Origin of the sequence: Comamonas trifloxystrobinivorans (assembly GCF_043359985.1) — a bacterium.
GTDB lineage: Bacteria > Pseudomonadota > Gammaproteobacteria > Burkholderiales > Burkholderiaceae_C > Comamonas > Comamonas trifloxystrobinivorans.
Genome location: NZ_JBHZGV010000002.1, coordinates 224,979 through 279,955, shown reverse-complemented (window position 1 = coordinate 279,955; position 54,977 = coordinate 224,979). Strand labels below are relative to the sequence as shown.

Genomic DNA, 54,977 nt, shown 5'->3' with positions numbered 1-54,977 from the left:
CCGGCGCTTTGGCCTGCGCTGCGGTCTTTGGCGATGCGCGTGTGGTCCAGCACCTGCGCCACGGTGGCGCGTTGGCCGCTGGGCAGAATTTGCACAGCCGTACCAACTGTCACCGCGCCCGTGGCCACTTTTCCCCAGAAAACGCGGCGGCCTTGGCTGGTGTCGGCCGACGAGGAGAATTTCTCAACCCACTGCACGGCAAAGGCGAAGGGCTGTTCGGCATCGGCTGGCGTGGTGGGCAGCTTTTCCAGCAGTTGCAACAGGCTCGGGCCTTGGTAGCCGGCCCAGTCGGGCTGCGGGCTGACCACGTTCCAACCCTTGAGGGCCGAGACGGGAATGGTGGCGGCCACGGTAATGCCGGCGTCTTGCGCAAACCGCGCCAGGGCGTTGCGGATGTTGGCAAAGGCCAGGGCCGGGTCGGCCACCGCATCGAGCTTGTTGACGGCAAACACCAGCGCGTTGACGCGAAGCAGGTGTACCAGCAGGCTGTGGCGGCGGGTTTGCGGCAGCAGTTGGAGCTGCGGGTTCTGCCAGTCGAGCTTGGTGGCGTCGACCAGCACCACGGCGGCATCGGCGCTGGAGGCGGCGGTGACCATGTTGCGCGTGTACTGCTCGTGGCCAGGAGCGTCGCCAATGATGAACTTGCGCGCTTCGGTGGCGAAGTAGCGGTAGGCCACGTCGATGGTGATACCTTGCTCGCGCTCGGCGCTGAGGCCGTCAGTCAACAGCGCCAGATCGGTTTCACCGCTGCGCTGCACGCCTGCGAGCTGGTCTTGCAGCACCGATTTGCTGTCTACCAGCAGACGGCCGATGAGGGTGGATTTGCCATCGTCCACCGAGCCGCAGGTGATGAAACGCAGGGCAGAGCCCAGGCTGCCATGCGGCGCATTGTTGGTACTGGCCTCTGCCTGTTGGGCAGCGGCTGCCAGGGAATTGATAGTTTCTGTCATCGCATTCTTTCTTTGATCAGGCACAGCCCAACGGAGGGACACCGAGGAAGCGCCGCCGCGCACCGTGGGTGTCGTCCCCCTTCCGCAAGGCTTTGCCTTGCCAGAGAAGGGGGAGGGCGCAAAGCGCCTCAGGGGGATGTCCTAAAAATACCCGTCTTTCTTGCGCTTTTCCATCGATGCATCACTGGTCTTGTCGTCCATTCGTGTCGCGCCGCGCTCGCTCACATCGGCGGCCAGGGTTTCGATCACGATGGCGGCAGCCGTGGCCGCGTCGCTTTCCACCGGGCAGGTGCAAGTGATGTCGCCTACGGTGCGGAAGCGCACGGTGCGGCTTTCCACGGTTTCGCCTTCTTTGGCGGGGGTCAGCTCGGTCACGGGCACTAGCAGGCCTTTGCGCTCAACCACATCGCGCTGGTGCGCGTAGTAGAGGCTTGGCAGGGCGATGTTTTCGCGGGCAATGTATTGCCACACGTCCAGCTCGGTCCAGTTGCTGATGGGGAACACGCGGAAGTGCTCGCCCGGTGCCAGGCGGGTGTTGAACAGCGTCCACAGTTCGGGGCGCTGGGCCTTGGGCTGCCACTGGCCAAAGCTGTCGCGGTGGCTGAAGATACGCTCTTTGGCGCGGGCTTTTTCTTCGTCGCGGCGGGCGCCGCCGATCAGCGCGTCAAAGCGGAACTCTTCGATGGCCTCCAGCAAAGTGACCGACTGGTGCACGTTGCGCGATTCACCCGGATGCGCCAGGCGCACGGTGCCGCGAGCCATCGAATCTTCGACACTGCGCACGATCAGCTCGGCGCCCAGCTCCTTGGCACGGAAGTCGCGGAAATCCGTCACCTCGTGGAAGTTGTGGCCGGTGTCGATCATCAAGAGCGGGAACGGGATGCGGCCCACGCCAAAGGCTTTTTCGGCGCACTTGAGCATGACCAGCGAATCCTTGCCGCCAGAGAAAAGCAGGGCCGGGCGCTCAAAGGCGGCGGCGACTTCGCGCAGGATGAAGATGGTTTCCTCTTCCAGCGCATCGAGGTGCTGGTTGCTCAGCTGGTTCAACACATCGGTGTCAACACGGGCGTTCATGGCAATACTTTCAAACGAGGGGGCCGGCGCTGGGGCTGGCAACAGGTAGACGGTGGGAGCTCAATGAGCCAAGTGCAGGCCGCATTCGCGGTTTTCTTCGCCCTTGGTCGGGTCTACGTAGTCAAAATTGTTGGGCAAACCGTGCTGCTGACAATAGTCGTGCAAATCCTTGGACGACCAGTGCAGCAGCGGTGCTACCTTGATCAGACCATCGGGGTTGATGCTGACGGGCTCCATGGCCGCACGCACGGCCGTATCGGTGGCGCGCAGAGCGGTAAACCACACCTGGGGCGCTGTTTCGCGCAGAGCGCGGGCAAACGGCTCCAGCTTCACCTCTTCGGTAAAGGCTGCGTGGCGCGGGTCGTCCAGGCCAGGCGTGGCGCCTTCCACGGCTTCGCGGTGGGCGCGGCTGCGGCGGGGCAGGTAGATCTTCAGGTTCAGGCCCAGCTTGCGCGTCACGGCATCGGCAAACTGGTAGGTGGCTGGCGTGTTGTAGCCGTTGTCCATCCAGACCACGGGCACATCAGGCTGGACCTGGGTGACCAGGTGCAGGATCACCGCTTCAAACGGGCGGAAGTTGGTGGTGACAATGCTTGGCTGGCCCAGGCCCAAAGCCCAGCGCACCAGGCCGGCAGCGTCGTGGCCCAGCTCGGCATTCACGCGGGCCAATTCTTGTGCAGTGACGGCGGGGTTGCTCATGCGGCCACCTGCGCAAAGTGGGGCTTGGCCTCGACGTCGCCCTGGTAGAAGCCGGCAAAGCGGGCAAACTGGCGCGCTGCATCGGCCGCGTCCACGCCTTCTTTGAGCACGGCGCTGCTGAAACCCGTGCGGTGCATCTGCACCAGCTGGTCGATCAGCACATCGCCGGTGGCGCGAATCTCGCCGGCAAAACCACGGCGACGGCGCAGCAGATAAGCCTGGCTGAAAGCGCGGCCATCGGTGAAGTTGGGGAAAGCCAGGTCGATGCGCTGCACGCCTTCGAGCGGCACGCTCAGCGCGTCCACATCGTTGGCCAGTTGCAGCACGCGGGTATCGCCTTCGGCAGGCGCGCTGTGCGCGTCCGAGGCCAGAATCTGAAAATCTTGCGGGGTCGTCATCGTCGTACTTCTTCTGCGGTGGTCAGGCTTCGGTGGTTTCTTCGGGCAGGCGGGCAGATTTGCCGGCTTCCTTGAAAGGCTCAATGCCTACGCGGCGCACGGTGTCGATGAACAGCTCCTTGCCTTCGCGCAAATCGCGGTAGGTGCTGAGCACGGCCTCGATCACGCCCGGCACTTCGGCCGCGCTGAACGAAGGGCCGATCACCTTTCCCGCTTGCGGCGCGCCCGAGATGTCGGCACCGTCCGAGCCACCAACGGTGATCTGGTACCACTCCTTGCCGTCTTTATCGACGCCCAGAATGCCGATGTGGCCGCTGTGGTGGTGGCCGCAGCTGTTGATGCAACCGCTGATGTGCAGATCGATATCGCCAATGTCGTCGAGCTCGTCCAGGTCTTGGTAGCGCTCGGTGATGGCGGCGGCAATCGGCAGGCTGCGGGCATTGGCCAGCGCGCACAGGTCGCCGCCGGGGCAGGCGATCATGTCGGTGAGCAAATCCACATTGGTGCTGGCCAGGCCCAGGGCCTTGGCTTGCTGCCACAGCGCGTGCAGGCGGCTCACGTGCACCCAGGGCAGCACCACGTTCTGGTCGTGCGTAACACGGGCTTCACCAGCGGAGAATTCATCTACCAACTGGGCCAGCGCATCGAGCTGGTCGCCCGAGGCATCGCCAGGCGCTTGGCCGACGCGCTTGAACGACAGCACCACGGCGCGCAGCTGCGGGTTTTGGTGGGCGCGCACATTGCGGCTGACCCAGCGGCCAAACGCTGGCTCTTTGGCGCCCTGTTCGGTGAGCGCGTGCTTGGCATCAGTGGCGTTGACCTGCGGGTAGGCCGACAGATCGGGCGCCACAAAGCAGGCGGCCACGCGGTCAAACTCGGCCTGCGGGATAGTGTGCGGGCCGCCATCGACCTCGACGATCTGACGGAACTCTTCTTCGACCGAGTCAATATAGGTTTGGCCCTCAGCCTTCACCAGAATCTTGATGCGGGCCTTGTACTTGTTGTCGCGGCGGCCGCGCTCGTTGTACACGCGCACAATCGCCTCGATGTAGTTGAGCACCTGGTTCCAGGGCAAAAATTCGCGGATCGGTGTGCCGATGACCGGCGTGCGGCCCATGCCACCGCCGACAAACACCTTGAAGCCGATTTCGCCCGCGTCGTTCTTCACCAGGTGCAGGCCCACATCGTGCCAGCCGGTGGCGGCACGGTCTTCCTTGGAGCCGCTGATGGCGATCTTGAACTTGCGTGGCAGAAACGCAAACTCGGGGTGCAGCGTGGTCCACTGGCGCAGCACTTCGGCGTAGGGGCGGGGGTCGACAATCTCGTCCACGGCCACGCCGGCCAGCGCGTCGGTGGTGGTGTTGCGGATGCAGTTGCCGCTGGTCTGAATGCCGTGCAGGTTGACGCTGGCGAGCAGGTCCATCACGTCGGCGCTCTTGGACAGTGGAATCCAGTTGAACTGCACATTGGTGCGCGTGGTGAAGTGCGCGTAGTGCGTGGGCAGATAGGTGGTGCCCATGGCGCCCTGGGTCTTCAGGGCGTCTTGGTAAATCTGGGCTTCGGGCTCGTCGTACTCCCGCGCAATGCGGGCCAGCACGCGGATCTGCGCCGCATTGATCTCACCATAAGGCACCGCCACACGCAGCATGGGCGCATAGCGCTGCACATACCAGCCGTTTTGCAGGCGCAGCGGGCGGAACTCGTCTTCAGACAGGCGGCCGTCCTGCCAGCGGGTGAGCTGGTCGCGGAACTGGTCGGCACGGGCCTGGACAAACTGGCGGTCGAATGAGGTGTATTGGTACATCGTGGTGCGTGCTGGGAGGAGCCGGGCCTGCCGCCCCAATGGCAGCGCTGTTTGGCCTTGCGACGTACTGTAGAAAAGTTTGATATAAACTCAAACGACTTTTTTCTTGGTCATGTATGACTGTGAGTTATATGAAAACCGCGCAAGCATCTGCGGTTTTTGCATAAGCGCGCTTGTATGGTGGCTGAGAGTGCTTTTCGGGTGGCAGTAAAAAGCGGCAAATGGGTAAGCTGATCAGGCATTGGCAGCTATCAAAAACAGAGTTTCTGAGCCAAGGCAGAGGCCAAGTCGGTGCAGCTTGATTCGCGTCAAGCGCAGGGCGAACCCAAACTGCCACCATGGCTGCTTTTGACTAGGAGTTGGCCATGCGTTTGCAAAACAAGAACATCATCATCACCGGCGGTGCCAGCGGCATCGGGTTGGCCACCGTCATGCGCTGCCTGCAAGAGGGCGCCAACGTGGTGATCGCCGACATAGCCAGCAGCCAAGGCGGCGCCCAGGCCCGCACGCTGGACGGTCAGTACGACGGCCGTTGCCTGTTTGTGACCACCGATGTCACCGAGACCGCGCAGGTAGACGCACTGCTGCAACGCACGGTGGACGACCTGGGCCACGTGGATGCCGTATTCAACAACGCCGGCATTGGCGGCACCAGCCCGGCGCAAGACTATACCGACGCAGATTTTCTGCGCATCATCGACATCAACCTGAACGGAGTCTTCCGCGTGGCACGCGCTGCCCTGCGCCACATGCTGCCGCGCGGCCAAGGCAGCATCATCAACTGCGCCTCCATTCTGGGCGCGCTGGGCCAAACCCAGACCGCCGCCTACTCGGCTGCCAAGGGCGGTGTCGTCAACCTCACGCGCACGCTGGCGCTGGAGGCCGCGCCTCTGGGCGTACGTGTCAACGCCATCGGCCCGGGCTATATCGAAACGCCCTTGCTCCAATACATGGACAAAGAGGCCTTGCAAGCCCTGGTGCGCCTGCACCCGATGGGCCGCCTGGGCAAAGATGTGGAAGTGGCCAACGCGGTGGTCTTTTTGGCCAGCGATGAAGCCAGCTTTATCACCGGCGCTCATCTGATGGTGGATGGCGGCTACTCGGCCGGCAAGAGCTGATAGTGCAGGCGCAGCGCTGAGCAGGCTGTAACGCGCCCGATCTTCTCGGGCCAGCAACAAACCACGGAGACCGGCATGCCTGTGTCTCCGTTTTTTGTGGGTGGGCTGCTTGGAGAAATTGCTGTGGCAGCCATCGCTGTGGCAGCCACTCGCTGTGGCAGCCATTCACTGCTTTGTCTGACAGCCGCTCGCCCGCTGTTTGGCAAAACTGTTGGCTGAAAGGAGGCCGCCATGCCCAAGCCAGCAACTGAGCCGGTGCCGCCAGTGGCACCACCGCCCGCCGAACCAGGCAAACCCAACCCCATTGACCCGCCCGACAGCACCTTGCCGCTGCAAGAGCCGGGCCGGCCGCCGCCGGTACAGGATCCGGAGCCGGTTTGAGTCGTATCCCGCATCTGGGCGACCGGCGTCCCGGCGACCGGCATCCCGGCGACCCGCATCCGGGCGACCGGCATCCCGGCGACCCGCATCAGCGCCGGATTCCTACATGGCTGGGGCGGATGCTTGGTTATGGTGGAACGGTTGTCTAAAACCAAGAAAAGGAAACCGCATGTTTTTCAAGCGCAAAGAACCCAGCCTGGCCGTGGTGCAGGACGATCTGCAGCAACTGGTGAGCGATGTGCGCGATCTCCTGTCCGTCAAAGAGCTGGACGATATTCCGGAGATGCGCATCTTGCGCCGTCGCGTGAACGAGAGCCTGGGCACGGCCAAAAACTCTTTCGCCCAGGTGGTGGAGCAGACGCGGCAAACCGCGCAAAGCACCGACGAGTACGCGCGCGAAGAACCTTGGCGCGTGGCAGGCGCAGCGCTGGCCATCGGCGTGGTGCTGGGCTTTTTGTTTTGCCGCCGCTGATGGCTTAGTCCCACAACGCTGAGCCACTGCAATCAGTGGCAGCGTAGCCGCAGCCTGAACAAGACTGGCCGGTCCGCAAGCCTTCAAGCTAGCCGATCCACCGACAAGGCCTTGGCCAAAGCATTGGGCAAAGGCAGAGGCTCACCATGCAGGCGGGCGGCCAGCAGCTCGGCGCAGAGCAAAGCCCAGGTCAGCCCGCGTGATCCCATGGCCGTGCAAACCCAGGGCGAAAGGCGGCTTGGCGGAAGCTCTGCTTCTGCCAGCAGCGGCCCCACCAGCGGCAAGCGGTCGTTAGACGCACAGCGCACCTGCGCCCAGGTATGGGCAGCTTCAAACACTTGCGCATAGTGTTGGCTGGCAAGCGGCAGCAAGGTTTGCAGCTTGGTCCAGTTGTCGGCATGGGCGCGGGCCTGGTCGGCGGGCGTGGGCGGCAGCTCGGTCACATCGCGCTCAAAGCTGGAGCCCATGACCCAGGCCGCTGCGCCGCCGTTCAGCGCGGGGAAACGTGGAACCCAGCTGCCGTGGCCGTTGACCGGGTGCTGCGGCAAGCTTGCGTCGTCTGGCGCCATACCCCAACTGACCTGGCCGCGAATCGCCTGCATGTGCAACGGCAGCTGCGCCGCACCGCTTTGCACGGCCTGCGCCAAGGCAGCCGATTGCGGCCCGGCCGCAAACACCACCAGTTCGGCTTGCGCCAGTTCCTGGCCTTTCTCGTTTTGCACAGACCAAGCGTGCGAGCCAGCCAGCGGCTCGGTGCGGGCAACGGCAGCATTGCCAATAAAGCGAATGTTGGCATGCGCCAGAAGTGCCCGTACCAAGGCCGAAGGCCGCAGCCAACCACCATTGGCGTGCCACAAGGCCGTGTCGTCGGCCGGGAGCTGCTGCGCTTTCAAAACATCATCACCTGCGGGCAAGCTCCAGGCCGCAGCGGCTTCGGCCAGCTCGGCGTTCCAGCTGGCCGGGCGCTCGTGCGCGCCGTGGCGGCGTTGCTCTGAGATGGCTCGTGCGCTGGCTTCGCTGTGAGCAGCGGTTTCATCTTGCGGTGTTGCGAGTTGGCGGCGCTCCAGTACGCCGGTCATGGTCCAATCCTGGCCGTGTTGCAACAGGCTTTGCGCCCACTGCCCGGTACTGCGCAGGCCGGCGCGGGTGATGCGCGAGAGCACGCTGTCGTCGCTGCTGGTGTGCGGCGCAAAAATGCCAGCGGGCAGGGCGGATGCGCCCGCTGCAGGCTGCGGCGCTGCGTCGAGCACGCTGACTTGCCAGCCGCGCATGGCCAGTTGTTGCGCGCAGGCCGCGCCTGCTATGCCTGCGCCGATAACCACAGCGCGGCGCGGCGGGGCCAACGCTGCCGGTGCCAGAGCCTGGCCACCACGCGGCCACAGCGGTGCTTTGCGTGGTTCCCATGCCGGTTCAAATGTGGCCTGCAGTGTTTCTTGCTCGGGGGAATTGGCCAACACAAAGCCGCACTGTGCCAAATCTTTGCGCACTTGCGGCGCATTGCTGCTGCTGACAAGCCGGGTGCCGCGTTGCGCACTGCGGGCCACGGCTTTGAGCGTGTGCAAGCTCCACATTTCCGGATGGCTGGCGGGACTGGAGCCGCCCAGGTAAATGCTGTCTACCACCATGTCTTGCTGGCGTAGCATGGCCTGCGTGTCACCAATCAGCAGCGTTAAAAGCACGCGGCCGCCATCGAACCGCAGGCGGTGCACGCCGGGCAACAGCCCCCAGCATTGGGCAGCCAGTTCTTGGGCCAGCGGCAGCCAATGCGGGTGCTGGCTGGCGTGTTGCAGCAGCGCCTGCGCGCTGTCAGGGCAAGCCTCGGTCGCAACATAGTGCAGCAGCTGCGGCCGCGCAGCGTCTTGCCGCCAGGCGTGCCAGGTGGCCAGAAAATTCTGACCCCGGCCAAAGCCGGTTTCCAGCACGCGCCACTGCGGCTGGCCGGCCCATGCAGCGGGCAAACCGCAGCCGGCCAAAAACAGGGGCTCAGCCTCGCGGTGGTTTTGCTCGCCACAGCGGCGGCTGTGAGCGCTGCCGGGCACGGGTTCAGTCATGGCATCTCAAAACGGAAAAACTCAGCATTGTAGGCAGCTGCAATGGATGTTGGTGCCTGGTGGCCAGGTGGCGACTGGCGGTCGCAGCGCTGCGTACTATGATCGCGCTTTCAGTCTTTGGCCATTTTGCCCATGCCCGCTTCCAGCATTTTTTCCGCTCGCTCGCTGGTGTTCGCACTGGCTGCGCTTGCCACGGCGGCCTGCCACGCGGCGGCGCCAGCCAATGCCCAGCCTGCCGTCTACAGCGCCGCCGAGGCCGAGCGCCAACCGCTGCTCGACACCTTGCGCAGCCTGGTGAATATCGAATCGGGCAGCAAGGATTTTGCCGGTGTCAGCTACATCGCCAAAGTGACGGCCGAGCGTTTGCAGGCGCTGGGCGGGCAGGTGGAGGTGATTCCTTCGAACGATCCCGAGCGCCTACAGGACACGCCCGATGCCACCGGCCCCAGCGTGAAAGCGGTGTTCAAGGGTAAGGGGCACTCCAAAATTCTGCTACTGGCGCATATGGACACGGTGTATTTGCCCGGCGATCTGGCCAGGCAGCCTTTCCGCATTGATGGCGACCGCGCCTACGGCCTTGGCATTGAGGACGAGAAGCAAGGCGTGGCCCTGGTGCTGCACAGCTTGGCGCTTTTGCAAAAACTGGGCTACCAGCAGTACGGCGAAATTACCGTGCTCTTCAACAGCGACGAAGAGATCAGCTCGCCGGGCTCGCGCAAGCTGATCACCGCGCTGGCCAAAGACCAGGACGCGGTGTTCTCTTTCGAGAGCGGCGGGCTCGAAGGCACCTTGCACTTGGCTACCAGCGGCATCGGCGCGGTTTTTCTGAATGTCGAAGGCAAGGCATCACACGCAGGTGCCCGGCCCGAATACGGTGTGAACGCGCTCTACGAGTTGTCGCACCAATTGCTGCAGATGAAAGGCTTGTCGCAACCCGAGCGCGGGCTCAAGCTCAACTGGACGGTGTCGCACGCGGGCAGCAACCGTAACGTAATACCGGCGCACGCGGAGGCGCAGGCCGATGCGCGAGCGTTGCGGGTGCAAGACTTCGACGCGCTGCAAATGGCGGTGCAGGAGAAAATCCAGAACAAGCTGTTCGACAGCAGCCGGGTCAGCGCCCGTTTTGAACTGCGTCGCCCGCCCATGGAAGCCAGCGACGCGGCACGCAAAATTGCCGCACAAGCGCAAAGCATTTACCACCAAGAGCTGGATCTGCCGCTGCGCGTGAACGATGTGGCATTGGGCGGCGGCACAGATGCTGCGTTTGCCGCCTTGCACAGCCGCGGCGGCGTGGTAGAAGGCATGGGCCTGGGCGGCTTTGGTGCGCACAGCAGCAACGACGAATACATTCTGCTCGGCAGCATCGTGCCCCGGCTCTACCTGGTGGCACGCATGGTGATGGAGCTGTCGGGCGGCGCGGCCAAGTAACTGCGCTTTTGCAGCGCTACTTGGCAGTTTTCAGACTGCGCTGAACATCCAGACGCCGCGCTCATCGCGCTGGCGTTGCACGGCGCCGTCGTACCACAGCTTGTGCAAGTGCGCCACGGCCTCGCCCATGGCGAACGTGGTCTGGTGCAGATCGAGCTTGCGCGTAAAGAGGATTGGCAGCGCATCGTGCGCGCTCATGGGCTTTTGCTGGCAAGCGGCGAGCAGATCGCTCAAGCGCGCAGCGTGGTGCTCGTGCAATTGGCGCAGGCGTTCGTGCAAACCCCGGAAAGGCTTGCCGTGCGAGGGCAGCACCAGCGTATCGGCCGGCAGCGGCTCGTACAGCCGCAGCGAATCGAGAAACTGCTGCAGCGAATTGGCACGTGGCTCGCCCGCGCTCACGCTGACATTGGTAGAGATGCGCGGCAGCACCATGTCGCCACTGATAAGCACGCCCAGCGCCTCGCAATACAGCGCCATGTGCTCGGGCGCATGGCCGTAGCCGGCAATGCAGCGCCATTCGTGCTGGCCCAGGCGCAGAACGGTGTTGTGCTGCAGGCGTACAAAGCTGGCGGGCACGCCATCGACCAGGCTCGGGTAGTAATTGCTGCGGCCGCGAATGCCTTGCAACGCCGCTTCGTCGAGCAGCCCGTGCCCGCGCAAAAAATCTGCCAGCGCGGCGCCGCCTTGCTCAGAGCTTTCGCTGCCAGTGAAGAACTTGGCGGTGAGGTAATCGGTGGCGCTGATGAACAGCGGCACCTGCCAGCGCTCGCACAGCCAACGCGCATTGCCAATGTGGTCCGGGTGCATGTGGGTGACGATGACGCGCAGCACCGGCAAGCCTTCAAGCGCATGCTCAAAAATCTGTTGCCACTGTTCGCGGGCATGCGGCTGCGCCACACAGGTATCGACAATGGCCCAGCCTTGGCGGCCTTCCCATTCGTCGCGCACGAGCCAGAGGTTGATATGGTCCAGCACAAACGGAAGCCTGATACGCAGCCATTTGACGCCCGGCGCCACATCGATGGTTTGACCTTGCGCGGGCAACTGCTCGGCAAACGGATAGGAGAGCGCGCGCTCAAGCTCAGAAGCATTCATATGAACCCATTGTGAGAGCGCGCAGCGTGCCGGGCTGTATGCGAGGTGACATGGCGTGGTTGCAGCGCAGCATGCGTTGGGGCGGTGCTTCGCCAGTGAGTTTCAGCTTGCGGGCGGCTACGTACCCAGCGGCCGCCGACCCAATGGCGCGGTGCAGCGGGCCAGGTAGCCGTCTGGATCGGCCACGATGAGTTGGCGCTGGCCTACCTGGTGGTCGCCTGCGCGGTACCAGCGCTCTTGGGGCGGCAGGTAGAGACTGATGCCGCGTTGCGCGCAGCGGGTGATGACGGCGTCCAGGTCTGGCACTTCGATCTGCAGATTGAGCCCACGGCCGAAAGGGCGTTCCATGGGCGCCAAGGTCCAGTCCTGGCCGCTGGGGCTTTGCTGGTCGAGCATCAGCTGGGCGGGGCCGAGTGTCAGATAGGCAAAGTTCTCTTCCGGCCGGTCGTACCAGACGGAAAAGCCGATGACGCCGCACCAAAAATCCAGGCTGGCATGGATGTCGCTGACGATCAGCTCGGGGACGAGGGCGGCAAATTCTGGCATGGGCGCAGGCTGGAGCTTGTGGTTCGGGGCAAAACGCGCGGATTATTTTGTGGCAAATGCGCCGGGCATTCTGTCTCGCAAGCAGCGCCAACGCGGGTACTGGGCAGAAAAAAGCCCCCAGGCGGTACCTGGGGGCTTCGGTGCTTTTTCTCACTGCTGCGGGCCAGGCCGCACAGCGCAGATCAGCTTTTGTGGCTCATGCGGCTTCAGGCCTTGGTGCCTGAGCGGCGCAGGCGCAGTGCGGCCACACCGCCCACCAGGCTGGCGAGCAGCGCCAATGCCCATTCGCCCAGCGTTGGCACGGGCGCAGGCTCAGCCACTGGCGTGCTGGGGTCTACGGTCTTGGCCACGTTGTTGGACAGGTCGGGGTCTTCCGTGGTGCTGGCCGCCGTGGTGGTGATGGTGAAGACGCTGGCGTCCTTGGGTGTGAACTTGGTCTCACACACCATGTTGGCGCCAACGGCCAGGCTGGTCACGGGCGACGCAGGCTTGCAAGTGGTGACTGCGCCATCGGGTGCACCGGTGACGGTGCAGGTGGCGTTGTCGGCAACATCTGGGCCGGCGTTGGTGCAGGTGCTGACCAGCGTGGCTTCCACGCCCGGGGTGGTGGTGAGCGTGGTTGGTGCCGTGGCCTGCATGTCGGCTTGCGGCGGCGTTACCTTGACCGGCGTGCTGCCCACGTTGTTGCTCTTGACCGGATCAGTCGTGGTGCTGGTGGCGGTAGTGACCAAGGTGGTGGTGCCTTCGGTGGTGGGCGTCCAGCTCACGGTGCAGCTGATGGCGCTGCCAAAGGCCAGGCTCTTGACCGGCGTTTGTGGCGTGCAAACGGTGGTGGCACCGGTAGGCGCGCCGCTCACCTGGCAATCAGCGGCTTCTGCGGCATCCGGACCCAGGTTGGTGCAGGTGCTGGTCACTTTGACCGGCTCGCCAATTTTGCCGGTAATGCTGGTGGGCGTGCTCACCTGCAGGTCGGCCTGGGGTTCGGGCGTGGTGACCTTGGTCTCGCCGCTGTTGTTCGTGGGCACGGGGTCAGGCGTATCGCTGGTGGCGACGGTCTTCAGCGTCACCGTGCCGGCGGTGGTTGGCGTGAACTTGGTTTCGCAGCTGATGGGGGTGTTGACTGCAAGTGCCGGCGTGATAGGTGGCGTTGGCGTGCAGACGGTGGTCGCACCTGCAGGGGCGCCAGTGACCGTGCAAGTGGCGTTGACAGCTGGGCTGGGGCCGGCATTGATACAGGTGCTGGTGACGGTGACCGGCTCGCCAACCTTGGCGGTAATGGGTCCGGGCGAGGTCACTTGCATGTCGGCTGTGGGCGTCAAAACGAGCAGGGTCGGGGCGATGTCGTTGGCGGGGTTGATGTCCATCGAACCGCTGGTGCTTGCAACTGTGTCAAGCCTCACCGAGCCGGTTGTGTGCGGCGTGAATGTGGTGGTGCAGTTGATCGACTTGCCAGGCAGCAGATCCAGTGCCGGTGAGGACGAGGGCGTGCAAGTGGTAACCACATCGGTGGCGTCCGAGGGTACGCCGGAGACTGCGCAAGTTGCACCGAGCGCAACGTCCGGGCCGTCGTTTCGGCACGAGGTGTTGAAGCTGACAGGTGTACCTTGCTCAACGCTTTGGTTGGCCGCTGGAACTGCCACCAGGTCGACGCTGGGCTTAACCGTGACTGTTGCGGTTTCAGGCGGAATGAGGCCAAAGGTATCGGTAGTGCCTGGCGTGCCTGCGGTGCCGCCGTTCAGGGGGCCGTTAGTCAGGTCTTGTGCGGCAGTCATGGGCGATGGCAGCGTTATCTTGACGGGCACGGAGATGGTGCAGGAAGAGGCGCCTGCGGGCAGATCACCAGCAGCTACCGTAATGTTGTTACCGCCGGTGGGGGCGTTGATAAGAGTGCCGGTGGAGGTGCCCACGTCGCAGCTGACGGCGGAGGCTGGGCCGGCCACCGTCATGCCCACGGGCAAGGCGTCGCTAAAGCTCCAGCCGGTCTTTTGTGCCAGCTCTACCGTGTTGGTGATGGTGAAGTTCAGCGAGGTGATGCCGCCGTTGCTGATGGGCGCGGTGGCCGAGAACGCCTTGTCGAGGCGGGGCGTGAGGTCAAGAATTTTCAGATTGTCGAACGCGCCATCATTGCCATTGGTGCCAGAAGAGTTGTTGACGAACTGCATGGCGACACTGCTGCCGGTATAGAGCACCGGCTTGTCTCCGTATGTTTGAGAGACATAGATCGAGCCAACAAACGGCTGCGCTTCTTTGCAAGGATTGGCGCTTGCGCTGTTGAGTTTTATCAGATTGCTGTTGGCGGCGCTGAAGTCTGTCTTGTTGCCAGTCACATCCTTGATGAGATAGAAATCAATGTTGGGATCGACGGCGGTGTTTTTGCAACTTGTGGCAGCCATGGCGACCGAGAACGTGATGAACCGGCCCCCTGCAGGGATGGGAATCGGTTGGGCCATCTGCAGTTGTACCAGCTTAGCCTGCGGATCATTCCGGTTGGTTCGTGTGACGGTGTAGGCTGCGATGACATGGTTGTTGGCGTTGGCCGCGTCGGTCGCGTCGCCTCCGTTGGCCTTTTGCCCAAGCACCTTGGCCAAGGATTGCAGGGCGCCCCATGCATTGTTGAGTTTTCCCCCAAACGACCCCATGCAGTAGGCCAGATCATTGTTATCGACCTTGTCACCGGCGGGATCATATTCCGTGTCACTCAAAGTGCCTGTAGGGGCTGCTTTGGTGGAGTTCAACCACATCCCGTTGCAGAAATTTTTGTTGAGCCAGAACGGCACGCCTGGCGGGTCAGTGCGGAGACCGGCGATTGCCGGGCTGCCGGTGTACGCAACGCCAGCTGCCGTGTACTGGAGCGGATTGCCATTCACATCCTTGGTGGCACTCTTGTACTCACCCAATGAAAGAGCTTGGCCCGTGCCAGGATCGGTTTGAGGGTTTTCAAAATCTTCTTCGAAAATCGGATTGTTTTCGAATGGCACACCAGCTGTGCGCGACGATGGTGCCGCCAGTGCCGAGCCCATACCTGCCGCCAAGAGCGCGGCTGCAATGGCCGTGGAGCGCCAGGTGGTGGGGGCGCAGTTGCTCCATATCGGAGAGTTATGATTTTTGTTATCAGTCTTCATTTATAAGTCTATAAATTGGTCAGAACTGATCGAGCATAGCCTGATTTCATTACAAAGCGATACCGTTTTGTACGCTGATACGGATCGCCAGATGCGCTGTCGGCGCCATTCGGTCTGGCCGCCTGAGCAAGTGCTAACGGTGGAGGGCACAGCGACAATACGAATGCTTTTTGCGCTGACGTTTGCTTATCAAGCGGGTCTATGAGCCTTGGCTTCTCGCTTTTTTTTATTGATGTGGCCCAGCTGCTTGCGCCGCATGCGCAAAAGAGGAGAAATCAGCGCCCGCTATCTGCCAACTGCTCGCGCAAGATCCGCCGAATTTCAATGATGGCCGGTGGCGTTTCTTGCACGCTGTGGCCTGACGGGATGACCAGCTCGGAGGCGGCGCCGTCCCAGTGGGCGCTGCTGTAAGGCACGATGCCGTCGCTGCTTTGGGCGAGTGGCAGGTTGGGCGTGTTGTTGCCGATGATGGTGTGGTAGCGCAGGCCCGGCGCTATGGGCAACTGGGCCATGGCGCGGACAAAGGGGTCGCGGTCGCTCAGGTTGTCGATGCTGTTGGGGATGTGCAGTGGCGCGCGACCGTCCTGCGGCAAGGCATTTTCAATATCGGTGGTGGCTTTGGCAAAGCCTTCCACCATCGACAGCGGTAGCTTGACCAGGTTCGATGCCCAGCGTGCCAGGCGGTGGTTGGCAAAATCGGTGCCGCGGTGGGGGGCGGCAATAAACACCGCGCTGCTGACCTGTGGCATGGGCGAGAACTCCAGCAACTCTTCGAGCTCGCCATGCACATGGTCTTTCACCCGCTTGGGCATTTTCAGTTGCGCAGCCAGGCCGTCGATGAGCTGGCCTTGGGTGTCGGTAACCATCAAGCGGGCCAGAACGCCGCCCATGCTGTGGCCCACCAGGGTGATGTGCTGTGACGCCACGGCTGTGCCTGCCGGATCAAAGTGCTGCAGGGTTTGCTGCAGCGCCTGGCGGATGTTGCGGTTGTTGACCGCGATGGGAATATTGGTGGGGTAGTAGACCTGCCAGATCTGGTAGTTGCGGCGCAGCGCTTCCTCACCCAGTACCTCGTTGGCCACGTTGATCCAGGCCTCGGGGCTGCTGGCTAGGCCATGGAGCATCACGACCAGGCGGCGGTTTGGGTCGTAAGGCTGCATGAGGTGGATGCGTGGGCGGCTGATGCCGTGTTCCTGGCCCAGCAAGGTGTGCAGGGCCTGCGTGGAGAAGCCCGAGCGCGCCAACCACAGCCCGTAGCCAGAGGTGAAATTGCCAGCCAGCGGCACGGCGGTACCAGCCAGGGGGATTTCGGCGTGGCGGTAGGGATCGTACAAACGCACGGTAGCGTGCTGGCTGTGCAGCACCTGCTCGGGCGTGCTGCCTTCAAAGGCGATCACAGCGGTGAGGGCGGGAAAACGCGCCTCTTCAAACACGGTGTTGTCACTTTTATCGGGCGGCGCAAATACTGCCACCAGCTCGGCGCCAAAGCCGTCACGCCGGTAGCTGTTGCGCAGGCCTGAGAAAGACAGGCTGCTGGCCGCTATCAGCTCTTGCGGTAAGCGCCGTTTGGTGGTGTCACGCACGTCCGCGCTGTCGACTGTCAAGGTCCAATCGCGCCAATGGATCTGGTCGCCATTGACCTGGGCCAGCTCTTCGGGCAGCCCATCGCTGAACTGGTTGCGCGTTTCAAACAGGCCAGTGACGGCTTGTTGCACGGCAAAGTTGTAGTAGTCGCGCACCTGGGTTTGGCGGTCTTCGAAGGCCCGCTTGGCCGGGTCTTTGCCCGTGAGGAACAAGTAGGCCCAGGCGTTGCGCGCTGCCTCCAGCCATGCCGTGCTGGCTGCATAAGCGTTGCGGGGGCTGTTGCGGCGTTGCTGCTCTTGTTGCAGGGCCTCAAAGGTCCACAGCTCGGCCAGGGCCGACAGGCGCCGCTCGTCACCCAGACCACTGGAGGCGCCCAGCTGCGCGCGGCAGGCGGGGGCGTCGGCCAGGCAGGGTTTGGCATCGCTGCCAATGATGCGCAGCGATTCTTGCGTGGCTGCACTCAAATGGCCGCTGGTGAGCACATCCGCGCGGCGCTGCGCCAGGTATTCGCGCGGCTCCATATTGCTGACCGTTACCCCGGCGCAGCCTTGGAGCAGCGCGGCAACACAAACGAAAGCGAGAGCAAGGCAGCGGTTCTGAACTGTGGGTGGCATGGCGGTGGCAACGAACAGGGCAGCGCAGGGCTGCAACAGGCAAGAGTATGCAGTGGGTCAGACCCTTGGCGCAGGCCGATTATGCGCGGGTTGCCTGCTGCACCTGAAAAAATGGCCGTCGCCCGCTGCGCTCAGCCCAGCGCTTGGCTTGCGAGCTGTGCTACTTGCAGCGCAATGGTGGGCGAGGTGCCGTCTTCCTGGTGCCAAATGGCCGACAAACCGGCCCAGGCCAGAATCCACTGCAAAAGGCGCTGCGGCGGCAGTTGGGCTTGGGTGGCAACCATGTCCAGGCGGGCCTGAAAGTGCGCTGGGTTGCAGGCCGTTGCGGCGTCCGGGTTGCAGAACAGGTTGGCGTAGTCAAAGCCGCGCTCTCCCCAGAGCCCTTTGGGATCGATGGCGAGCCAGCCGCGCGCACCGGCATCGAGAATATTGTGGTGGTGCACATCGCCATGCAAGCAGACAGCTGGCTGTGGCTGCGCCAACAAGGCGTGCATGGCTTGTTGCGCCTGGTGCAGCACACTGTTCACCGGCGCGTTGAGTTGACGCAGGGCAGCAAAGCGCTCGTGCAGCGGCACCAGCGCAGGCGGTGGTTCGCTGCGAGCAGCGTGCAGTTGCGCGACGACGCGGCAAGCAATACGGCAGGCTTCGTCGTCTTGCCCCGATTGGCTCAGTTGCGCCAACGATTGCGGGCCCGTGACTCGCTCCATCAGCAACACTGCGCCATCGCGAGCCAGCACCTGGACGGCTCCCTGGCCTTGCCACCATTGCAGCAAGTCATAACCGGCTTGTTCTTCGGCGGCCTTGGCCAGTTTCAGCATGGCGGGCTGGCCTTGGTAGAGAACGGGTTGCAAGCTGGCGTTGCCGGTTTGCAGGGCAGGGCCAGTGGGCGTGAGCGACCAGCGGGCGAGGTAGGGGGAGAGCGGTAAGGCCATGCCAGAGTTTATGGCGCGAAGCGAGCTGGTCAGGGCTTGAGCGGCAGGCCATCAAGGCAGCTCATCAAAGGTCTCTACGCTTTGGCGGTAAGGGCCGGGCTGCGAGGGCTCGGGCCACAGGCGCACCAGCAGATCGGGCGGGTAGAGCTGATCTGCACTACGGGCGGCGTCTGGCGCTTCCAGGTAGGAGACGCGGGCCAGCCAGCGGCCGGCGGGCAAGGCCATGCTGCGAATGGCGCCGTCTGCGGAGCCGCCAATGTATTCAATGCCGCTGACATTGACCACGCCCTCAGAAACCAGCAAATATGGCTCCGATGTGGCCCGTACCCAGGCTTGTTCGGTGCCCGGCAGAGGCGTGTCGGGTGATCCCGTTTCCACCCGCAGCTCGATGGCGGGCACACCGTCGCTGTGCAGGTTGAGCGGAACCAGTCGGCCCGCGGCGATATGGCGCTCCAGGCTGGCGTCTTCGAGCAGCTCTTTTTCCCAGGCATCGTAGTCGCAGATTTGGGCAAACGCCGAAGGGGTCCAGACCATGTGCAGGCCGGCGTCGGTAGGTAAAACGGCGCGCAGACTGGTGTCTGTGCTGTCGAAACGGGAGGCACAAGCGGAATTGCCGGGGGCCTCGGCCAAAGGGCTGGCTTTGGGCCACGAAGCATAGATGAGCCAGCACGCCAATGCGGCGCTGGCGGCTATCAGGGTTCGGGTAAGCATGCGCATGCGGACAAGCGTAGCGCAGTTGGAGATTGTATTGACGCAAAAAAGGCCAGTGGGGAACTGGCCTGGTGTGTTTGGGGTGGGGAGAGCGCGCTGGCGGGACGTAGCCCGCTGCGGCGTCTGCTCTTCCGCCGCCTCAGAATGATTTTAGTGAAACCACTTCTGGGCGCCTAACTCGGTTATGCGCTAGGCGGGACATAGCCCGCTGCGGCGTCTGCTCATCCGCCGCCTCAAAATGATTTTATAGAAACCACTTTTTCAGCGCTTGTCTGCGTCAAGCGCTAGGCGGGACATAGCCCGCTGCGGCGTCTGCTCTTCCGCCGCCTCAGGATGATTTTATAGAAACCACTTTTTCAGCGCTTGCCTGCGTCAAGCGCTAGGCGGGACATAGCCCGCCGCGGCGTCTGCGCCGCCGCCGAAAAAGTGGTTTTCCATCTGGCGGGCCAGGTATTGGCGGGCGCGTTGGTCGGCCAGGTTCAGGCGGTTTTCGTTGACCAGCATGGTCTGGTGCTTGAGCCAGGCGGCCCAGGCTTCTTTGCTCACGCTTTCCCAGATGCGCTTGCCCAGCTCGCCGGGGTAGGGGGGAAAGTCAAGACCTTCGGCTTCTTTTTGCAGCTTGATGCATTGGACCATACGTGCCATGGGGACTGTTTCCTTTTCTGTGACGCTGGCGGTGGCGCCCGGCCACAGGGGCCAGGCGCTTGCTGGCGGCCCGGCATGGCGAAGAACCCCTCTGCCACTGGGCCGCTGGCGGCCGCCGGCGTCTTGTTAATAAATTTCAGTCATTAAAAACTGAATTAATAGTAGTTTGAGTTTTGATGCGCGGCTTTCAGAATGCCTGCACTGGTTTCCAAGAACATCTGAAAGCGCCTCATGCAACAACGCCGTCACTTTATCAAGTTTCCGATAGCCGCAGCCGCAATCGCGTCTCTGGCCGCCCTGGCTCCGGCCAGTTTTATCAGCTCGGCCCATGCACAAGGCGCGGCACCGGTGACCTTGCTCAACGTCTCTTACGACCCGACCCGCGAGCTCTACAGCCAATACAACCAGGCGTTTGCCAAGCACTGGAAAGCCACCACCGGGCAGGACGTGACCATCAAGCAGTCGCACGGCGGCTCGGGCAAACAGGGCCGGGCGATCATCGACGGCATTGAGGCCGACGTGGCCACGCTGGCCTTGGCGGGCGATATTGATGCACTGCACAAACACGGCAACCTGGTGCCGGCCGATTGGCAAAAGCGCCTGCCGCTCAACAGCGCGCCTTACACCTCGACCATCGTGTTCCTGGTGAAAAAGGGCAATCCCAAGGGCGTCAAGGACTGGGGCGATCTGATCAAGCCCGATGTGAAGGTGATCACGCCCAACCCCAAGACCAGCGGCGGTGCGCGCTGGAACTACCTGGCCGCCTGGGAGTTTGGCAAACGCAATTACGGTGGCGAGGCCGGCGCCAAGGATTACATCGGCAAGCTGTTCAAGAACGTGCCGATTCTCGATACCGGCGCCCGTGGCTCTACCGTGACTTTTGTGCAGCGTGGCCAGGGCGATGTGCTCTTGGCCTGGGAGAACGAAGCCTATCTGGCGCTCAAGGAGTTTGGTGCCGACAAGTTTGAGATAGTCACGCCCTCGCTCTCGATCCTGGCTGAGCCCACGGTGACCGTGGTGGACAAGGTGGCCGACAAGCGCGGCACGCGCAAAGTGGCCGAGGCCTATTTGCAGTACCTGTACAGCGACGAAGGCCAGGATATTGCGGGCAAGAACTTCTACCGCCCGACCAGCGAAAAAGCCAAGGCGCAGTACGCCAAGCAGTTTGCGCAGCTCAAGCTCTTCACCATTGACGAGGCTTTCGGTGGCTGGGCCAAGGCCGATGCTGCGCACTTTGCCGATGGTGCCAGCTTCGACCAGATCTACACCAAGAAATAAGCGCCCAACCCCAGTTCAGCTAGCGGAGAAAACCATGAACTTTCAGCAACTGCGGGCCGTGCGTGAAGCTGCGCGCAACGGCTACAACCTCACCGAAGTGGCCCAGGTGCTCTACACCTCGCAGCCGGGCGTGAGCCGCCAGATCCGCGAGCTGGAGGACGAGTTGGGTGTGGACATTTTCATCCGTGCCGGCAAGCGCCTGACCGGGCTCACGCCGCCGGGCGAGGCGATCTTGCCGATCGTGGACCGGTTGTTGCTGGAGTCAGAGAACCTGCGCCGCGCTGGCGCCGATTTCCACGCCAGCCGCAGCGGCCAGCTCAGCATTGCGGCCACGCACTCGCAGGCGCGCTATGCGCTGCCGCTGGTGGTGCGCGATTTCCGCGAGCAGTTCCCCGATGTGGCGCTGCATTTGCACCAGGGCTCGCCGCGCCAGGTAGCAGAAATGCTGCTCAGCGGCGCAGCCGATATTGGCGTGGCGACCGAAGCGCTTACCGGCTACGCCAGCCTGGCAACGCTGCCCGGTTACCGCTGGACGCACAGCGTGGTGGTGCCGCAAGGCCACCCGCTGCTGGAGCAAGCGGCTGCCGGCCGCGAGCTGACGCTGCAATCGCTGGTGCGCTTTCCCATCATCACCTATGAGCAAGGCTATACCGGCCGGGCGCATATCGACGAATCGTTTGCCACCGCCGGCCTGACGCCCAATGTGGTGCTCACCGCCATGGACGCGGACGTGATCAAGACCTATGTCGAGCTGGGCATGGGCATTGGTATCGTCGCCTCGATCGCGTTTGACGCCGAGCGCGACCGCAGCTTGCACGCCTTGGATGCTGGCCACCTCTTCAAGGTGAACACCACGCGCATCGCTTTGCGCAAAGGCGTGTGGCTGCGGGCCTACGCGCTGCAGTTCATCGAAAGCTTTGTGCCCACCTTGACCAAAGACGTAGTGCAGGCGGCTGTGTCGGTGAACAACAGTGACGGGGAAGGTGCTGAGGCAGAATTGGCCTCGGTGGCACGCAAAGCAGCCTGATCCAATCCGGCTTGTTAATTGTTTTAACAAAATGTTTTTCTTGTATTGATTTGCCTTGGCTATGATGTGACCTGAATCAACACTCAGGAGGGCAAACCATGCGAGCACAGGTAGTTGGGGTGGCATTGGCCGCAGGCGTAGTACTGGCAGGTTGCAAAACCATGGACAGCGGCAATATCAGCGGCATCATGGACACCGGGTCGACCGCGATGAAGGCCTTGACCTTGAGCGACAGCGATGTGGTGAACATGTCCAACGAATCTTGCGAGGCCATGGATGCCGAAAACAAGATCGCACCGGCCAACAGCAAGTACACCCAGCGCCTGAACAAGGTGATTGCCAACATGCCCAAAGATATTGACGGCAAAAAAGCCGTCTACAAGGTCTATTTGACCAGCGACGTCAATGCCTGGGCCATGGCCAACGGCTGCATCCGGGTCTACAGCGGCCTGATGGATTTGATGAACGACGACGAGCTGCGCGGCGTGATCGGCCACGAAATTGGCCACGTGGCGCTGGGCCACAGCAAAAAAGCCATGCAAACCGCGTATGCCGCTTCGGCCGCACGCCAGGCCGCAGCCAACAGCAGCGGCAAGCTGGGCCAGCTCTCGCGCTCGCAGGCCGGCGAGCTGGGTGAGAAGTTCCTGAACGCCCAGTTCTCGCAGTCGCAAGAATCGGATGCGGACAACTATTCGTTCGACCTGCTGACCAAGCAGAAGATGGAGCGCAAGGGCCTGGTGACCGCTTTTCAGAAGCTGGCCAAGCTGAGCGGCGGCAAGAGCGGCAGCTCGATGCTGAGCTCGCACCCGCCATCGGACGAGCGAGCCAAGAACATGCAAGCCCGCATCGACGGCAAGAAGTAAAGCATCAGTCGGCCCGTACGCAGGCTGAAAAACGACGCCCCTGGCTCCGGCTCGGGGCGTTTTGTTTTGTGGCTGCTCCCTTTGTCCTTTGCGCGCCAGCCCGGCGGCGCCTTTGCTTTTAGCATGGCGGCCTACGATGACGACACCGGGGACAGACCATGGCCGAACTGAAAAAACTGCGCAGCCAGCGTTGGCTGGCGAATAACGACTTCCGCAGCTTCAACCACCAAAGCCGCATCATGCAGATGGGCTACGAGCCCAAGGACTGGGAGGGCAAGCCGGTCATCGCGATCATGAACAGCTGGTCGGAGTACAACCCCTGCCACATGCATTTCCGCAACCGGGTGGACGACGTGAAACGCGGCGTCTTCCAAGCAGGCGGCTTTGCGCTGGAGATGCCCACCATCTCGCTCAACGACGCGATTGTCAAACCCTCGGCGCTGCTCTACCGCAACATGCTGGCGATGGAAGTGGAAGAGATGATTCGCTGCTACCCGGTAGACGGCGTGGTGCTCATGGGCGGCTGCGACAAAACCACGCCGGCCATGCTGCTGGGGGCCACCAGCGCCAATATCCCGGCCATCTTTCTGCCTGCGGGCCCCATGCTGCGCGGCAACTCGCGTGGGCAAACCCTGGGCTCGGGCTCGGACGCTTTCAAATACTGGGACGACCGGCGCGCCGGCGTCATCACCGAAGACACCTGGCAAGGCATCATCAGCGGCATTGCCCGCAGCCCCGGCACCTGCATGACCATGGGCACGGCCAGCACCATGACGGCGATTGCCGAAGCGCTGGGCATGGCGCTGCCGGGCGCTTCCAGCATTCCGGCCGTGGACGCGGCGCACCAGCGCATGAGCGCCGAAGCGGGGCGCCGTATTGTCGACATGGTGAACCAGGATGTGCGGCCCGAGCAGATTCAGACGCGCGCCGCTTTCATGAACGCCATCACCGTGGCCATGGCCATGGGCTGTTCCACCAACGCCATCGTGCATGTGATCGCCATGGCGCGCCGCGCTGGCCACACCGATGTGGGTTTGGACGATTTTGAGCGCATCAGCCGCATCGTGCCGGTGATCGCCAACATTCGCCCCAACGGCAGCAGCCAGTATTTGATGGAAGATTTTTACTACGCCGGTGGCCTGCCAGCGCTGATGCAGCGCCTGAAACCGCACTTGCAGCTCGATCAGCTCACCGTCACCGGCAAAACCCTGGGTGAGAACATTGCTGCCGCCGAGGTTTACAACGACGAGGTGATTCGCCCGCTGGACAAACCTATCTACGCCGAAGGATCTTTGGCCGTGCTGCACGGCAACTTGGCGCCCGATGGCTGCGTCATCAAACCCAGCGCCATGAGTGACAAGTTCTTGCAGCACACCGGCAAAGCCGTGGTGTTTGATGATTACGCCAGCCTGAAAAAAATGCTGGACGATCCCAACGCCGACATCAGCGAAGACGACGTCATCATTCTGCGCAACGCCGGCCCCAAAGGCGGCCCCGGCATGCCCGAATGGGGCATGGTGCCGATTCCGCTGAAGCTCGTAAAGCAGGGCGTGCGCGACATGCTGCGCATCAGCGATGCCCGTATGAGCGGCACCAGCTACGGTGCCTGCGTGCTGCATGTGGCGCCCGAATCCTATATTGGCGGGCCGCTGGCGCTGGTGCAAAACGGCGATCTGATCAGCGTGGACGTGCGCGCGCGCCGCATCCATTTGAACGTGAGCGACGAAGAGCTGGCCCGCCGCAAAGCCCAATGGCAAGCGCCACCACCGCGTTTTGAGCGCGGTTATGGCGCCATGTTCAGCGAGCACATTCTGCAGGCCAACGAAGGCTGCGATATGGACTTTTTGCTGACGCAGCGCGGCGCCCGCTCGGGCGAGCCGGACATCAACTGAAGCAGCTTGCGGGCGCGCTGTCGCCCACGCGGCAGCGCCGGGCAGGGCGCTTGCCAACGCTTGCTGCTCTGCACCATCAAACGCTGCATAAGCGCTTGCGGCGAGTGCGCGCTAACCGCTGGCTAGCGCTGCTGCAATGCACCAACGGTTGGTTGGGCAACCATGCATTGCTGCTGTCTTGCGTCTCTTCAAAAATGGTCTGGATTGCGCCCACATGCGAAAACCACAACCAAGCTGCAAGGAGACAAAAAAATGGACAGACGCGCATTTTCCCAATGGCTGGCGGCAGCCCCGCTGATGGCAGCAGCCCCGCTGTCAGCGCTGGCCCAGAGCGCTGACGGCTTTCCGGCCCGCCCCATCAAGATGGTGGTGCCTTTCCCGGCCGGCGGTTCGACCGATGTGATCGGCCGCATGGCCGCCGAGGAAATGGGCAAGCTGCTCAAACAGCCCATCGTCATCGACAACCGGGGCGGCGCGGGCGGTGCCATTGGCTCCGACCAGGTAGCGCGCGCCGCTGCCGATGGCTATACGCTGCTGGTCTCGGGCATTGGCAGCAACGCCATCATCCACGGCTTTCAGTCGCCCAAACCCAGCTACCAGGAGACGGATTTTGTCCATATCAGCCAACTCGCTGCCGGGCCGAACGTGCTGGTGGTGCACCCGAGTTTTCCGGCCAAAAGCTTTGCCGAGTTTCTTGCCTGGGTCAAAGCCAACCCAGGCAAGTTCAGCTACGGCCAGGTCACCTCATCGTCCGGCCATCTGACCACCGAATACCTCAAACAGGTAGCGGGCCTGAACATGGTGGGCATTCCGTACAAGGGCGGCGGCCCGGCCTTGCAAGATGTGTTGGCCAACCAGATCCCGGGCATGTTCACCAACCAGGATGTGGTACTGCCGCACGTGAAAGCCGGCACCTTGCGCGCACTGGCCGTGACCAGCCTGGAGCGCAACCCGCTGTACCCGGATGTGCCCACCGTGGCTGAATCGGGCTACCCCGGTTTTTCTGCCGTGTCCTGGTTTGGCATATCGGCGCCCAAAGGCACGTCGGCCGCCATCGTGCAAAAGCTGCAAAAGGCTGCGCAAGACGCCGTCAACCAACCCGCTGCGCGAGCCAAGCTGGAGAGCACCGGCTTCGTGGTGGTGGCTTCGGATACTGCAGCCTTCACCCGCTTTGTGGCCGACGAAGGTGCGCGCTGGCGCCAAGTGATTGAGACGGCAGGCATCAAAGCCGAATAGTCCTGCTATGCTGGCGGGCCGTTCAGCAACCACGACCAAGGCTCCCATGCGTCTTCTTCTGCTCAGCAACTCGCGCGCGCCCGACGGCGGCTACCTGACCCTGTCTCGCGAAGTGATCGCGGCCACCTTGGGCGGGGCGCAAAAAGCGCTGTTTGTGCCGTTTGCCGGCGTCACCATCAGCTGGGACGATTACACCGCGCAAGTGCAGGCGGCCATTGCGCACACGGGCGTGCAATTGGTGGGCGCGCACCAGAGTGACGCGGTCGAACGCTTTCTGGCGGGCGAGCTGCAAGCCATCATCGTGGGCGGCGGCAATACTTTCCAACTGCTGGCCGAATGCCGCAAGCGTGGTTGGCTGGTGCGCATCGGCGACGCGGTGCGCTCGGGCCGCATGCCTTACATCGGCTGGAGCGCCGGCGCCAACCTGGCCGGTTTGACGATCAACACCACCAACGACATGCCGATCGTCAACCCGCACGGCTTCAATGCGCTGGGCCTGGTGCCGTTTTGCATCAACCCGCACTACAACAACAGCCTGCCGCCTGGGCACCAGGGCGAAACCCGCGACCAGCGCCTGGCCGAGTTTCTGGTGGCCAACCCGCAAATGCGCGTGGTGGCGTTGCCAGAAGGCACATGGCTGGAAGTGACGGACAACCAGGTGGTGGTGGGCGGCCAGTACCCGGCGCAGCTGCAAGCGGCCAACCAGCCCGCGCAAGAGCTCGCCTTGGGCAGCCGCGTGCACTGACAAATAGTCAGGGTTTCAGCGCCGCGTTTCCTGGCTGAGATAGCGCAAGATGGCGTCGGCCTGCTGCTGCGTCTGCAGCCACTGGGCAAAGCCTTGCACTTGCTCAAAAGCGGCGTCGCCCAGGCTTTGGCGAAAGCGCTGCAAGGCCGCATCGCGCAAGGCTTGCTCGCGCAGCCGGCGCTGGTAGGGCTCGGTCGCAATGCTGTTGATGCGCGTGTGCAGCCCTTGGCTTTTGAGGTACTGCCATTCGCCGGCATCGAGCCAGACCTCTTCGCAGTGAAAGCAGTAATCGAGCCCGTGCGCTTTGTCCGCCAGCACGTTGTAGCGCAGCATGATGCGGTGGCACTTGGGGCAAGGCAGCGCGGCTTTGGAATCGGCACTTTCGCCGTCAAACGCCGCGGGCGGCTCGGCCGCCGCCAAGCTTGGCTGGCCTTTGACCCAATCCAGATACGGCGCCAACGACAGCAGAACGCCTTGGCAATGCTGGCATTGGTAGCCGGCCGGGCCGGTGCCGTTGTCGATACGGGTAGGGAATAAGGTACCTGTTTTACAGCTGCTGCAAAGCATGGGGCTCCATCGGTTGGCGGTGATGGATTCCATGTTAATGAAGGCCGTAGGGCTTGGGTAGAAGCGTGTTGGGCAGAGACTGCAGTAGCTCGGTTGGTGGCAATGAGGCAGGTGGAATACGCAGAAAAGCGCCCGAGGGCGCTTTTCTGGATGGCTTGGCACGTGGCCCGTTGGGAGCTTGCCTCAGCTAAACAATCTGGCCAGCCAGCCTTTTTTCTCCTGCCGCTGCTCCAGTGCTTGCAGCACTTCGCTTTTGATGCGTTCCACCTCGGCACCTTTGTCGCCTTGCTGGGTCATGCGCAGATAGGCCTTGGCCGAATCGATATAGCCGTGGTCTTCGTTGCGGATATGGTTGAACAACCAGCGCGAGAGCATGCCGTGCAGCTCGTCGGTGACGTCTTCGCCGGCGTCAAAGCGCGATTTCATCTCGGAGACGCGGCGGCAAAACAGCTCGTGCACTTTTTTGTGCGGGCCCGAGAACAGGTAGCCGGCGCTTTCCATTAACGCCTCTTCAAACACAAAGTGCGACATGGTGTAGTCGATCATGTCGCCAATCACATTGCCCAACACCTCACGGTCATGCGTGCTGCGCACTTCGTGCAGCTGGTTGATGTAATCCACGATGCGGCGGTGTTGGCGGTCAATTTCGTCAATGCCGGTATCCAACTCAGGCAGCCAGACCAGTAGTGCCATGCTCACTCTCCTGCTTCAAATATTGCAGCAGTATTGACCATTGCTTACAATCTGAATTTGATGTGCCTCAGCCTCAGGCCGAAAAAGGCCGGTGCAGAGAGGGCGAGCGATGCGCGCTATTTTCTTCTGGAAAAAAGGAAGGGACAAAGACATCGAGCATCGCCAATGCACCCAGCCATTTGCTCGGTGGGGCGAGACGGATGCGGCCCAGGCTCAGCGGTAGCCGAAGGGCTTGCTCAATAGCGGTGGTGGCAGATGGCGTGGCCGAGTACATCTGCGCGTGACCATTGCGGCTGAGACTGCACCAGTAGACGGATTGAGCTTGGCCTGCGGCTTCTCCAGCTGCCACGATGTCTGCAAATATTCTCAGACGCTCGCTCGTGTGCAGATGGGGTGCAAAGCGGAATGCAAATACTTCGGTATACATGGCCGCTTTTATGGAGGCGCGACTGGCCAGGTCGGGCCCAGCATGTGGAAATGCTGGTCTTCGCTGATGCCGGTCAGCCGTTCGGCCAGTTCTAGCATGGACCATTCATCATGCATGGGGCCGCCGTCTTGCTCTGGCTCGACAAGTCCCGCCTCCTCAGCCAACGGCGTGCCGAGGTTGGCTAACACCTGGCCTTCGCTCTCGGCCCAGCGTCGACACAGAACGCCGTCCTCGTGCAGTTCAAACAGCACCTCGCCGGTGCTGCTGGCAGTGAACCAGAAAAAAATGCGACCACCTAGAGATGCGGTACGCAGCTTGTCGGAAAAACCATCGCTGCGAATTTGCCGGTAACAACGGCTGCTGAGCAATGCCACGCGCCAGGTGGTATTCATGGCGCCGATTCGGCATGCGCCTTCCATGTCAAAGCCAGAGCCGCTGGCGGCGTCCGGCATGGCTTTCGCATTCACCAGGCCCGTGTGCACCAAAGTTTGCAGCGCATCTTGCGATACGCCGGTATAGATGGCGCCAGCGGTCAAACCCATGTTTGCCTCGATGGGTTCGTGGCGTTTGCGGCCTGCGCGGTGCCAAAGGCAAGGCGCAGGCCGGGTGTTGCTTCAGCTTGGATCACACCCGCTCAAAAATCGCCGCAATGCCTTGGCCGCCGCCAATGCACATGGTCACTAGGGCGTAGCGGCCGCCGGTGCGGTGCAGCTCGTGGATGGCCTTGACGGTGATGACTGCGCCGGTTGCGCCAATCGGGTGGCCCAGCGAGATGCCCGAGCCGTTGGGGTTGACCTTGGCCGGGTCGGCGCCCAGGCCCTTGGTGACGGCGCAGGCTTGGGCGGCGAAGGCTTCGTTGGCTTCGATCACGTCGATCTGGTCGAGCTTGAGGCCGGTCTTGGCCAGCACGGCCTTGGTGGCGGGCACGGGGCCGATGCCCATGATCTTGGGCTCCACGCCTGCATGCGCGTAGCCTACCAAACGTGCCATGGGCTTGGCGCCGCGGGCGTTGGCGGCGGCGGCTTCCATCAGCAGCACGGCGGCAGCGGCGTCGTTGATGCCCGAGGCGTTGGCGGCGGTGACGGTGCCATCTTCCTTGGTGAAGACGGGCTTCATCTTCTGGAAGTCTTCAATCTTGGCGCCAGCGCGGAAGTGTTCGTCCTTGTCGAACACCACATCGCCCTTGCGGCTCTTGATGGTGACAGGCACGATCTGGTCTTTGAAGCGGCCTTCCGCCCAGGCTTGCTCGGCACGCTGGTGGCTGGTCAAGGCCAGTTGGTCCTGGTCGTCGCGGCTGATGCCGAACTCTTTGGCCACGTTTTCAGCGGTCACGCCCATGTGGATCTTGTGGAACGGGTCGTGCAGCGCGCCCACCATCATGTCGACCATCTGCGTGTCACCCATGCGGGCGCCCCAGCGCGTGTTCAGGCTGGCGTAGGGCGCGCGGCTCATGTTCTCGGCACCGGCGCCGATCGCCACGTCGTAGTCGCCCAGCAAGATGCCTTGGCTGGCGGTAACGATGGCCTGCAGGCCCGAGCCGCAGAGGCGGTTCACGTTCATGGCCGGCGTTTCTTTGGGGCAGCCGCCGTTGAGGGCTGCCACGCGGCTGAGGTACATGTCCTTGGGCTCGGTGTTCACCACGTGGCCGAACACCACATGGCCCACGTCCTTGCCTTCGACGCCAGCGCGGGCCAGCGATTCTTTGACAACCAGCGCGCCCAGCTCAGTGGGCGCCACGTCTTTGAGGCTGCCGCCAAAAGTTCCAATGGCGGTGCGCACAGCGCTGACTACAAATACTTCACGGGACATGGTCATCTCCTTGGTTGCTATCGGGTGGAAAACTCGGCAGGGCAGATTTTGACATCCCGCCGAATTTGGTGCATTGCAGCATTATTGCTATCTCTGCCTGCCAAGCACAAGTCGGTAGCACTACGGACGCGCCTAGGTGACAGCGTCTGGCTGGGGCAAGTGCGTCACCGCCTTGATGTTGTAGCCATCCGGATCGTGCACAAAGGCTGCGTAATAGTGCGCGTGGTAATGCGCGCGCGGACCCGGCGCGCCATTGTCTTTGCCTCCGACAGCCAGCGCTGCGGCTGAGGAACGCCCTGATATTGGTGCGCATAACCAGTTACGTAGTTGAACTGGTTCGAAAGCTCATTTCGAAATATCTTGATGGACTCGTATCGGCGCGTTCTCTAGCATCATGAGTAGATATTTGAACATCACATTTAAGGGGGCAACTATGCGTGGCATGGACAGAAGGAATGTAGTGAAAGCAATCATCGGTACAGCAATACTGCCAGGAGTGGCTTACTCGAGCAATCAAACCTACCCGAATAAAGCCATCACCATTCTGGTGCCTCTTGCTGCTGGCGGCGCCACAGATATTTTCAGTCGGTCGTTAGCAAAGATATTGAGTGCAGAGCTCAATGTCCCTGTAGTGGTCGACAACAAACCCGGCGCCAACGGATTGATTGCTGCGCAAGCAGTTTCTTCGGCCAAACCCGACGGCTACACTTTGTGCATGGTGGTTGCAGGTATTTTCAGGCAGCCTCATATCGAAAACCTTGCATACAAGCCGTTGAGTTCTTTAGAGTTTGTGGCAATGACCAATGATTACGATCTCATGCTCGTGGCCAGAGGTGATTCGCCAATCAACTCAACTGCAGACATCATCAAATTGGCGAAGTCCAAAAGAGGCCCCATTTTCTATGGTGTGCCCCTCATGATGGGCACTCAGCACATAGCAATGACCGATTTTGCTAAGCAGGCAAAAATTGAAATGGAGGCCGTGCCATTTAAAGGGGATGTGAATTCAATTGCGGCCCTCATCGGCGGTGACATCGATTTGGCAGCGGTAGCTGGCAATGTTTCGAGTTTTACGTCAGGAAATCGGGTGAAGATTGTTGCCTCGTTAAATGGAGAACGTTCAGCCAATCAACCCAATGTTCCCACTTTAAGCGAAGCGGGTTTCAAAATTGCGGCTTCGTCCGCGATGGGTGTGGCGGGCCCCAAGGGCATGGCTCTTGAAGATGTTCAAGTCCTTGAAAAAGCCATCTCCAAGGCTTTAGCGTCGCCGGAATTGCAGGAGGTCTCAAGGAAAATTGGCGTGACTCCCAAGTTCATGAGTTCAAAGGACTACACCGCGTTCGCTGCAAGTGCTTTTGAGGATGGGAAAAAGGTTGCCGAATTCATGAAGGCGCACATCAAGAACTAAGTTGGTATGACTATCTATTTCTGAATCTGGTTTCTGTATGAATTTTAAAAAATATCACAGCTTTCTTGAAGAGCATGGCGAGGAGATGCGCGCCATTCGTCACGATATTCATCAGTACCCCGAGCTAGGTCTAGAAGAACTACGTACGAGTGAGTTGGTTGCACAAAGGTTGTTGAAATGGGGCTGGTGCGTTGAAAGAAACATTGGTCAGACGGGTGTCGTCGCTCAGTTAAAGGTGGGCACAGGTACCAAACGACTGGGCATACGTGCCGATATGGATGCGCTGCCCATCGATGAACAGACCCATTTGCCTCATGGCAGCAAAGTGTCTGGTGTCATGCATGCATGCGGTCATGACGGACACACCGCGATGTTGCTGGGGGCTGCCAAATATTTGGCAGCTACGCGCAACTTCAACGGCACGCTGAACCTGATCTTTCAGCCCGCTGAAGAATATTTGGGCGGAGCAAAGCACATGATGGACGATGGGCTGTTCAAGAAATACCCATGTGACGCAATATTTGCAATGCATAACATGCCCGGCTTTCCTGCTGGAACCTTTGTTTTCAGAGATGGTGCAACGATGGCGTCTTCTGACTATGCCACCATAGTGATCAATGGAAGCGGAGGACACGGCGGATCTCCGCACAGGGCCACGGACCCCATAGTCGCTGCAGCGTCCATTGTCATGGCACTTCAAACGATTGTGTCGCGTAACATTGATCCATACGAAATGGCAGTTGTGACGGTGGGTTCTATCCATGGGGGCAAGGCGAGCAATGTCATTCCCGACTCTGTAACCCTCGAAGTAAGTGTGCGGGCGACTTCTGAGTTGGTTCGCCAAAAACTGCAAGAAAGAATCCAAGAGATAGTCACCACGCAGGCTCAGAGCTATAACGTAGAAGGAAAAGTCAGCTATCGCAAAGGCTATCCGGTACTCAACAACTGGCTCGAACAAACCAACTTTGCTCGACAACTTGCAATTGATATGTATGGGGAGCAAAGCGTCATTGCGCACGGGCCAGGTCGACCCGGGAGTGAGGACTTCGCTTATATGTTGGAGGAATGCCCTGGAGCCTATCTTTTTATCGGCAACGGGCTCAACACAGAGTCGCCAATGCTGCACAACCCACATTACGATTTCAATGATGCTATTTTGCCCTTAGGCGCAGCGTACTGGATAGGGTTGGCTGAGCGCTATCTGGGTTAGCACGTTCTTGGAAACAGTTTTTTCACCGTTATTGCAAGGAGGTGGCGAATCAATGCGTCGAGACCTGCTATGGAATTGCATTCTGGGCTTGGAGCATTCGGCATGACATCTGAAAAGATGATTAATCTTTTGGTTCAAACACCGACTTGTACATACCAAGGCTATGCGGCTGCCGATGCGGACGTTTTCCTGGGCATACCATACGCATCCCAGCCCATAGGAGCGCGAAGGTTCATACCTTCCCGCATAAACCCCAATGTTGCTTCATTTGTCGACGCAAGATCGCACGGGTTGTCCGCGTTGCAATTGAAACAAAAGGGACGATCTCCCTTGTTTTCGTGGCTTGATCCGCAAACAACGTTTTCTGAAGAATGCCTTGTGCTCAACGTTTACAAGCCGCGCAACCTGTCAGAGAAGGCTCCGGTCATTGTCTATTTCCATGGGGGCGCGTTTGCGTTCGGCTCTTCCTCCGCCTGTGTTCTGGATGGTAGCAAGCTTGCAGCTGGCGGCGCTGTGATGGTGGTGACCATCAATCATCGGCTCAATATCTTTGGCTTCCTCGGAACGGCGGCAGTGAGCGATTCTGGCTTGGCTTCTCCGAACCTTGGTATGGGTGATTTGATCACCGCGCTCAAGTGGGTTCAGCAAAACTGCGAGTACTTTGGCGGTGATTCGACAAACGTCACTGTCATGGGGCAGTCAGGTGGCGCGGGCAAAGTGGCTTTGCTGATGCATGCGCCCGAAGCAAAGGGGCTCTTTCACCGCGCAATTGTCCAAAGTTCTGCCAACGGATTTCATATGCAGAATATGGACCTCACGGAGAGGGCGTACATGTATGTTCAGGCAGAGCTGGCAAATAACCGAGTAGGATCTGCGTTCCTGCAGCAATGCGAGGGTAGTGACCTGCTGTCTGTTTATCAACGGATGATGTTGGAAAACAATGGATACGACTATTTTCGTCCTGTACTGGATGGCGTAATGCTGACTCAGGAAAGATGGACGCCTTTGGACTTCCCAGTGATGCTGGGATATACATCCGATGAGGCAAACTTCTATTTGATGAATGAGCTCGAATCCGATGGATTGTCGCGGTCAGCTGTTGAACTTGGTGTCTCCAAATTCCTTGGGCTTGAAAAAAGCGCAGGACAGCAGCTGACATCCCAATACGCCGCGTATTTGGGAAAAAAGAGCCCAATCACCGTTTTTTCAAGAATGGTGGGTGACTATATCTTCAAGTTTCCAACGGTCGGCGTGGCTGATGCGTTGGCCGCAGAGAGCTACGAGAACTTATACCTATATGAGTTTGCTTATCGTAGTTCTGTGTCCCGTGACTATATTGGCGTGCCTCATACTATGGAACTGCCTTTCGTCTTCGGAAATCTTATACAAGCCAAGGCATTGATTGACAGACCCGAGGAGGCTGCAGAACTCAGTGACATGATGATGAGATGTTGGGCGCGCTTTGCCAAAACGGGCAATCCGCAGGTCAGTGGTTGTCCTGAGTGGCCGTCTTATGACGCAATGTCGAGGTCAACCATGGTGTTTGATAGCGCGCCACACGTTGTTACCAATCCTCTGGAGTTCGAGCGAGTGGCTTTCGAGCATATGTCTTCCTATATACCCGGCTCACCCATACGGTTCTGCTTTGGGTGAATGTAGTCGTCGAAGCGCCTGAAGCCCTTGCAGTACTCTCCTCCGGCTGAGCATTCAGCGGGAGGCTGGTCGCTGGCCAGCGACGCCGTTTTGAGTCACGCAAGCGTGCTTCAATTGGGACGGTCAAATAAGTATGAAATGGCGTAATTCTGCAAGCGCCGTCAAAATATCTAACTTCATCAGGCTGAATCAAGCCAAGGTTGCATGCCAGGTCGCTGACGTTGATGGCAAGGTGGTCGAGCATGGCCTGCCTTGGCTGTGATCTGGATCAGGGCTCGCGCACGTCAGCGATCACTTTGTCGCCAAAATCGGCGCGGTCCAGCCAGCCCAGCACCTTGGCGCCGGCTTCGGCCGGGCTGCTGAGCTTGCCGCCAGCGTGCAGGCCCTGGAAGTTGGCCACATCGGGGAACTGGCCCTGGTCGGCGCTGCGCAGTTGTATTTGCATGTCGGTATCGATCACGCCAGGCGCGAGCGAGACGATCTTGGCGCCGTGCGGCTTGATGGCTTCTTCGAGCGCCACGCAGCGGGCGTAGGCGTCCATGCCGGCCTTGGCCGTGCAGTAGGCGGCTTGCGAAGCCATGGGGCGGCGGCCCAGGCCCGAGGAGACGTTCAGCACTTTTTTAGGAATCTCCCAGCTCTCGGTGCCGGCCAGGAAAACGCCGGTCAGAGCCATCGGCGCTTCCAAGCCTACGCGCAGGGCGTTGCGTAGATCAGGCGTGGCCACGGCCGACAACGGCGCGATTTGCGGGATGACGCCAGCGTTGTTGATCAGCGTGATGCTGGCCCAATCGCCTGCATTTTGCGTAGCGAGCCAGGCGCTCAAGCGCTGTGCGGCGGCATCGGTGTCGGCCAGGTCTTGCTCCCACTGGGTGAGTTGGCCGGGCGTTTGGGCGGCTGCCGCCAGCTCGCCGGAAGTACGGCGGGCAATGCTCAGCAAAGTATGGCCCTGGGCCAAGAGTTGCTGGCCCATGGCCAGGCCCATGCCGCGCGAGCCGCCGGTGAGGATAGTCAGGTGTTTTTGCATAGCCTGCCATGCTAATGGCAGATGGGGCGCGCGCTGTCTTCGCCGTGTCATTGTTTTCCCGCGTCTGCACTGCGAGTGAGGCTGAGCTTGGTTACCATGCCAAGCTTTGATCCAAGTAAGAGGTTTGCAGCATGAGCCAAGCAGAAAAAGTCGCCATCGTCATCGCCGGAGGCTCCGGCATGGGAGCCGCCGCCGCGCGCCAGTTGCACGCGGCCGGGTTTGCCGTGGGCATTCTGTCGTCGTCTGGCAAGGGCGAGGCGCTGGCCCAAGAGTTGGGCGGCGTGGGCGTGACGGGCTCAAACCAGAACGTGGCCGATATGCAGAAACTGGTCGACGCGGTGATGCAGCGCTACGGCCGTATAGATGTGCTGGTGAACGGCGCCGGCCACGGCCCCAAGGGCGATTTGCTGGCCATCAGTGATGAGGACTGGATCAAGGGCCTGGAAGTGTATTTTCTGAACGTGGTGCGTGCCACGCGCCTGGTCGCGCCCATCATGCAAAAGCAGGGCGGCGGCAGCATCATCAATATCTCGTCGGCCTGGGCGTTTGAGCCAGCGGCGCTGTTCCCCACCTCGGCCATGGCGCGCTCGGGCCTGGCCGCCTTCACCAAGATTTTTTGCGACGAATACGGCAAGCACAACATCCGCATGAACAACGTGCTGCCCGGCTGGATCGACAGCCTGCCCAAAAAAGACGAGCGCCAAGCCGCCGTGCCGCTGCAGCGCTACGGCAAGGCCGAAGAGATTGGCGCTACGGTGGCCTTCCTGGCCTCGGAAGGCGCGGCCTATATCAGCGGCCAGAACATCAAGGTCGATGGCGGGCTGATGCGCCACGTTTGAACGCATGAGCCGGATGGTTTCTTTGGGCTGTTGGCTGGTGATGCTGTACGGCGCCTTTCTGGTCGCTTTGGAGGGCTGCGCCTTCTACATGGTTTGGAGTGGCCAGGTGCCTGTAGGCGAGCCCATGTATTTGGACCAGCTGGCTCCGAGCTTGGCGGATTCCGGCTCGGGGCTGGGCCTCGGCTTGCTGCTGATGCTGGTCAGCATGGGTGTGCATGCGTGGCTCAAGCGGAGAAAGGCATAGCTGCAACGCTGTTTAGCCTGTTAAAAATCCGCCTCCAAAGCACATTCCACCCGCTCGCCGGTCACCGGGTGAGTAAACCTGATCTCTCGTGCCTGTAAAAACAAACGTGGCGCCAAAGCCTGCACTTCGGGCGAAGCGTACAGGCCATCGCCCAGCATGGCGTGGCCTATGGCTTGCATGTGCAGGCGCAACTGGTGGGTGCGGCCGGTGACGGGCGAGAGCCACAGGCGCGTGCAGTGCGCCGGAATGGCGGGCAGGGCGGAGGCTTCTGTTTGGGTGACGGCGCGCCACCAGGTTTGGCTCGGTTTGCCCAGTTCAAAATCCACGCGCTGCAGCGGGCGGCGCTCCCAATCGGGCCACAGCGGCAGGTCGATCAGGCTCCAGCGCTCGCCGTCTTGCGGCATGGCGGCCAGCAGTGCTTCGTCGGCGGGCAGGGCTTGCGGTGCGGGCTGGCCCATCACCACGGCCATGTAGCGCTTGTCTACCGTTCGGGCGGCAAATGCATCGCCCAGTGCGCGTTGCACGGCCAAGCTGCGCGCCATCACCACCAGGCCGGAGGTGCCTTGGTCGAGCCGGTGCACGATGAGTGCATCCGGCCACTGCTGTTGGGCGCGGGCACTCAGGCAGTCTTGCTTGTCCGGACCACGGCCGGGCACGCAAAGCAGGCCGGCGGGTTTGTTGAGCACCAGCAGGTGCTCGTCTTGATACACGGGCGTCAGCACAAAAGAGGGGTCAAAGGCAAAGCCGCGATTGTACGGAAGGTGACAGCTCGCGGGCAGCTGCGGGCCCGGCTTGCCTTACCGTAGCGGCCACATAAGCGCAGGGCATTTGCTCATGGCCAAATAGCAGCACTAGGGTTGCTACGATAGCCAGCACGCGCCACTTGGTGCTACAAAAATGGGTGCTGTTAGCGCTGGCGCAACCAGTGTTTGCCGCCGCAATAATTGAAGGAGACCTTATGCTTGGCCTGATGCAAAACCAGCAAATGCTGACCTCGAACCTGCTGGAATTTGCCGACCGTTACCACCGCGATACCGAGATTGTCTCGCGCCGCGTGGAGGGCGATATCCACCGTTACACGTACGGCGATTTTGCCCGGCGTGCCCGCCAGCTGGCCAACACCTTGGATGGCATGGGCCTGGCGCCCAGCACCCGCGTAGCGTCGCTGGCCTGGAACGGCTACCGCCACCTGGAGCTGTACTACGGCGTGGGCGGTTCGGGCCGTGTGATTCATACCGTCAACCCGCGCCTGCACCCGGACCAGATCACCTGGATCGTGAACCACGCTGAAGACGAGGTGCTGTGCTTTGACATGACTTTCCTGCCTATCGTGCAGGCGATTCACAGCCGCTGCCCCACGGTCAAACTGTGGGTGGCCATGGTGGATGCCGACAAAATGCCGGCCGACAGCGGCATTCCCGGCCTGGTCTCTTACGAAGATTGGATAGCCCAGGGCGCTACCAGCTACAACTGGCCGCAGTTCGACGAAAACACTGCTTGCGGCATGTGCTACACCAGCGGCACCACGGGCAATCCGAAGGCGGTGCTGTATTCGCACCGCAGCAGCACCTTGCACGCTTACGGTGCGTCGCTGCCCGATGTGATGAATATCTCTTCGCGCGACGTGGTGTTGCCCGTGGTGCCCATGTTCCACGTCAACGCCTGGGGCTTGCCATATTCCGGCCCGATGAACGGCGCCAAGCTGGTGTTCCCCGGCCCGGCGCTGGACGGCAAATCGGTCTACGAGCTGATCGAGGCAGAGAAGGTCACCTTCGCGGCCGGCGTGCCCACGGTCTGGCAAATGTTGCTGAGCCATGTGCAGAACAACGGGCTGCAGTTCAGCAGCTTCAAGCGCACGGTGATCGGCGGCTCGGCCTGCCCGCCGGCAATGATCAAGACTTTCCAGAACGACTACGGCGTGACCGTGTTGCACGCCTGGGGTATGACGGAAATGAGCCCGCTGGGCACTGTGTGTACGCTCAAAAACAAGCACCTCGCGCTGCCGCAAGAGCAGCAGGACGCGCTGCTGGCCAAGCAAGGCCGCGTGATTTACGGCGTGGATATGAAAATTGTCGACGACAACGGCAACGACCAGCCCTGGGACGGCAAGACCTATGGTGACCTGTTGACGCGCGGCCCCTGGGTGGTGGGCAACTATTACCGCAATGAGGGCGCATCGCCGCTGGTCAAAGACGCACAGGGCCGCGAGTGGTTCCCGACCGGCGATGTGGCCACGATCGATCCCGACGGCTTCATGCACATCACCGACCGCAGCAAGGACGTGATCAAGTCGGGTGGCGAATGGATCAGCTCGATCGATCTGGAGAACATCGCCATGGCGCACCCTGCCGTGGCCATGGCCGCCTGCGTGGGCATGCCGCACCCCAAGTGGGACGAGCGCCCGGTGGTGTTTGTGGCGCTCAAACCCGGCCAAAATCTGGGCCGCGACGAGCTGCTGGCCTTCTACCAGGGCAAGACCGCCAAATGGCAGATCCCCGACGATGTGCTGTTTGTCGAAGCCATTCCGCTGGGCGCTACTGGCAAGATGCTCAAAACCAAGCTGCGCGAGCAGTTTGCCGATTACGTGCTGCCCACAGCGGGCTAAAGCCAGCGCTGTCGGGTAGCCTGAGAACCGCCATGGCTGTTCCTCCCTCTCCCGCAAGCGGGAGAGGGCCAGGGTGAGGGGCATTCGCTTATGCCTCGCGCCCATCCCCCAAACAAAAATTCAGGAGGCACGCCATGGCGCGCAAGATTCAACAACTGTTCGACCTGAGCGGCAAAACCGCGCTCATCACCGGCGGCTCTCGCGGCCTGGGCTTGCAACTGGCGCACGCGCTGGGCGAAGCGGGCGCCAAGGTCATGCTGACCAGCCGCAAAGCGACGGAGCTGGAAGCAGCCGTGGCCGAGCTCAATGGCGCCGGCATTGACGCCCGCTGGATTGCGGCCGACTGCGCGGTCGATTCCGACATTGAGCGCCTGGCTGCAGAAACGCTGGAGCGCATGGGCGATGTGGACATTCTCGTCAACAATGCAGGCGCCAGCTGGGGCGCGCCGGCCGAAGACCACCCTGTTGCCGCCTGGGACAAGGTGATGAATCTGAACGTGCGCGGCTATTTTCTGCTCTCGCAACAAATCGCCAAGCACAGCATGATCGGGCGGCGCAGCGGCTCCATCATCAACGTGGCCTCCATCGCCGGCCTGGCCGGCAACCCGGTGGCGATGAAAACCATCGCCTACAACACCAGCAAGGGCGCTGTGATCAACTTCACCCGCGCACTGGCGGGCGAGTGGGGGCGTTACGGCATCCGCGTCAATGCGCTGGCGCCCGGCTTTTTCCGCACCAAACTGGCCAGCGGCCTGATTGACCAGATCGGCGAAGACCAGATGACCGCGCCCGTGCCGCTGGGCCGCCTGGGCGACGACGACGATCTAAAAGGCGCCGCTGTACTGCTGGCCAGCGACGCGGGCAAGCACATCACCGGCCAGTACTTGGCGGTGGATGGCGGCGTGAGCATTGTGTCGGCGGGTTGAGAGCGTTTTGACCGGCCCTCATTTGGAGCACGCTCATGGAATCCAAAATTCGCCTGATGGGCAACAGCAAAGTCGTGTTGCTGCCCAAAGCCATCCTCGAGCAAGCGGGGCTGGAAGCGGCTGAGCGCGTAAGCCTCTCGGTTGAAAACGGCGCCATTGTTTTACGCGCCGCCGAGCCAGCGCTGCGTTACCAAAGCCGTGCCGGCCTGATCCAGGCCAAGCGGCCCATGCCTTCGCTCGACGAGCTCAAAGAGACCGCAGAAGCGGGCAGGGCAGAGCGAGGCAATCCGGCGCGCAGGGGCTTGGCCGAATGAGCAAGGCTGGTATAGACGTTGCAACACACCCTCAAGCGTGGCGCGCCTTCCACCTGCACCTTTGACAAACAAGCGGCCAAGCGCGCCGGGATGAAGTTGTTGGGTTGAGTTTTTTGGGCAAGCGATGTGGTTCGCCGTCCCTTGGGCCGCTGTTTGCACTATGTATCATTTGGTAACATTGTTTCCTTTTACAGGAGACAACAGTGACCAAAGTTTTATGTGCCTTGCTGCTGACGCTGGCATCTGGTTGGGCGGTATCTGCCGACCGAGTTGTGCCCTGGAGTGGTTCGGGGCTGGCGTCCATACAAACCACGCCATTCGGCCACACCTTTGAGGCGCGCAGAGGTGGTGGCGGTGGCGGCAAAAGCAGGCGCTCCTCCTCGTCGCGCTCCTCATCCAAAGGAGGCGGAGCAGCCGGCAGCGGGGCATATTCCAGCTCCTCATCGGGTTGCCCCTGCGGTGGCTCCGAGGTTTGTGTGGGGCCACGCGGTGGACGCTACTGCATGACCAACGGTGGCAACAAACGCTACGGCGTTTGATGGCTTGCGCTACAGCACAGCAGCTTCTATCTCCCGCCCATAAACAATAAAGCCCTTGTGCTCTGCTACCTGGTCGTACAAAGCGCGGCCAACGGAGTTGGTGGTTTGGGTTTGCCAGTAGACGCGGCTGGCACCGGCCAGCCGGGCTTGCTGGTAGACCGCTTCGATCAAGGCGCGGCCCACGCCTTGGCCGCGGCTTTCGGGCACGGTGAACAGGTCTTGCAGGTAGCAAACCGGCTGCAGGCGCGAAGTGCTGGCGTGGAACAAATAGTGCACCAGGCCCAAGACCGCGCCATCGCGCTCAGCCAAGAGCGCAAACATGGGAACCAGCGGGTTGTGAAAGCGCTGCCAGGTAGCGTGCGTGACAGCATCGGGCAGGGCGGTAGGGCCAACGCGGCCGTAGAAGGCGTTGTAGCCGTCCCAAAGCGGTTTCCAGGCGGGAAAGTCTTGCATGGCACTGGGGCGGATCTGTAAGGCGATAGTGGCGGATGTGGAGCTCATGGCGGGCGGAAGCTGTTGTAAATACCGAGTCTTGCCAGCATGCCGCATGGCAACTGACTGATCTGCATCAGGCGTCACATTCGCGCCAGGGTTTTCCCTCAATGGGTTCTGGCGCAGGTTATGCTTCAGGCCCTGGGCCGCCTGTCATGCGGCCCGTTCTTGTTCCACCTGCCGGAGAGCCCAGACGTGCTGCCATTTGAAGTTGAAATCCCTTTTGTGAGCCACCTGGGCTTTAGCTTACACCGCTGGGCTGATGGCGAAAGCGAGCTGCACTACCACGCCAAGCCCGAGCACCTGAACAGCTTCGATGTCACGCACGGCGGCGCTTCGATGACCTTGCTTGATGTGACGATGGCGCATGCCGCCCGCAGCGCCATTGCTGGCAGTGGCGCGGTGACTATCGAGATGAAAACCAGCTTCATGGCTACGGCCAAGGGCCCCCTGGTGGCCAAGGGCAAGCTGCTCTCGCGCACCAAGACCATGGCCTTTTGCGAAGGCTGGTTGTACGACGAAAGCGGCAAGCTGTGCTGCCACGCCACCGGCACATTCAAGTACGTGATGCCCGAGGTGGTGCAGTCGCTGCAAGCGGCCAAAAAACAGATCAAGACGGATTGAGCGGCAATCGCCATCGATAGATCCGTGTACTGCAAGTGATTGTGTAAGTGAGAGAAATGCCCCAGCCTGTGAACCCTGCCGACCAGTTGGTCTGGACCTGTCTGCCTTTTGAGCAATTGGCGCTCAACGACCTGTACGACTTGCTGCATGCGCGTTGCCAAGTGTTTATTGTGGAGCAAGTGGCTTTTCAGGACCTGGATCACAAAGACCAGCATTGCTGGCATTTGCTGGGGCGCGACAAGGCGGGTACGCTGCAATCGTATGCCCGCATATTGCCGCCGGGCCTGGCTTATCCGGAAGAGGGCGAGTCGTCGATTGGCCGCGTGCTGGCCATGGAAGCGGTGCGCGGCACCGGTGCCGGCTGGGAGCTGATGCGCCACGCAATGGCCGAGCTGAACCAGCGCTGGCCGGGCTCACCCATCCGTATTGGTGCGCAGGCCTATTTGCAAAAATTTTATGAAGGTTGCGGCTTCCAAGTGGTGTCCGAGCCGTATCTGGAAGACGGTATTCCGCACCTGACCATGTGGTACCCCGGCCGCGCGGCCTGAGTGGGCATGGCCAGCCGCAGCCGCGGAACAAGAGAGAATGAACCCAGTGTCAGTGAATGATTCGAGTCACCAGCGCCTGGCCGCAAACGCCACGCGCTCCGCGCACAACAAGGCAGCCGCCCATGCCCAATAGCAGCGCCTACCAACCCGCCGCCGTGCGCGACGGCCTGCCCATGCCCGAGCGCCGCCTGGCGATGGTGGTGATTGTGCTGGGCATCTTCGTAGCGGTGCTTGATGGCTCGATCATGAACCTGGCGCTGCCTACGGTCGCCAAGTCTTTGGCGGTCACGCCATCGGAGGCGATCTGGGTGGTCAATGCCTACCAATTGGGCACGCTGGGCTTGTTGCTGCCGCTGGCCGCCTTGGGCGAGCGCATTGGTTACCGCAAGGTCTACCTGGTGGGCATGGTGTGCTTCACCTTGGCTTCGGCTGTGGCCATGTCGGCGCACAGTTTCTGGGTGTTGGTGGCGGCGCGTGGTTTGCAAGGCATGGGCGCGGCCGGCGTGATGGCGGTGAACGCGGCCCTGGTGCGCCTGACTTACCCGGCTGCCAAGCTGGGCAAGGGCATGGCGCTGAACTCGCTGATTGTGGCTGTGGCCTCGGTCACCGGGCCGGGCGTGGCGGCGCTGATTTTGTCGGTGGCCAGTTGGCAGTGGCTGTTTGCCATCAATGTGCCGCTCGGCTTGCTGACCTTGTGGCTGGGCTACCGCGCGCTGCCGGGTAACCCGCAGCAGTTGCTGGATGCGCCGCACGCCAAGCTCACGCCGATTGATGTGCTGCTGAACTTTGCCATGTTTGCGTTGGTGTTTTTGGGCGCCGAGCGAGTGGGCGCCAAGCACGATGCTGCAGCCGTGGGCGCCTCCACTTCGGGCTGGATCATGCTCGGCCTGGGCCTGGCTTTGGGCTGGTGGTATGTGCTGCGCCAGCGCCGTCTGGCCTTGCCGCTGTTGCCGCTCGATCTGTTGCGCATTCCGGTGTTTGCCTTGTCCATGGGCGCCTCGGTGGGCGCTTTCACGGCGCAGATGCTGTCTTTCATTGCGTTGCCGTTCTTGCTGCTCGACGCCTTGCACCGTAGCCATTTTGCGGCCGGCATGCTGATGACGGCTTGGTCGGTGGCGATTGTGGTGGTAGCGCCAGTGGCGGGCCGTTTGATTGGCCGCGTGGCCGATGGTTTGCTGGGCGGTATCGGCATGGCCATCATGGCGCTGGGCTTGTTGAGCCTGGGCTTTTTGCCGGCCGATCCGAGCGACTTGAACATTGGATGGCGCATGGCTTTGTGCGGCGTGGGCTTTGCGCTTTTCCAATCGCCCAACAACCACACCATTGTTACCTCGGCGCCTCTGGCACGCGCCGGTGCGGCCAGCGGCATGCTGGGTACGGCGCGGCTGACGGGACAATCGCTGGGTGCGGTGCTGGTGGCCATCACCTTCACCATCTGGCCTGTGGCTTCGGGTAATGGCACCACGGTGGCGCTGTGCCTGGCAGCCGCTTTTGCAGCGCTCTCGGGCGTGTGCAGCAGCTTGCGGCTCAAGCACATGGTGGCGCACTGAGATCAGGTTTCAGGCGGCGCAGCGGGTGGTGTGGTTGCGGTTGGCGGGCCAGCGCTGGCCTGCGTTGCGGCTGGTGCCTGCCTGGCCTGCTCCTTCTGTTCCGCCCTGTGGCGTGCCCGGCGCCGCGCTGGCGTGCCGCCAATAAAAAGCAACAGGCCAAGCGGCAGCACGCCGTACAGCAGCAGCGTGAAAAAGGCGCCGAGCAGCGTGCCTTGCGGGCTGGCCGCTTCGACCACGGCCATCATCAGCACCACATAGAGCCAGCCAATCAAAAGCAGATACATGGCTTGGAATTTACCCGAACTTGTGCTCGGCAGTCGCAGGAATCCGCGTTTTTGGCCCTAAGATAGAGCGCAGCTCATGCCATGAGCGCACGTCCACAACCAGGGAGACGGGATGACGCAGCAGCAATTTTGGGGGCCGGGGAGTGATCAGATGGCGCAGCTCACGCAGCTGGGCCAGCAGTACGGCCAGATGTGGCAGCAGGCCATGCAAGGTATGCAACACGGCATGCCGCCAGTCAACGCCATGGGCGCGCCGCTGGGCATGTTCCAAGGCCTGGCGCAACCGCAAGCGGGAGGGGCGCCAGTCAGCTTGGACCCCGCCAAGCTGCGCGCCATTCAAGAGCAATACGCCAAAGACACGCTGGCTTTGTGGACACAAGGCGCCCAAGGCACGGTGGCCGTGCCCAAGGACAAGCGCTTTGCCAGCGATGCCTGGGCCTGCAACCCGATGGCCGCCTTCAGCGCCGCCAGCTATGCGCTTAACGCCAAGGCCATGATGGACATGGTCGACGCCGTGCAGGGCGATGAAAAAACGCGCGCACGCATCCGTTTTGGGGTGGAGCAATGGGTGGCCGCCACGGCGCCCAGCAACTTTCTCGCCTTCAACGCCGAGGCGCAGCAAAAGGCCATCGAGACCAAGGGCCAGAGCCTGGCCCAGGGCATGCAGAACATGCTGGCCGACATGCGCCAAGGCCATGTCTCGATGACGGACGAATCGCAGTTCGAAGTGGGCAAGAACGTGGCCACCAGCGAAGGCGCGGTCGTGTTTGAGAACGAGCTGTTCCAGCTGATCGAGTACAAGCCTCTGACCACGCAGGTGTATGAGCGGCCCATGCTTTTCGTGCCGCCTTGCATCAACAAGTTCTACATTCTCGACCTGCAACCCGAGAACTCGCTGATCCGCCACGCCGTGGAAAACGGCCACCGCACCTTTGTGGTGAGCTGGCGCAACCCGGACGAGAGCCTGGGCAACAAAACCTGGGACGACTACATCGAGACCGCCGTGCTCAAGGCGATTGCCGTGGTCAAAGAAATTTCTGGCCAAGAGCAAATCAACGCACTGGGCTTTTGCGTGGGCGGCACCATGCTGGTCAACGGCTTGGCCGTGCTGGCCGCACGCGGCGACAAATCGGTGGCCAGCGCCACCTTGCTGACCACCTTGGTGGACTTTACCGACACCGGCATTCTGGATGTGTTCATTGACGAGAACTTCGTCAAGTTCCGCGAGATGACGCTGGGCCAGGGCGGCCTGATGCCAGGCCAAGATCTGGCGTCCACCTTCAGCTTTCTGCGCCCGGTCGATCTGGTCTGGAACTATGTGGTGGGCAACTACCTCAAGGGCGAAACGCCACCGCCTTTCGACCTGCTGTACTGGAACAGCGATTCCACCAACCTGCCTGGCCCTTACTACGCCTGGTACCTGCGCAATTTCTATCTGGAAAACAAGCTGGTGCAGCCGGGCGCGTTGACGGTGTGCGGTGAAAAGCTGGACGTCAGCAAGATCAACATGCCGATCTACATTTACGGATCGCGCGAAGACCACATCGTGCCAATTGGCGCCGCTTATGCATCCACCCAGGCGCTGGGCGGCAAAAAGCGCTTTGTCATGGGCGCCTCGGGCCACATCGCCGGCGTGATCAACCCGCCCGCCAAGAAAAAACGCAGCCACTGGCTGCGCGAAGATGGCAAGTTCCCCGCCACCATCGACCAGTGGCTCCAGGGCGCCGACGAGCTGCCCGGCAGCTGGTGGCCCGATTGGATGGACTGGCTGGCCAAGAGTGGCGGCAAAAAAGTGGCCGCGCCCAAGAGCTACGGCAAGGCCCGCACGGCCTACAAAGCCATGGAGCCGGCACCGGGCAGCTACGTCAAGGCCAAGGCCTGACAAGGCGGCCAGTGCATGCAAAAGGCGACCGCTGTGTCGCCTTTTTGCTGCGCCAGCCAAGAAGTTCGGGCCGGGCTGCGTTGTGTTAAAACTGCAGCCGGTCGCCGTGCCTGGCCAGCCCAAGCTGGCTTGTTGCAATGCAATAATAGTGAAAATACCGGGCCTCAAAAACCCAAGCCCCTTAGCTGCAAAGCTAGACCTTTGGCGCGCCAGCGTCTGTTTGTAAAGGAAGAACCATGGAAGACATCGTCATCATTTCGGCCGTGCGCACGGCAGTGGGCAAGTTTGGCGGCTCGTTGGCCAAGGTGCCGGCTACGGAGCTGGGCGCGACGGTAATCAAGGAAGCGCTGGCCCGCGCCAAGGTGGGGGCTGATCAGGTGGATGAAGTCATCATGGGCCAGGTGCTGGCTGCGGGTGTGGGCCAGAATCCGGCACGCCAGGCCATGATCAAGGCCGGCGTGGACAAGAAAACGCCAGCGCTGACGATCAACGCCGTCTGCGGCTCTGGCCTGAAATCGGTCATGCTGGCTGCGCAATCCATTGCCAACGGCGATGCTGACGTGGTGGTGGCTGGCGGCCAAGAGAACATGAGCCTGTCGCCGCACGTGCTCAACGGCTCGCGCGACGGCCAGCGCATGGGCGACTGGAAGATGACCGACACCATGATCGTCGACGGCCTGTGGGACGTGTATAACCAGTACCACATGGGCATCACCGCGGAAAACGTGGCCAAGGAATTCCATATCGACCGCGAAAAGCAAGATGCCTTCGCGTTGGCCAGCCAGCAAAAGGCGGCTGCTGCACAAGATGCGGGCAAATTTGCCGACGAAATCGTGACCGTGAGCATTGCGCAGCGCAAGGGTGACCCGATCGAGTTCAAGGCCGACGAATACATCAACCGCAAAACCAATGCCGACGCTCTGGGCGGCCTCAAGCCCGCTTTTGACAAGGCCGGCTCGGTCACCGCAGGCAACGCCTCGGGCCTGAACGACGGCGCCGCTGCCGTGGTGGTGGCCAGCGGCAAAAAGGCCAAGGAACTGGGCGTTCAGCCGCTGGCCCGCATCGTCGGCTTCGCCACCGTGGGCCTGGACCCCAAGATCATGGGCATGGGCCCGATGGTGGCCGTGCGCAAGGTGCTGGACAAGACCGGCTGGAAGAAGGAAGAGGTCGATCTGTTCGAGCTGAACGAAGCCTTTGCCGCCCAGGCTTGCGCCGTCAACCAGGAGCTGGATCTGGACACCAGCAAGGTCAACGTCAACGGCGGTGCGATTGCCATTGGCCACCCGATCGGCGCATCTGGCGCCCGTATTCTGGTGACGCTGCTGCACGAGATGCAGCGCCGTGGCTCCAAGCGCGGCATTGCCGGCCTGTGCATTGGCGGCGGCATGGGCGTCGCCTTGGCAGTGGAACGCGCCTGAGCGGCGCCCGCTCGTCGCCCCCAGCCATGAGAAGAGGGCGGCGATAGCCGTAAAAACCGCTCGAATTCAAACGAAAAAAAACGCGCTCTCCGGAGCGCGTTTTGTTGTCTGCACAAAACAGAACAGCGCGGAATTGACCTGCAGACAAGAATCTGCGCGCTTGGCGTAAACGAGGATTTGCGGCCGCGCTTTCTTGGTTACAGTGGTAGAGCGCTATCAGTTTCGCGCTAGACCAAGGAGATTTCGAATGAGTCAAAAAGTGGCCTATGTAACCGGCGGTATGGGAGGCATTGGGACGGCCATTTGCCAACGTTTGCACAAAGATGGATTCAAGGTGATTGCGGGCTGCGGCCCCACGCGTGATTTCCAGAAATGGCTGGACGAGCAAAAGGCACTGGGCTACACCTTCTACGCATCGGTGGGCAACGTCGGCAGTTGGGATTCCACGGTCGAGGCCTTCGCCAAGACCAAGGCCGAACACGGCACGGTCGATGTGCTGGTGAACAATGCCGGTATCACCCGCGATCGCATGTTCATCAAGATGACGCCCGATGACTGGCAAGCCGTGATCGAAACCAACCTGAACTCCATGTTCAACGTGACCAAGCAGGTCGTCGGTGACATGGTGGAAAAAGGCTGGGGCCGCATCGTCAACATCAGCTCGGTCAACGGCGCCAAGGGCCAGGCCGGCCAAACCAACTACTCGGCTGCCAAGGCCGGTATGCACGGTTTCTCGATGGCGCTGGCCCAAGAGCTGGCAGGCAAGGGCGTCACGGTCAACACCGTCAGCCCGGGCTACATTGGCACCGACATGGTCAAGGCCATCCGCCCTGACGTGCTGGAAAAGATTGTTGGCACCATCCCGATGAAGCGCCTGGGCGAGCCCAAGGAAATCGCTTCCATCATCGCCTGGCTGGCATCGGAAGACGGCGGCTATGCCACCGGCGCCGAGTTCTCGGTGAACGGCGGCTTGCACACGCACTAAGCCTGCGCTAACCAGCCAACAAAAAACGCGCCTTCGGGCGCGTTTTGTTTTGTCTGGAGCGGGTGAAGGGAATCGAACCCACGTTATTTGCTTGGGAAGCAAGAGTCCTACCATTGAACGACACCCGCCTATGCTGCGCTGGCAGTTTGCAGCGCTGGTAGTGCGGGGGAATTCTACATCGCATTTGTCCCGGCATGGAGCAAGAAGGCACGCGCCCAAGCCAGCGTGGCTAACGCAGTTGTCGCCGATGTACCAGCAAAAGCGTTGCATTTTTTGATCTGCGGCACGCAATGAGCAACTGTCCGCTCAGGCGCAAAACCAAGGCCGTGGGCAGGAGTCCAACCTGAGATGCCAGCGCAAACCATTGCGGATCTTGGTTGCGCATCACGCGGGTGGCCAAGGCACAGCCATTGAGGCATTCAGCCTTGGCACCCCACCACCGTTCTGGTTTCAAGGTTCACTGCTTGGGAGATGAGAGATGCGTTTGCGACAAGGCTTGCTGGCGATGGTTTGTGGGGCAGCGTGCGGGCTGGCATCGGCCCAGGTGTACCGTTGTGTCGACAGCAGCGGCCAAGCATCGTTCAGCGATCAGGCATGTACCGAAGCAGGCATGCGGGGCGAGCAGATCCAAAAAGCGCTGACGCCGCAAGAAAAGGCCGAGCAGCAGGCCCAGGCCAACGAGGCCTTGATGCGCCAGCAGTTGCGCCGCGCCCAAGAGCGCGAGCAGGCCATGGAAAAAGCCCAAGCGCAACTGGCCGCCCGCACCATGCCTGCGCCCAGCAACCCCAGCCAAAGCATTGAGTGCCATGAGGCCCGAAAGGATCTGGATTTTGTCGCCAGCATTCGTTCGCTGTCTGATTTTGACAAGCGCGTGCGCATGAACGCCGCCATTGCCACCACCAACGCCGCTTGCGGTACCAACACACCGCTGCTGCAAGAGCCCGCTAATCCGTATGGCGGGCGCCCATTGCGCCGCTGTCACCGCCAAGGATCTGGTCAGATTTGCTATTGACGGCAAGCCAAATACAAAAAAGCGCAGCGGGCCCAAATGCTCGCTGCGCTTGTGCGCGGGCATATCAGTAAATCCAAGGCACGCCGTAGTACTCATTCACCTTGCGGCCGTACTCGTCGTTGTAGTCTTGGGCAGCGTTGCGCTCGTGCTTGGGCGCATTTTCCAGCTGTTCCTTGCTCAGGCTGACCACGTAGCCGCCGAGATCGGTGTCGTACTTCATGGTGTCCCAAGGCAGCGGGTAGACATCGCTGCCCAGGCCCAGAAAGCCGCCAAATTCCATGACTGCGTAGCGCACCTGGCCGGAGAGTTTGTCGATCAAGAGCTTTTCCACCGAGCCCAGTTTTTCGCCATTCGGGTTGTAGACCGTGGTGCCATGAACGCGGTCCGAGGAAATGACGGTGGATACGGTATTGACGGTATGCATAGCGTCCTCCTGTGTTTGCGGGGTTGACAGAAAGACAATGCAAGCGCGGGAGCTACCTGCTATTGCCTTGCAACCATGCTAAAAGCCTGTTCGCAGGCGGAGGGTAGTCGTGCTGTTGCCATGGCCGTAGGACATGTCGCACCCGGAGCAAGCCCGGCGTAACGGATTCAAACTCGCGCGCGGGGTTTGGCGGGCAGGTTCCAGGCTTGCTTCTTTTCGTCGAGCGGCTGCAATTGCCATTGCCCACTCTCGGCTTCGCGTTGCACGTCGATGCGCTTGGCGGTGTACTTGGCCACGCACTCGAGTTTGCGCAAATCGGTTTCTTGCAAGCTGGGGTCGGCGGCGGTGCTGAAGCAGCACAGGGTGCCGTAGATCTTGCCATCAGCCAGCACAATGGGCGTGCTCAGGTGGGCGCCCACGCGGAAAGGCACCTTGGGCAGAATGTCTTTTTCTGCGCAGGTGGCAGCGTCGTTCACCAGGCGCGGCAGGCGGCCGTCGAGCACGCATTGGCAGAAAGAGGATTCGAGCGACGAGCCGCCGCCGGTTGCTATCAAGGCGCGGTCAGGCTTGTGGTTGACGTACTTGAACATGCGCTGGCCGTCGCGGATCTCGGAGACAAAGATCACATCCATGTTCAGGTGTTGGCGCAGGCCTTGCAACACATCTTTCACGTTCTGGTCGATCAGCGTGTCGGAGCCTTCGGCCGTTGCCACCAACATTTCGCTTATCGCCACTTCCAGTGCGTCCGGAGCGTAATCCCACAAATGAATAGCCATTTCAATCTCCAACAATCCCTCGTTGGGGCAGGTACGTGCCTGCGCCATTTTGTTGACAGATTTTAACGTTGGCAGTAGCAGTGCAAGAGTGCATTGCAGAGTTTCATCAGGCTGCAACTTGGCATCGCTGCAGTCTATGTGGCGCGCTTTAAAGTGCTCAAAAGGGCTCGTGCAACCAGCCTATGCGGCCCTGCGCAAGGTCATTCATACGCTCTATAAAAGCAGGGGCGGCGCTGGCAACAATGTCCAGCTCGGCCCGCACCTGGCTGCCGTGTTCTATGCTTTGCAATTGGGCTTGCGCCAGTGTGATCTCGCGGCGAAGCGTGCCTTCCAGCGCATATGGAATCTCGCATTGGAGGCGGGCAAGCGTCTGCCGCTCCACTTTTTCTGCCGTCAACAAGGCCTGTGCGACGGCATCGGTATAGGCGCGCACCAAGCCGCCTGCACCGAGTTTGACGCCGCCGAAATAGCGCACCACGGTGGCCAGTGCTCCTTCCAGCTGCTGGTGGCGCAGCACATCGAGCATCGGGCGGCCGGCGGTGCCGCTGGGTTCACCGTCGTCCACGGCAGCTGACTGGCCGCCAGCCAGCAAGGCCCAGCAGACATGGTTCGCACCGGGGTGTTCCTGGCGCAGCGATTGCACGATGGCTTGTGCTTGCGCTCGGTCTTGCACCGGTTGTACGCAAGCGATGAAACGGCTTTTCTTGATGATCAGTTCGTGGTGGACGGCCTGGGCCAGGGTGTAGGGCATCGGACAGAGTTAAGACGTTTGCTTACAGGCAATGGTGTCAACGCAACAGCCATGTCATGCGTTGGACACATACCATTGTTTCAATAACGGGGCTGCCAGAGCAAGCAGCCAGTTCAGCAAACAGGGACAACGAGGCAAGGCGCGAGTCTACCTCGATTCTTTTTATCCACCTTCAGCCCTTTTACCAGCCAGATCTTACTTTCGGAGAGTGCATATGCAACACCAACTGCAAACCAACTTGGACGCCTTGAACAACCATGGCTTCGGTCGTGCAGACATGGAGCTGCCTGCCTATGCCGCCGAAATGGTTGCTGCGCTGCCGCCTCACGCCAGTGCCAATGACGACGACGGCTACGTCGATCTGGCCCAGCGCGTGCGCGAATGCGGCGAGTGGTAATAACCGCCAGCATGGCTTGAACCGGCCATGCCAGCCACCAGGGCAGCTTCGGCTGCCCTTTGTTTTGGCCGCTGGCAGGCGCTTTCGGGTCATTCATGCGACAATGGCGGTCTTGTTGATGCAGCGCAATATAAAGACTTGGGCAGACCGCTTGCTTGCCCGCGCTGCCACTGGCGCCAACTACAAAACCCATAGCAGCTATTCCCGCAAAAAAGCGCATTGCGGACGGTTTCCCTAAAATATTGGGCCTGCTTTTGCCCCGCCAGGCTCCGCTTGCGCTGCTGTACCCCGAAACATTGCCATGACTGCTCCGATCGACGTTTCTTTTTTTGAACGTGCTGCCAAACCGCTGACCAGTTACAAACCGTACTGGGCCAAGCGCTTTGGCCCGGCACCGTTCCTGCCCATGAGCCGGGCCGAGATGGACCAGCTCGGCTGGGACAGCTGCGACGTGATCCTGGTGACGGGCGACGCCTATGTAGACCACCCCAGTTTCGGCATGGCCGTGATCGGCCGCGTGCTGGAGGCGCAGGGCTTTCGCGTGGGCATCATTGCGCAGCCCGATTGGACCAGCGCCGAGGCTTTCAAAGCGCTGGGCAAGCCCAATCTGTTCTGGGGCGTGACGGCTGGCAACATGGATTCGATGATCAACCGCTACACGGCTGATCGCAAGATTCGCAGCGACGACGCTTACACGCCCGGCGATGTGGCCGGCAAGCGCCCGGACCGTGCCGCCATCGTCTACTGCCAGCGCTGCCGCGAGGCTTACAAAGACGTGCCGATCGTGCTCGGCGGCATTGAAGGTTCGCTGCGCCGTATTGCGCATTACGACTACTGGAGCGACAAGGTACGCCGCTCGATCGTGGTGGACAGCAAGTGCGACATTCTGCTGTACGGCAACGCCGAGCGCGCTTTGGTGGAAGTGGCGCACCGCATTGCTGCGCGTGAGCCGGTGGAGCAGATTACCGATGTACGCGGTACCTCGTTCTTCCGCCGTGCTTCGGAAGAAGGCTGGTTTGAGGTGGATTCGACCACGGTCGACGAGCCCGGCGAAGTAGAGCCGCACATCAACCCCTATATGACAACCAGCGAGCAGGCCGAGGCCCAAGGCCAGAGCTGCTCCAAGGAAGAGGGCGCTGCCAACACGGATGCCGCCGCGGCTGCCCCCGTGCAAACCATTCAGTTTGTGCCCAACCTGTCGCTGCGCCACAAGAGCAAACTGCCTCCGCGCGACCGCACCGTGCTGCGCCTGCCCAGCTACGAAGAGGTCAAGAGCGACCCGATTCTGTACGCCCACGCCAACCGGGTGCTGCACCTGGAAACCAACCCCGGCAACGCCCGTGCGCTGGTGCAAGCCCATGGTGAAGGCCTGACTGCGCGCGATGTGTGGATGAACCCGCCTCCCATCCCGCTGACCACGGCCGAGATGGACTGGGTCTTCGGCCTGCCATACGCCCGCAGCCCGCACCCGGCCTACGCCGACGAAAACGGCAGCCACGACGGCGAAACCAAGATTCCCGCCTGGGAGATGATCCGCACCTCGGTCAACATCATGCGCGGCTGCTTTGGCGGCTGTACCTTCTGCTCCATCACCGAGCACGAAGGCCGCATTATCCAAAGCCGCTCGGAAGACTCCATCATCCAGGAGCTCGAAGAGATTCGCGACAAGGTCAAAGGCTTTACCGGCACCATCTCCGACCTGGGCGGCCCCACGGCCAACATGTACCGCTTGGGCTGCCGCGATCCCAAGATCGAGGCCGCCTGCCGTAAGCCCAGCTGCGTGTTCCCCGGTATCTGCCCGAACCTGCACACCGACCACGGCCCGCTCATCAAGATCTACCGCCGCGCACGCAAGCTGCCTGGTATCAAGAAGATTCTGATCGGCTCCGGTCTGCGTTATGACTTGGCGGTCAAATCGCCCGAATACGTGAAAGAGCTGGTGCAGCACCACGTGGGCGGTTACCTGAAGATTGCGCCCGAGCACACCGAGCAAGGCCCGCTCACCAAGATGATGAAGCCGGGCATCGGCAGCTATGACAAGTTCAAGCAACTGTTCGAGAAGTTCAGCGAAGAGGCGGGCAAAAAGCAGTTCCTGATCCCGTACTTCATCGCCGCTCACCCCGGCACCAGCGATGAAGACATGATGAACTTGGCCATCTGGCTCAAGAAGAACGGCTTCCGCGCCGACCAGGTGCAGACCTTCTACCCGAGCCCCATGGCCACCGCTACCGCCATGTACCACAGCGGCCGCAACACCTTGACCAAGGTGCGCCGCGAGATGCGTGACGAGCAGGAAGAGCGCGTCGACATCGTGCGCGGTGAAAAGCGTCGCCGTCTGCACAAGGCCTTTTTGCGCTACCACGACCCGAACAACTGGCCACTGCTGCGCGAGGCCTTGAAGGCCATGGGCCGTGCCGACTTGATCGGCAATGGCAAGCAGCACCTGATCCCGACCTTCCAGCCGCTGGTCGATGGCAGCTACCAAAGCGCCCGCAAGAAGAACAGCACCGACGGCAAAACCGGTGGCGGCATGGGCTACACCGTCAACAAAGACGGCAAGGCCGTGGCCGTGCGCCGCCGCACGCCTGACGCCAGCGCCCAGGAGCCGCGTGGCGACGTGCGCTTCCGTAGCCCCGCCCCCAAGCCCGGCCAAATGCTGACGCAGCATACCGGCTTGCCACCGCGCGCTGGCGTCAAACCCAAAGGCCCCGGCAAGCCTACCTTCAAGGCCGCTGGCAAGCCCGCCAGCAAACCCGGCGCTGGCCGCAAGCCGCGCTAAATACCAGTAACAACGCCCCGATCACGGGGCGTTTTGTTTGGGTCTGTGCGCCCTCAAGCGGCCTTGAAACGAGGGCTGCTCAGCGCCGTGTTAGCGCTGGTCTGCGCGCTGGCCACAGCTTGGGCGGCCACT

The 54,977-nt window shown here is 61.5% G+C and carries 53 protein-coding genes and 1 tRNA gene (2 of these 54 cut by a window edge); 27 read left to right on the top strand and 27 right to left on the bottom strand.

Annotated elements, in window-relative coordinates:
* From ACFIQF_RS02970 to ACFIQF_RS02950, 5 genes are all read right to left on the bottom strand, one after another.
* Window positions 1-950, bottom strand: the 5' portion of a protein-coding gene (locus tag ACFIQF_RS02970) for a sulfate adenylyltransferase subunit 1 (protein WP_393939897.1). It extends 430 nt beyond the left edge of the window; 950 of the gene's 1,380 nt are visible here — the first part of the coding sequence; its start codon is at window positions 948-950; its stop codon lies off the left edge, out of view.
* Window positions 951-1,091: 141 nt separating this feature from the next.
* Window positions 1,092-2,024 (bottom strand): sulfate adenylyltransferase subunit CysD, encoded by a 933-nt coding sequence (gene cysD, locus ACFIQF_RS02965; protein WP_393939895.1) that lies wholly within the window; start codon window positions 2,022-2,024, stop codon window positions 1,092-1,094.
* Window positions 2,025-2,084: 60 nt separating this feature from the next.
* Complete coding sequence (locus ACFIQF_RS02960; protein ID WP_393939894.1) at window positions 2,085-2,723, bottom strand: phosphoadenosine phosphosulfate reductase domain-containing protein; 639 nt, start codon at window positions 2,721-2,723, stop codon at window positions 2,085-2,087.
* Window positions 2,720-3,121, bottom strand: a complete 402-nt coding sequence (locus ACFIQF_RS02955; protein ID WP_393939892.1) for a DUF934 domain-containing protein — start codon at window positions 3,119-3,121, stop codon at window positions 2,720-2,722. The genes ACFIQF_RS02960 and ACFIQF_RS02955 overlap by 4 nt, the downstream gene beginning before the upstream one ends.
* 22 nt (window positions 3,122-3,143) lie before the next feature.
* Entirely contained in the window at window positions 3,144-4,925 is a 1,782-nt protein-coding gene (locus tag ACFIQF_RS02950) for a nitrite/sulfite reductase (protein ID WP_393939891.1), read from the bottom strand.
* A gap of 365 nt (window positions 4,926-5,290) precedes the next feature.
* On the opposite strand from ACFIQF_RS02950, the gene ACFIQF_RS02945 reads away from it, so the two are divergent.
* The 3 genes from ACFIQF_RS02945 to ACFIQF_RS02935 all read left to right on the top strand — a co-directional run bounded on the left by ACFIQF_RS02945 (window position 5,291) and on the right by ACFIQF_RS02935 (window position 6,896).
* Window positions 5,291-6,043, top strand: coding sequence for an SDR family NAD(P)-dependent oxidoreductase (locus ACFIQF_RS02945; protein ID WP_393939890.1), 753 nt, complete (start codon window positions 5,291-5,293; stop codon window positions 6,041-6,043).
* Window positions 6,044-6,274: 231 nt separating this feature from the next.
* Entirely contained in the window at window positions 6,275-6,424 is a 150-nt protein-coding gene (locus ACFIQF_RS02940) for a hypothetical protein (RefSeq protein WP_393939889.1), read from the top strand.
* A 169-nt stretch (window positions 6,425-6,593) separates the two neighbouring features.
* Window positions 6,594-6,896 carry an ElaB/YgaM/YqjD family protein gene (locus tag ACFIQF_RS02935; protein ID WP_393939888.1) on the top strand — a complete coding sequence of 101 codons (303 nt, stop codon included), beginning with the start codon at window positions 6,594-6,596 and terminating at the stop codon, window positions 6,894-6,896.
* Window positions 6,897-6,979: 83 nt separating this feature from the next.
* Here ACFIQF_RS02935 and mnmC1 read toward each other — a convergent pair whose 3' ends face one another.
* Complete coding sequence (gene mnmC1, locus ACFIQF_RS02930) at window positions 6,980-8,947, bottom strand: FAD-dependent 5-carboxymethylaminomethyl-2-thiouridine(34) oxidoreductase MnmC1 (RefSeq protein WP_393939887.1); 1,968 nt, start codon at window positions 8,945-8,947, stop codon at window positions 6,980-6,982.
* 132 nt (window positions 8,948-9,079) lie between these two features.
* On the opposite strand from mnmC1, the gene ACFIQF_RS02925 reads away from it, so the two are divergent.
* Window positions 9,080-10,375, top strand: a complete 1,296-nt coding sequence (locus ACFIQF_RS02925; RefSeq protein WP_393939886.1) for a glutamate carboxypeptidase — start codon at window positions 9,080-9,082, stop codon at window positions 10,373-10,375.
* 30 nt (window positions 10,376-10,405) lie between these two features.
* Here the strand turns inward: ACFIQF_RS02925 and ACFIQF_RS02920 are convergent, their stop codons facing one another.
* The 7 genes from ACFIQF_RS02920 to ACFIQF_RS02890 all read right to left on the bottom strand — a co-directional run bounded on the left by ACFIQF_RS02920 (window position 10,406) and on the right by ACFIQF_RS02890 (window position 19,624).
* Window positions 10,406-11,470 (bottom strand): MBL fold metallo-hydrolase, encoded by a 1,065-nt coding sequence (locus tag ACFIQF_RS02920; RefSeq protein WP_393939885.1) that lies wholly within the window; start codon window positions 11,468-11,470, stop codon window positions 10,406-10,408.
* 117 nt (window positions 11,471-11,587) lie between these two features.
* Window positions 11,588-12,016: a bleomycin resistance protein gene (locus ACFIQF_RS02915; protein WP_393939883.1), complete on the bottom strand. Its 429-nt coding sequence runs from the start codon at window positions 12,014-12,016 to the stop codon at window positions 11,588-11,590.
* Between the two features lie 206 nt (window positions 12,017-12,222).
* A complete protein-coding gene (locus ACFIQF_RS02910) occupies window positions 12,223-14,718 on the bottom strand; it encodes an IPTL-CTERM sorting domain-containing protein (RefSeq protein WP_393939881.1) in 2,496 nt (831 codons plus the stop codon).
* 695 nt (window positions 14,719-15,413) lie between these two features.
* Window positions 15,414-17,243, bottom strand: a complete 1,830-nt coding sequence (locus tag ACFIQF_RS02905) for an esterase/lipase family protein (protein ID WP_393939879.1) — start codon at window positions 17,241-17,243, stop codon at window positions 15,414-15,416.
* Window positions 17,244-17,467: 224 nt separating this feature from the next.
* Window positions 17,468-18,268 carry an aminoglycoside phosphotransferase family protein gene (locus tag ACFIQF_RS02900; protein ID WP_393939877.1) on the bottom strand — a complete coding sequence of 267 codons (801 nt, stop codon included), beginning with the start codon at window positions 18,266-18,268 and terminating at the stop codon, window positions 17,468-17,470.
* Between the two features lie 51 nt (window positions 18,269-18,319).
* Complete coding sequence (locus ACFIQF_RS02895) at window positions 18,320-18,979, bottom strand: hypothetical protein (protein ID WP_393939875.1); 660 nt, start codon at window positions 18,977-18,979, stop codon at window positions 18,320-18,322.
* 372 nt (window positions 18,980-19,351) lie between these two features.
* A complete protein-coding gene (locus ACFIQF_RS02890; protein ID WP_393939873.1) occupies window positions 19,352-19,624 on the bottom strand; it encodes an oxidative damage protection protein in 273 nt (90 codons plus the stop codon).
* Between the two features lie 231 nt (window positions 19,625-19,855).
* Here ACFIQF_RS02890 and ACFIQF_RS02885 point away from each other — a divergent pair, with 231 nt between their 5' ends.
* The 6 genes from ACFIQF_RS02885 (at window position 19,856) to pepE (ending at window position 26,665) form a co-directional block, all read left to right on the top strand.
* The gene (locus ACFIQF_RS02885) at window positions 19,856-20,902 is read left to right on the top strand and encodes a sulfate ABC transporter substrate-binding protein (protein ID WP_393939872.1); all 1,047 of its coding nucleotides are present in this window, start codon (window positions 19,856-19,858) and stop codon (window positions 20,900-20,902) included.
* 34 nt (window positions 20,903-20,936) lie between these two features.
* Window positions 20,937-21,929, top strand: coding sequence for a CysB family HTH-type transcriptional regulator (locus ACFIQF_RS02880; RefSeq protein ID WP_393939871.1), 993 nt, complete (start codon window positions 20,937-20,939; stop codon window positions 21,927-21,929).
* A 98-nt stretch (window positions 21,930-22,027) separates the two neighbouring features.
* Window positions 22,028-22,792, top strand: a complete 765-nt coding sequence (gene loiP / locus ACFIQF_RS02875; RefSeq protein WP_393939869.1) for a metalloprotease LoiP — start codon at window positions 22,028-22,030, stop codon at window positions 22,790-22,792.
* Between the two features lie 158 nt (window positions 22,793-22,950).
* Window positions 22,951-24,684 (top strand): L-arabinonate dehydratase, encoded by a 1,734-nt coding sequence (gene araD, locus ACFIQF_RS02870; protein WP_393939867.1) that lies wholly within the window; start codon window positions 22,951-22,953, stop codon window positions 24,682-24,684.
* 252 nt (window positions 24,685-24,936) lie between these two features.
* Window positions 24,937-25,920 carry a Bug family tripartite tricarboxylate transporter substrate binding protein gene (locus ACFIQF_RS02865; protein WP_393939865.1) on the top strand — a complete coding sequence of 328 codons (984 nt, stop codon included), beginning with the start codon at window positions 24,937-24,939 and terminating at the stop codon, window positions 25,918-25,920.
* 46 nt (window positions 25,921-25,966) lie between these two features.
* Window positions 25,967-26,665 (top strand): dipeptidase PepE, encoded by a 699-nt coding sequence (gene pepE, locus ACFIQF_RS02860; protein WP_393939863.1) that lies wholly within the window; start codon window positions 25,967-25,969, stop codon window positions 26,663-26,665.
* A gap of 15 nt (window positions 26,666-26,680) precedes the next feature.
* Here pepE and ACFIQF_RS02855 read toward each other — a convergent pair whose 3' ends face one another.
* From ACFIQF_RS02855 to bktB, 5 genes are all read right to left on the bottom strand, one after another.
* Window positions 26,681-27,265, bottom strand: coding sequence for a TFIIB-type zinc ribbon-containing protein (locus tag ACFIQF_RS02855; protein ID WP_393939861.1), 585 nt, complete (start codon window positions 27,263-27,265; stop codon window positions 26,681-26,683).
* Window positions 27,266-27,415: 150 nt separating this feature from the next.
* A complete protein-coding gene (locus ACFIQF_RS02850) occupies window positions 27,416-27,925 on the bottom strand; it encodes a bacteriohemerythrin (RefSeq protein WP_393939859.1) in 510 nt (169 codons plus the stop codon).
* A gap of 73 nt (window positions 27,926-27,998) precedes the next feature.
* A complete protein-coding gene (locus ACFIQF_RS02845) occupies window positions 27,999-28,352 on the bottom strand; it encodes a hypothetical protein (protein ID WP_393939857.1) in 354 nt (117 codons plus the stop codon).
* An 8-nt stretch (window positions 28,353-28,360) separates the two neighbouring features.
* A complete protein-coding gene (locus tag ACFIQF_RS02840) occupies window positions 28,361-28,894 on the bottom strand; it encodes a hypothetical protein (protein WP_393939855.1) in 534 nt (177 codons plus the stop codon).
* An 82-nt stretch (window positions 28,895-28,976) separates the two neighbouring features.
* Window positions 28,977-30,161: a beta-ketothiolase BktB gene (gene bktB, locus ACFIQF_RS02835; protein ID WP_393939853.1), complete on the bottom strand. Its 1,185-nt coding sequence runs from the start codon at window positions 30,159-30,161 to the stop codon at window positions 28,977-28,979.
* A gap of 460 nt (window positions 30,162-30,621) precedes the next feature.
* On the opposite strand from bktB, the gene ACFIQF_RS02830 reads away from it, so the two are divergent.
* The 3 genes from ACFIQF_RS02830 to ACFIQF_RS02820 all read left to right on the top strand — a co-directional run bounded on the left by ACFIQF_RS02830 (window position 30,622) and on the right by ACFIQF_RS02820 (window position 34,432).
* Window positions 30,622-31,569 (top strand): tripartite tricarboxylate transporter substrate binding protein, encoded by a 948-nt coding sequence (locus ACFIQF_RS02830; protein ID WP_393939851.1) that lies wholly within the window; start codon window positions 30,622-30,624, stop codon window positions 31,567-31,569.
* Window positions 31,570-31,606: 37 nt separating this feature from the next.
* Window positions 31,607-32,779, top strand: a complete 1,173-nt coding sequence (locus tag ACFIQF_RS02825; RefSeq protein WP_393939849.1) for a M20 aminoacylase family protein — start codon at window positions 31,607-31,609, stop codon at window positions 32,777-32,779.
* Between the two features lie 69 nt (window positions 32,780-32,848).
* Window positions 32,849-34,432 (top strand): carboxylesterase/lipase family protein, encoded by a 1,584-nt coding sequence (locus tag ACFIQF_RS02820; RefSeq protein ID WP_393939847.1) that lies wholly within the window; start codon window positions 32,849-32,851, stop codon window positions 34,430-34,432.
* A 268-nt stretch (window positions 34,433-34,700) separates the two neighbouring features.
* Here the strand turns inward: ACFIQF_RS02820 and ACFIQF_RS02815 are convergent, their stop codons facing one another.
* Entirely contained in the window at window positions 34,701-35,456 is a 756-nt protein-coding gene (locus tag ACFIQF_RS02815; protein WP_393939845.1) for an SDR family NAD(P)-dependent oxidoreductase, read from the bottom strand.
* A gap of 131 nt (window positions 35,457-35,587) precedes the next feature.
* On the opposite strand from ACFIQF_RS02815, the gene ACFIQF_RS02810 reads away from it, so the two are divergent.
* Both ACFIQF_RS02810 and ACFIQF_RS02805 read left to right on the top strand, forming a co-directional pair.
* Window positions 35,588-36,295, top strand: a complete 708-nt coding sequence (locus tag ACFIQF_RS02810; RefSeq protein ID WP_393939843.1) for an SDR family oxidoreductase — start codon at window positions 35,588-35,590, stop codon at window positions 36,293-36,295.
* A gap of 4 nt (window positions 36,296-36,299) precedes the next feature.
* Complete coding sequence (locus tag ACFIQF_RS02805) at window positions 36,300-36,539, top strand: hypothetical protein (RefSeq protein WP_393939842.1); 240 nt, start codon at window positions 36,300-36,302, stop codon at window positions 36,537-36,539.
* Between the two features lie 20 nt (window positions 36,540-36,559).
* Here ACFIQF_RS02805 and ACFIQF_RS02800 read toward each other — a convergent pair whose 3' ends face one another.
* Entirely contained in the window at window positions 36,560-37,249 is a 690-nt protein-coding gene (locus ACFIQF_RS02800) for an RluA family pseudouridine synthase (RefSeq protein ID WP_393939840.1), read from the bottom strand.
* Between the two features lie 248 nt (window positions 37,250-37,497).
* Between ACFIQF_RS02800 and ACFIQF_RS02795 the strand changes: the two genes are divergently transcribed.
* The 3 genes from ACFIQF_RS02795 (at window position 37,498) to ACFIQF_RS02785 (ending at window position 40,384) form a co-directional block, all read left to right on the top strand.
* Entirely contained in the window at window positions 37,498-39,144 is a 1,647-nt protein-coding gene (locus ACFIQF_RS02795) for a 3-(methylthio)propionyl-CoA ligase (protein WP_393939838.1), read from the top strand.
* Window positions 39,145-39,278: 134 nt separating this feature from the next.
* Entirely contained in the window at window positions 39,279-40,070 is a 792-nt protein-coding gene (locus ACFIQF_RS02790; RefSeq protein ID WP_393939837.1) for an SDR family oxidoreductase, read from the top strand.
* A 35-nt stretch (window positions 40,071-40,105) separates the two neighbouring features.
* On the top strand, window positions 40,106-40,384 hold the full coding sequence (locus ACFIQF_RS02785; protein WP_393939835.1) for an AbrB/MazE/SpoVT family DNA-binding domain-containing protein: 279 nt from the start codon (window positions 40,106-40,108) through the stop codon (window positions 40,382-40,384).
* A gap of 548 nt (window positions 40,385-40,932) precedes the next feature.
* Here ACFIQF_RS02785 and ACFIQF_RS02780 read toward each other — a convergent pair.
* Window positions 40,933-41,424, bottom strand: a complete 492-nt coding sequence (locus ACFIQF_RS02780; RefSeq protein ID WP_393939833.1) for a GNAT family N-acetyltransferase — start codon at window positions 41,422-41,424, stop codon at window positions 40,933-40,935.
* 186 nt (window positions 41,425-41,610) lie between these two features.
* Between ACFIQF_RS02780 and ACFIQF_RS02775 the strand changes: the two genes are divergently transcribed.
* From ACFIQF_RS02775 to ACFIQF_RS02765, 3 genes are all read left to right on the top strand, one after another.
* Entirely contained in the window at window positions 41,611-42,039 is a 429-nt protein-coding gene (locus ACFIQF_RS02775; protein ID WP_393939831.1) for a PaaI family thioesterase, read from the top strand.
* Between the two features lie 56 nt (window positions 42,040-42,095).
* Window positions 42,096-42,587: a GNAT family N-acetyltransferase gene (locus ACFIQF_RS02770; protein ID WP_393939830.1), complete on the top strand. Its 492-nt coding sequence runs from the start codon at window positions 42,096-42,098 to the stop codon at window positions 42,585-42,587.
* A gap of 122 nt (window positions 42,588-42,709) precedes the next feature.
* Entirely contained in the window at window positions 42,710-44,137 is a 1,428-nt protein-coding gene (locus ACFIQF_RS02765; RefSeq protein WP_393939829.1) for an MFS transporter, read from the top strand.
* Between the two features lie 2 nt (window positions 44,138-44,139).
* Here the strand turns inward: ACFIQF_RS02765 and ACFIQF_RS02760 are convergent, their stop codons facing one another.
* On the bottom strand, window positions 44,140-44,421 hold the full coding sequence (locus ACFIQF_RS02760; RefSeq protein WP_393939828.1) for a hypothetical protein: 282 nt from the start codon (window positions 44,419-44,421) through the stop codon (window positions 44,140-44,142).
* Window positions 44,422-44,533: 112 nt separating this feature from the next.
* On the opposite strand from ACFIQF_RS02760, the gene ACFIQF_RS02755 reads away from it, so the two are divergent.
* The 3 genes from ACFIQF_RS02755 to phbB all read left to right on the top strand — a co-directional run bounded on the left by ACFIQF_RS02755 (window position 44,534) and on the right by phbB (window position 48,706).
* Entirely contained in the window at window positions 44,534-46,303 is a 1,770-nt protein-coding gene (locus tag ACFIQF_RS02755; RefSeq protein WP_393939827.1) for a PHA/PHB synthase family protein, read from the top strand.
* Window positions 46,304-46,539: 236 nt separating this feature from the next.
* Complete coding sequence (locus ACFIQF_RS02750) at window positions 46,540-47,721, top strand: acetyl-CoA C-acetyltransferase (RefSeq protein WP_393939825.1); 1,182 nt, start codon at window positions 46,540-46,542, stop codon at window positions 47,719-47,721.
* A 247-nt stretch (window positions 47,722-47,968) separates the two neighbouring features.
* Window positions 47,969-48,706, top strand: a complete 738-nt coding sequence (phbB, locus tag ACFIQF_RS02745) for an acetoacetyl-CoA reductase (RefSeq protein ID WP_393939824.1) — start codon at window positions 47,969-47,971, stop codon at window positions 48,704-48,706.
* A gap of 54 nt (window positions 48,707-48,760) precedes the next feature.
* Here phbB and ACFIQF_RS02740 read toward each other — a convergent pair.
* Window positions 48,761-48,834: transfer RNA gene (locus ACFIQF_RS02740), tRNA-Gly, on the bottom strand.
* Between the two features lie 350 nt (window positions 48,835-49,184).
* On the opposite strand from ACFIQF_RS02740, the gene ACFIQF_RS02735 reads away from it, so the two are divergent.
* Entirely contained in the window at window positions 49,185-49,718 is a 534-nt protein-coding gene (locus tag ACFIQF_RS02735; RefSeq protein ID WP_393939822.1) for a DUF4124 domain-containing protein, read from the top strand.
* Window positions 49,719-49,782: 64 nt separating this feature from the next.
* Here ACFIQF_RS02735 and ACFIQF_RS02730 read toward each other — a convergent pair whose 3' ends face one another.
* The 3 genes from ACFIQF_RS02730 to ACFIQF_RS02720 form a co-directional block, all read right to left on the bottom strand.
* Window positions 49,783-50,142: a PRC-barrel domain-containing protein gene (locus ACFIQF_RS02730; protein WP_393939821.1), complete on the bottom strand. Its 360-nt coding sequence runs from the start codon at window positions 50,140-50,142 to the stop codon at window positions 49,783-49,785.
* A gap of 167 nt (window positions 50,143-50,309) precedes the next feature.
* Entirely contained in the window at window positions 50,310-50,918 is a 609-nt protein-coding gene (locus ACFIQF_RS02725) for a GAF domain-containing protein (RefSeq protein ID WP_393939819.1), read from the bottom strand.
* A gap of 157 nt (window positions 50,919-51,075) precedes the next feature.
* Entirely contained in the window at window positions 51,076-51,669 is a 594-nt protein-coding gene (locus ACFIQF_RS02720; RefSeq protein WP_393939817.1) for an IMPACT family protein, read from the bottom strand.
* Window positions 51,670-51,883: 214 nt separating this feature from the next.
* Here ACFIQF_RS02720 and ACFIQF_RS02715 point away from each other — a divergent pair, with 214 nt between their 5' ends.
* On the top strand, window positions 51,884-52,066 hold the full coding sequence (locus ACFIQF_RS02715) for a hypothetical protein (RefSeq protein ID WP_393939815.1): 183 nt from the start codon (window positions 51,884-51,886) through the stop codon (window positions 52,064-52,066).
* 301 nt (window positions 52,067-52,367) lie between these two features.
* Window positions 52,368-54,845: a YgiQ family radical SAM protein gene (locus ACFIQF_RS02710; protein ID WP_393939814.1), complete on the top strand. Its 2,478-nt coding sequence runs from the start codon at window positions 52,368-52,370 to the stop codon at window positions 54,843-54,845.
* 53 nt (window positions 54,846-54,898) lie between these two features.
* On the opposite strand, the gene ACFIQF_RS02705 is transcribed toward ACFIQF_RS02710, so the two are convergent.
* Window positions 54,899-54,977, bottom strand: the end of a protein-coding gene (locus ACFIQF_RS02705; protein ID WP_393939812.1) for a putative bifunctional diguanylate cyclase/phosphodiesterase. The gene runs 2,483 nt beyond the window's last position; the window shows 79 of its 2,562 coding nt (coding positions 2,484-2,562); its start codon lies off the right edge, out of view; its stop codon occupies window positions 54,899-54,901.

What these genes read in the sequence shown, in the direction of transcription:
- cysD (WP_393939895.1), bottom strand. Translation starts at nt 2,024, where the DNA reads ATGAACGCCCGTGTTGACACCGATGTGTTGAACCAGCTGAGCAACCAG.
- ACFIQF_RS02960 (WP_393939894.1), bottom strand. Translation starts at nt 2,723, where the DNA reads ATGAGCAACCCCGCCGTCACTGCACAAGAATTGGCCCGCGTGAATGCC.
- ACFIQF_RS02955 (WP_393939892.1), bottom strand. Translation starts at nt 3,121, where the DNA reads ATGACGACCCCGCAAGATTTTCAGATTCTGGCCTCGGACGCGCACAGC.
- ACFIQF_RS02950 (WP_393939891.1), bottom strand. Translation starts at nt 4,925, where the DNA reads ATGTACCAATACACCTCATTCGACCGCCAGTTTGTCCAGGCCCGTGCC.
- ACFIQF_RS02945 (WP_393939890.1), top strand. Translation starts at nt 5,291, where the DNA reads ATGCGTTTGCAAAACAAGAACATCATCATCACCGGCGGTGCCAGCGGC.
- ACFIQF_RS02940 (WP_393939889.1), top strand. Translation starts at nt 6,275, where the DNA reads ATGCCCAAGCCAGCAACTGAGCCGGTGCCGCCAGTGGCACCACCGCCC.
- ACFIQF_RS02935 (WP_393939888.1), top strand. Translation starts at nt 6,594, where the DNA reads ATGTTTTTCAAGCGCAAAGAACCCAGCCTGGCCGTGGTGCAGGACGAT.
- mnmC1 (WP_393939887.1), bottom strand. Translation starts at nt 8,947, where the DNA reads ATGACTGAACCCGTGCCCGGCAGCGCTCACAGCCGCCGCTGTGGCGAG.
- ACFIQF_RS02925 (WP_393939886.1), top strand. Translation starts at nt 9,080, where the DNA reads ATGCCCGCTTCCAGCATTTTTTCCGCTCGCTCGCTGGTGTTCGCACTG.
- ACFIQF_RS02920 (WP_393939885.1), bottom strand. Translation starts at nt 11,470, where the DNA reads ATGAATGCTTCTGAGCTTGAGCGCGCGCTCTCCTATCCGTTTGCCGAG.
- ACFIQF_RS02915 (WP_393939883.1), bottom strand. Translation starts at nt 12,016, where the DNA reads ATGCCAGAATTTGCCGCCCTCGTCCCCGAGCTGATCGTCAGCGACATC.
- ACFIQF_RS02905 (WP_393939879.1), bottom strand. Translation starts at nt 17,243, where the DNA reads ATGGAGCCGCGCGAATACCTGGCGCAGCGCCGCGCGGATGTGCTCACC.
- ACFIQF_RS02900 (WP_393939877.1), bottom strand. Translation starts at nt 18,268, where the DNA reads ATGGCCTTACCGCTCTCCCCCTACCTCGCCCGCTGGTCGCTCACGCCC.
- ACFIQF_RS02895 (WP_393939875.1), bottom strand. Translation starts at nt 18,979, where the DNA reads ATGCTTACCCGAACCCTGATAGCCGCCAGCGCCGCATTGGCGTGCTGG.
- ACFIQF_RS02890 (WP_393939873.1), bottom strand. Translation starts at nt 19,624, where the DNA reads ATGGCACGTATGGTCCAATGCATCAAGCTGCAAAAAGAAGCCGAAGGT.
- ACFIQF_RS02885 (WP_393939872.1), top strand. Translation starts at nt 19,856, where the DNA reads ATGCAACAACGCCGTCACTTTATCAAGTTTCCGATAGCCGCAGCCGCA.
- ACFIQF_RS02880 (WP_393939871.1), top strand. Translation starts at nt 20,937, where the DNA reads ATGAACTTTCAGCAACTGCGGGCCGTGCGTGAAGCTGCGCGCAACGGC.
- loiP (WP_393939869.1), top strand. Translation starts at nt 22,028, where the DNA reads ATGCGAGCACAGGTAGTTGGGGTGGCATTGGCCGCAGGCGTAGTACTG.
- araD (WP_393939867.1), top strand. Translation starts at nt 22,951, where the DNA reads ATGGCCGAACTGAAAAAACTGCGCAGCCAGCGTTGGCTGGCGAATAAC.
- ACFIQF_RS02865 (WP_393939865.1), top strand. Translation starts at nt 24,937, where the DNA reads ATGGACAGACGCGCATTTTCCCAATGGCTGGCGGCAGCCCCGCTGATG.
- pepE (WP_393939863.1), top strand. Translation starts at nt 25,967, where the DNA reads ATGCGTCTTCTTCTGCTCAGCAACTCGCGCGCGCCCGACGGCGGCTAC.
- ACFIQF_RS02855 (WP_393939861.1), bottom strand. Translation starts at nt 27,265, where the DNA reads ATGGAATCCATCACCGCCAACCGATGGAGCCCCATGCTTTGCAGCAGC.
- ACFIQF_RS02850 (WP_393939859.1), bottom strand. Translation starts at nt 27,925, where the DNA reads ATGGCACTACTGGTCTGGCTGCCTGAGTTGGATACCGGCATTGACGAA.
- ACFIQF_RS02845 (WP_393939857.1), bottom strand. Translation starts at nt 28,352, where the DNA reads ATGTATACCGAAGTATTTGCATTCCGCTTTGCACCCCATCTGCACACG.
- ACFIQF_RS02840 (WP_393939855.1), bottom strand. Translation starts at nt 28,894, where the DNA reads ATGGGTTTGACCGCTGGCGCCATCTATACCGGCGTATCGCAAGATGCG.
- bktB (WP_393939853.1), bottom strand. Translation starts at nt 30,161, where the DNA reads ATGTCCCGTGAAGTATTTGTAGTCAGCGCTGTGCGCACCGCCATTGGA.
- ACFIQF_RS02825 (WP_393939849.1), top strand. Translation starts at nt 31,607, where the DNA reads ATGAATTTTAAAAAATATCACAGCTTTCTTGAAGAGCATGGCGAGGAG.
- ACFIQF_RS02820 (WP_393939847.1), top strand. Translation starts at nt 32,849, where the DNA reads ATGGAATTGCATTCTGGGCTTGGAGCATTCGGCATGACATCTGAAAAG.
- ACFIQF_RS02815 (WP_393939845.1), bottom strand. Translation starts at nt 35,456, where the DNA reads ATGCAAAAACACCTGACTATCCTCACCGGCGGCTCGCGCGGCATGGGC.
- ACFIQF_RS02810 (WP_393939843.1), top strand. Translation starts at nt 35,588, where the DNA reads ATGAGCCAAGCAGAAAAAGTCGCCATCGTCATCGCCGGAGGCTCCGGC.
- ACFIQF_RS02805 (WP_393939842.1), top strand. Translation starts at nt 36,300, where the DNA reads ATGAGCCGGATGGTTTCTTTGGGCTGTTGGCTGGTGATGCTGTACGGC.
- ACFIQF_RS02795 (WP_393939838.1), top strand. Translation starts at nt 37,498, where the DNA reads ATGCTTGGCCTGATGCAAAACCAGCAAATGCTGACCTCGAACCTGCTG.
- ACFIQF_RS02790 (WP_393939837.1), top strand. Translation starts at nt 39,279, where the DNA reads ATGGCGCGCAAGATTCAACAACTGTTCGACCTGAGCGGCAAAACCGCG.
- ACFIQF_RS02785 (WP_393939835.1), top strand. Translation starts at nt 40,106, where the DNA reads ATGGAATCCAAAATTCGCCTGATGGGCAACAGCAAAGTCGTGTTGCTG.
- ACFIQF_RS02780 (WP_393939833.1), bottom strand. Translation starts at nt 41,424, where the DNA reads ATGAGCTCCACATCCGCCACTATCGCCTTACAGATCCGCCCCAGTGCC.
- ACFIQF_RS02770 (WP_393939830.1), top strand. Translation starts at nt 42,096, where the DNA reads ATGCCCCAGCCTGTGAACCCTGCCGACCAGTTGGTCTGGACCTGTCTG.
- ACFIQF_RS02765 (WP_393939829.1), top strand. Translation starts at nt 42,710, where the DNA reads ATGCCCAATAGCAGCGCCTACCAACCCGCCGCCGTGCGCGACGGCCTG.
- ACFIQF_RS02760 (WP_393939828.1), bottom strand. Translation starts at nt 44,421, where the DNA reads ATGTATCTGCTTTTGATTGGCTGGCTCTATGTGGTGCTGATGATGGCC.
- ACFIQF_RS02755 (WP_393939827.1), top strand. Translation starts at nt 44,534, where the DNA reads ATGACGCAGCAGCAATTTTGGGGGCCGGGGAGTGATCAGATGGCGCAG.
- ACFIQF_RS02750 (WP_393939825.1), top strand. Translation starts at nt 46,540, where the DNA reads ATGGAAGACATCGTCATCATTTCGGCCGTGCGCACGGCAGTGGGCAAG.
- phbB (WP_393939824.1), top strand. Translation starts at nt 47,969, where the DNA reads ATGAGTCAAAAAGTGGCCTATGTAACCGGCGGTATGGGAGGCATTGGG.
- ACFIQF_RS02735 (WP_393939822.1), top strand. Translation starts at nt 49,185, where the DNA reads ATGCGTTTGCGACAAGGCTTGCTGGCGATGGTTTGTGGGGCAGCGTGC.
- ACFIQF_RS02730 (WP_393939821.1), bottom strand. Translation starts at nt 50,142, where the DNA reads ATGCATACCGTCAATACCGTATCCACCGTCATTTCCTCGGACCGCGTT.
- ACFIQF_RS02725 (WP_393939819.1), bottom strand. Translation starts at nt 50,918, where the DNA reads ATGGCTATTCATTTGTGGGATTACGCTCCGGACGCACTGGAAGTGGCG.
- ACFIQF_RS02720 (WP_393939817.1), bottom strand. Translation starts at nt 51,669, where the DNA reads ATGCCCTACACCCTGGCCCAGGCCGTCCACCACGAACTGATCATCAAG.
- ACFIQF_RS02715 (WP_393939815.1), top strand. Translation starts at nt 51,884, where the DNA reads ATGCAACACCAACTGCAAACCAACTTGGACGCCTTGAACAACCATGGC.
- ACFIQF_RS02710 (WP_393939814.1), top strand. Translation starts at nt 52,368, where the DNA reads ATGACTGCTCCGATCGACGTTTCTTTTTTTGAACGTGCTGCCAAACCG.